This window comes from Microcystis sp. LE19-8.1F (genome assembly GCF_027531715.1).
In the GTDB taxonomy this organism is placed as follows: domain Bacteria; phylum Cyanobacteriota; class Cyanobacteriia; order Cyanobacteriales; family Microcystaceae; genus Microcystis; species Microcystis wesenbergii_A.
On record NZ_JAPZSO010000067.1, the window covers coordinates 1 to 57671 of the forward strand.

At 43.9% G+C, this 57671-nt stretch carries 55 protein-coding genes, 1 tRNA gene and 2 pseudogenes (1 of these 58 running past the window's edge); 27 read left to right on the forward strand and 31 right to left on the reverse strand.

The window, feature by feature from the left end:
* Positions 1-1078 (forward strand): type IIL restriction-modification enzyme MmeI (locus tag O9334_RS07025; protein WP_353738118.1); only part of this gene is annotated, 1078 nt, incomplete at its 5' end.
* A 19-nt stretch (positions 1079-1097) separates the two neighbouring features.
* Here O9334_RS07025 and O9334_RS07030 read toward each other — a convergent pair.
* From O9334_RS07030 to O9334_RS07040, 3 genes are all read right to left on the reverse strand, one after another.
* On the reverse strand, positions 1098-1502 hold the full coding sequence (locus tag O9334_RS07030; protein ID WP_008207411.1) for a type II toxin-antitoxin system VapC family toxin: 405 nt from the start codon (positions 1500-1502) through the stop codon (positions 1098-1100).
* Entirely contained in the window at positions 1492-1749 is a 258-nt protein-coding gene (locus O9334_RS07035) for a hypothetical protein (RefSeq protein ID WP_002793765.1), read from the reverse strand. The genes O9334_RS07030 and O9334_RS07035 overlap by 11 nt, the downstream gene beginning before the upstream one ends.
* Before the next feature lie 110 nt (positions 1750-1859).
* Positions 1860-2108 (reverse strand): Ycf34 family protein, encoded by a 249-nt coding sequence (locus tag O9334_RS07040; protein ID WP_002795917.1) that lies wholly within the window; start codon positions 2106-2108, stop codon positions 1860-1862.
* Positions 2109-2202: 94 nt separating this feature from the next.
* Here O9334_RS07040 and O9334_RS07045 point away from each other — a divergent pair, with 94 nt between their 5' ends.
* Positions 2203-3420 carry a tRNA nucleotidyltransferase/poly(A) polymerase-related protein gene (locus tag O9334_RS07045; RefSeq protein ID WP_287999731.1) on the forward strand — a complete coding sequence of 406 codons (1218 nt, stop codon included), beginning with the start codon at positions 2203-2205 and terminating at the stop codon, positions 3418-3420.
* 284 nt (positions 3421-3704) lie between these two features.
* Here the strand turns inward: O9334_RS07045 and O9334_RS07050 are convergent, their stop codons facing one another.
* Positions 3705-3911 (reverse strand): hypothetical protein, encoded by a 207-nt coding sequence (locus O9334_RS07050; RefSeq protein WP_016517055.1) that lies wholly within the window; start codon positions 3909-3911, stop codon positions 3705-3707.
* Between the two features lie 18 nt (positions 3912-3929).
* A complete protein-coding gene (locus O9334_RS07055; protein ID WP_272103834.1) occupies positions 3930-4391 on the reverse strand; it encodes a hypothetical protein in 462 nt (153 codons plus the stop codon).
* 94 nt (positions 4392-4485) lie between these two features.
* Here O9334_RS07055 and O9334_RS07060 point away from each other — a divergent pair, with 94 nt between their 5' ends.
* Positions 4486-4620 carry a hypothetical protein gene (locus O9334_RS07060; RefSeq protein ID WP_269453942.1) on the forward strand — a complete coding sequence of 45 codons (135 nt, stop codon included), beginning with the start codon at positions 4486-4488 and terminating at the stop codon, positions 4618-4620.
* 39 nt (positions 4621-4659) lie between these two features.
* Here O9334_RS07060 and O9334_RS07065 read toward each other — a convergent pair whose 3' ends face one another.
* Both O9334_RS07065 and O9334_RS07070 read right to left on the reverse strand, forming a co-directional pair.
* Positions 4660-5280 carry a hypothetical protein gene (locus O9334_RS07065; RefSeq protein ID WP_287669376.1) on the reverse strand — a complete coding sequence of 207 codons (621 nt, stop codon included), beginning with the start codon at positions 5278-5280 and terminating at the stop codon, positions 4660-4662.
* Between the two features lie 836 nt (positions 5281-6116).
* On the reverse strand, positions 6117-6935 hold the full coding sequence (locus O9334_RS07070; protein ID WP_287768348.1) for a carbon-nitrogen hydrolase family protein: 819 nt from the start codon (positions 6933-6935) through the stop codon (positions 6117-6119).
* Positions 6936-7021: 86 nt separating this feature from the next.
* Here O9334_RS07070 and O9334_RS07075 point away from each other — a divergent pair, with 86 nt between their 5' ends.
* The 12 genes and pseudogenes from O9334_RS07075 to O9334_RS07125 all read left to right on the forward strand — a co-directional run bounded on the left by O9334_RS07075 (position 7022) and on the right by O9334_RS07125 (position 16077).
* Entirely contained in the window at positions 7022-7654 is a 633-nt protein-coding gene (locus O9334_RS07075) for an HAD-IB family phosphatase (RefSeq protein WP_287999732.1), read from the forward strand.
* Between the two features lie 484 nt (positions 7655-8138).
* Complete coding sequence (locus O9334_RS07080; RefSeq protein WP_287999733.1) at positions 8139-8912, forward strand: PEP-CTERM sorting domain-containing protein; 774 nt, start codon at positions 8139-8141, stop codon at positions 8910-8912.
* A 114-nt stretch (positions 8913-9026) separates the two neighbouring features.
* Positions 9027-9311: pseudogene (locus O9334_RS07085) on the forward strand (hypothetical protein).
* The gene (locus O9334_RS07090; protein WP_080754219.1) at positions 9308-9760 is read left to right on the forward strand and encodes a PIN domain-containing protein; all 453 of its coding nucleotides are present in this window, start codon (positions 9308-9310) and stop codon (positions 9758-9760) included. The pseudogene O9334_RS07085 and the gene O9334_RS07090 overlap by 4 nt, the downstream one beginning before the upstream one ends.
* 58 nt (positions 9761-9818) lie before the next feature.
* Positions 9819-10070 carry a hypothetical protein gene (locus O9334_RS07095; RefSeq protein ID WP_045356544.1) on the forward strand — a complete coding sequence of 84 codons (252 nt, stop codon included), beginning with the start codon at positions 9819-9821 and terminating at the stop codon, positions 10068-10070.
* A gap of 191 nt (positions 10071-10261) precedes the next feature.
* On the forward strand, positions 10262-10477 hold the full coding sequence (locus tag O9334_RS07100; RefSeq protein ID WP_045356542.1) for a hypothetical protein: 216 nt from the start codon (positions 10262-10264) through the stop codon (positions 10475-10477).
* A gap of 1 nt (position 10478) precedes the next feature.
* Positions 10479-10796: a DUF4258 domain-containing protein gene (locus O9334_RS07105; RefSeq protein ID WP_002779213.1), complete on the forward strand. Its 318-nt coding sequence runs from the start codon at positions 10479-10481 to the stop codon at positions 10794-10796.
* Positions 10735-11013, forward strand: coding sequence for a YgiT-type zinc finger protein (locus O9334_RS07110; protein ID WP_002755282.1), 279 nt, complete (start codon positions 10735-10737; stop codon positions 11011-11013). Before O9334_RS07105 ends, O9334_RS07110 begins: the two co-directional genes overlap by 62 nt.
* Before the next feature lie 159 nt (positions 11014-11172).
* A pseudogene (locus tag O9334_RS22830) lies at positions 11173-11370 on the forward strand (hypothetical protein); the annotation flags it as partial.
* 247 nt (positions 11371-11617) lie between these two features.
* Positions 11618-13144 carry a bifunctional aminoglycoside phosphotransferase/ATP-binding protein gene (locus O9334_RS07115; RefSeq protein ID WP_287999734.1) on the forward strand — a complete coding sequence of 509 codons (1527 nt, stop codon included), beginning with the start codon at positions 11618-11620 and terminating at the stop codon, positions 13142-13144.
* 73 nt (positions 13145-13217) lie between these two features.
* Positions 13218-13781 carry a Uma2 family endonuclease gene (locus O9334_RS07120; RefSeq protein ID WP_287999735.1) on the forward strand — a complete coding sequence of 188 codons (564 nt, stop codon included), beginning with the start codon at positions 13218-13220 and terminating at the stop codon, positions 13779-13781.
* Between the two features lie 244 nt (positions 13782-14025).
* Positions 14026-16077: an FAD-dependent oxidoreductase gene (locus O9334_RS07125; RefSeq protein WP_287999736.1), complete on the forward strand. Its 2052-nt coding sequence runs from the start codon at positions 14026-14028 to the stop codon at positions 16075-16077.
* Positions 16078-16461: 384 nt separating this feature from the next.
* On the opposite strand, the gene ftsH4 is transcribed toward O9334_RS07125, so the two are convergent.
* The 3 genes from ftsH4 to O9334_RS07140 form a co-directional block, all read right to left on the reverse strand.
* Positions 16462-18339 carry an ATP-dependent zinc metalloprotease FtsH4 gene (ftsH4, locus tag O9334_RS07130; protein ID WP_287999737.1) on the reverse strand — a complete coding sequence of 626 codons (1878 nt, stop codon included), beginning with the start codon at positions 18337-18339 and terminating at the stop codon, positions 16462-16464.
* Between the two features lie 77 nt (positions 18340-18416).
* Positions 18417-19598, reverse strand: coding sequence for a tetratricopeptide repeat protein (locus O9334_RS07135; RefSeq protein WP_045356616.1), 1182 nt, complete (start codon positions 19596-19598; stop codon positions 18417-18419).
* A gap of 288 nt (positions 19599-19886) precedes the next feature.
* The gene (locus O9334_RS07140; RefSeq protein ID WP_287999738.1) at positions 19887-21362 is read right to left on the reverse strand and encodes a leucyl aminopeptidase; all 1476 of its coding nucleotides are present in this window, start codon (positions 21360-21362) and stop codon (positions 19887-19889) included.
* A gap of 234 nt (positions 21363-21596) precedes the next feature.
* Here O9334_RS07140 and O9334_RS07145 point away from each other — a divergent pair, with 234 nt between their 5' ends.
* Positions 21597-21836, forward strand: a complete 240-nt coding sequence (locus tag O9334_RS07145) for a hypothetical protein (RefSeq protein WP_287999739.1) — start codon at positions 21597-21599, stop codon at positions 21834-21836.
* A gap of 59 nt (positions 21837-21895) precedes the next feature.
* On the opposite strand, the gene O9334_RS07150 is transcribed toward O9334_RS07145, so the two are convergent.
* The 7 genes from O9334_RS07150 to O9334_RS07180 all read right to left on the reverse strand — a co-directional run bounded on the left by O9334_RS07150 (position 21896) and on the right by O9334_RS07180 (position 29089).
* The gene (locus O9334_RS07150; protein WP_045356525.1) at positions 21896-23305 is read right to left on the reverse strand and encodes an NAD(P)(+) transhydrogenase (Re/Si-specific) subunit beta; all 1410 of its coding nucleotides are present in this window, start codon (positions 23303-23305) and stop codon (positions 21896-21898) included.
* Positions 23302-23598, reverse strand: a complete 297-nt coding sequence (locus O9334_RS07155; protein WP_002733247.1) for an NAD(P) transhydrogenase subunit alpha part 2 — start codon at positions 23596-23598, stop codon at positions 23302-23304. The genes O9334_RS07150 and O9334_RS07155 overlap by 4 nt, the downstream gene beginning before the upstream one ends.
* Before the next feature lie 152 nt (positions 23599-23750).
* Complete coding sequence (locus tag O9334_RS07160) at positions 23751-24899, reverse strand: Re/Si-specific NAD(P)(+) transhydrogenase subunit alpha (protein ID WP_287999740.1); 1149 nt, start codon at positions 24897-24899, stop codon at positions 23751-23753.
* 353 nt (positions 24900-25252) lie between these two features.
* Positions 25253-25834, reverse strand: coding sequence for a PspA/IM30 family protein (locus tag O9334_RS07165; RefSeq protein ID WP_287999741.1), 582 nt, complete (start codon positions 25832-25834; stop codon positions 25253-25255).
* A 365-nt stretch (positions 25835-26199) separates the two neighbouring features.
* Entirely contained in the window at positions 26200-26976 is a 777-nt protein-coding gene (locus tag O9334_RS07170) for a PspA/IM30 family protein (protein WP_287999742.1), read from the reverse strand.
* Positions 26977-27519: 543 nt separating this feature from the next.
* Positions 27520-28176 (reverse strand): PspA/IM30 family protein, encoded by a 657-nt coding sequence (locus tag O9334_RS07175; RefSeq protein ID WP_287999743.1) that lies wholly within the window; start codon positions 28174-28176, stop codon positions 27520-27522.
* 22 nt (positions 28177-28198) lie between these two features.
* Entirely contained in the window at positions 28199-29089 is an 891-nt protein-coding gene (locus O9334_RS07180) for a hypothetical protein (protein WP_287999744.1), read from the reverse strand.
* Positions 29090-29183: 94 nt separating this feature from the next.
* Here O9334_RS07180 and O9334_RS07185 point away from each other — a divergent pair, with 94 nt between their 5' ends.
* Both O9334_RS07185 and O9334_RS07190 read left to right on the forward strand, forming a co-directional pair.
* The gene (locus O9334_RS07185; RefSeq protein WP_045356514.1) at positions 29184-29732 is read left to right on the forward strand and encodes a DciA family protein; all 549 of its coding nucleotides are present in this window, start codon (positions 29184-29186) and stop codon (positions 29730-29732) included.
* A 388-nt stretch (positions 29733-30120) separates the two neighbouring features.
* The gene (locus O9334_RS07190; protein ID WP_045356513.1) at positions 30121-30396 is read left to right on the forward strand and encodes a hypothetical protein; all 276 of its coding nucleotides are present in this window, start codon (positions 30121-30123) and stop codon (positions 30394-30396) included.
* Positions 30397-30617: 221 nt separating this feature from the next.
* Here the strand turns inward: O9334_RS07190 and O9334_RS07195 are convergent, their stop codons facing one another.
* Positions 30618-30758 (reverse strand): hypothetical protein, encoded by a 141-nt coding sequence (locus tag O9334_RS07195; RefSeq protein WP_287999764.1) that lies wholly within the window; start codon positions 30756-30758, stop codon positions 30618-30620.
* Here O9334_RS07195 and O9334_RS07200 point away from each other — a divergent pair.
* On the forward strand, positions 30735-31733 hold the full coding sequence (locus tag O9334_RS07200; protein WP_287999745.1) for a Gfo/Idh/MocA family protein: 999 nt from the start codon (positions 30735-30737) through the stop codon (positions 31731-31733). The genes O9334_RS07195 and O9334_RS07200 overlap by 24 nt on opposite strands.
* 6 nt (positions 31734-31739) lie before the next feature.
* On the opposite strand, the gene O9334_RS07205 is transcribed toward O9334_RS07200, so the two are convergent.
* Both O9334_RS07205 and lgt read right to left on the reverse strand, forming a co-directional pair.
* Positions 31740-32690, reverse strand: coding sequence for a branched-chain amino acid ABC transporter permease (locus O9334_RS07205; protein WP_002801282.1), 951 nt, complete (start codon positions 32688-32690; stop codon positions 31740-31742).
* Between the two features lie 12 nt (positions 32691-32702).
* Complete coding sequence (lgt, locus tag O9334_RS07210; protein WP_287999746.1) at positions 32703-33554, reverse strand: prolipoprotein diacylglyceryl transferase; 852 nt, start codon at positions 33552-33554, stop codon at positions 32703-32705.
* 73 nt (positions 33555-33627) lie between these two features.
* Here lgt and O9334_RS07215 point away from each other — a divergent pair.
* Positions 33628-33708 (forward strand) — tRNA-Leu (locus O9334_RS07215).
* Between the two features lie 101 nt (positions 33709-33809).
* On the opposite strand, the gene O9334_RS07220 is transcribed toward O9334_RS07215, so the two are convergent.
* The 6 genes from O9334_RS07220 to O9334_RS07245 form a co-directional block, all read right to left on the reverse strand.
* Positions 33810-34442 (reverse strand): Uma2 family endonuclease, encoded by a 633-nt coding sequence (locus O9334_RS07220; protein WP_045356506.1) that lies wholly within the window; start codon positions 34440-34442, stop codon positions 33810-33812.
* 65 nt (positions 34443-34507) lie between these two features.
* Complete coding sequence (clpB, locus tag O9334_RS07225) at positions 34508-37126, reverse strand: ATP-dependent chaperone ClpB (protein WP_045356502.1); 2619 nt, start codon at positions 37124-37126, stop codon at positions 34508-34510.
* Positions 37127-37866: 740 nt separating this feature from the next.
* Complete coding sequence (locus O9334_RS07230; RefSeq protein WP_190380212.1) at positions 37867-39768, reverse strand: thiamine pyrophosphate-binding protein; 1902 nt, start codon at positions 39766-39768, stop codon at positions 37867-37869.
* A 585-nt stretch (positions 39769-40353) separates the two neighbouring features.
* Positions 40354-40551, reverse strand: coding sequence for a hypothetical protein (locus tag O9334_RS07235; protein ID WP_002731987.1), 198 nt, complete (start codon positions 40549-40551; stop codon positions 40354-40356).
* A gap of 31 nt (positions 40552-40582) precedes the next feature.
* Positions 40583-41158 carry a peptide deformylase gene (gene def, locus O9334_RS07240; RefSeq protein ID WP_287999747.1) on the reverse strand — a complete coding sequence of 192 codons (576 nt, stop codon included), beginning with the start codon at positions 41156-41158 and terminating at the stop codon, positions 40583-40585.
* 419 nt (positions 41159-41577) lie between these two features.
* Complete coding sequence (locus O9334_RS07245; protein ID WP_287999748.1) at positions 41578-42975, reverse strand: serine/threonine protein kinase; 1398 nt, start codon at positions 42973-42975, stop codon at positions 41578-41580.
* A gap of 410 nt (positions 42976-43385) precedes the next feature.
* Between O9334_RS07245 and crtE the strand changes: the two genes are divergently transcribed.
* From crtE to O9334_RS07265, 4 genes are all read left to right on the forward strand, one after another.
* On the forward strand, positions 43386-44315 hold the full coding sequence (crtE, locus tag O9334_RS07250) for a geranylgeranyl diphosphate synthase CrtE (protein WP_287999749.1): 930 nt from the start codon (positions 43386-43388) through the stop codon (positions 44313-44315).
* A 17-nt stretch (positions 44316-44332) separates the two neighbouring features.
* A complete protein-coding gene (locus O9334_RS07255) occupies positions 44333-44785 on the forward strand; it encodes a divergent PAP2 family protein (RefSeq protein WP_002748827.1) in 453 nt (150 codons plus the stop codon).
* A 64-nt stretch (positions 44786-44849) separates the two neighbouring features.
* Positions 44850-45992 (forward strand): AAA family ATPase, encoded by a 1143-nt coding sequence (locus O9334_RS07260; protein ID WP_287232763.1) that lies wholly within the window; start codon positions 44850-44852, stop codon positions 45990-45992.
* 2 nt (positions 45993-45994) lie between these two features.
* Positions 45995-46636, forward strand: a complete 642-nt coding sequence (locus tag O9334_RS07265; protein WP_287232765.1) for a DUF3226 domain-containing protein — start codon at positions 45995-45997, stop codon at positions 46634-46636.
* An 86-nt stretch (positions 46637-46722) separates the two neighbouring features.
* On the opposite strand, the gene O9334_RS07270 is transcribed toward O9334_RS07265, so the two are convergent.
* From O9334_RS07270 to O9334_RS07290, 5 genes are all read right to left on the reverse strand, one after another.
* Entirely contained in the window at positions 46723-48576 is a 1854-nt protein-coding gene (locus O9334_RS07270) for a peptidoglycan D,D-transpeptidase FtsI family protein (protein ID WP_287999750.1), read from the reverse strand.
* A gap of 500 nt (positions 48577-49076) precedes the next feature.
* Entirely contained in the window at positions 49077-49598 is a 522-nt protein-coding gene (locus tag O9334_RS07275) for a hypothetical protein (protein ID WP_287999751.1), read from the reverse strand.
* Positions 49599-49730: 132 nt separating this feature from the next.
* Entirely contained in the window at positions 49731-51095 is a 1365-nt protein-coding gene (locus tag O9334_RS07280) for a GTP-binding protein (protein ID WP_287999752.1), read from the reverse strand.
* 428 nt (positions 51096-51523) lie between these two features.
* Entirely contained in the window at positions 51524-52018 is a 495-nt protein-coding gene (sixA, locus tag O9334_RS07285; protein ID WP_287999753.1) for a phosphohistidine phosphatase SixA, read from the reverse strand.
* Between the two features lie 52 nt (positions 52019-52070).
* Positions 52071-53294 (reverse strand): DHH family phosphoesterase, encoded by a 1224-nt coding sequence (locus O9334_RS07290; RefSeq protein WP_287999754.1) that lies wholly within the window; start codon positions 53292-53294, stop codon positions 52071-52073.
* Positions 53295-53719: 425 nt separating this feature from the next.
* On the opposite strand from O9334_RS07290, the gene O9334_RS07295 reads away from it, so the two are divergent.
* The 3 genes from O9334_RS07295 to O9334_RS07305 all read left to right on the forward strand — a co-directional run.
* Entirely contained in the window at positions 53720-55777 is a 2058-nt protein-coding gene (locus tag O9334_RS07295; RefSeq protein ID WP_287999755.1) for a class I SAM-dependent DNA methyltransferase, read from the forward strand.
* A gap of 35 nt (positions 55778-55812) precedes the next feature.
* Complete coding sequence (locus O9334_RS07300; RefSeq protein WP_052275827.1) at positions 55813-56232, forward strand: endonuclease domain-containing protein; 420 nt, start codon at positions 55813-55815, stop codon at positions 56230-56232.
* Positions 56233-56713: 481 nt separating this feature from the next.
* Positions 56714-57671, forward strand: the 5' portion of a protein-coding gene (locus tag O9334_RS07305; protein WP_287999756.1) for a restriction endonuclease subunit S. 152 nt of this gene lie beyond the right edge of the window; 958 of the gene's 1110 nt are visible here — the first part of the coding sequence; the start codon lies at positions 56714-56716; the stop codon falls past the right edge of the window.

The window sequence follows — 57671 nt, forward strand, 5'->3', positions numbered from 1 at the left end:
TATTACTCACAATGGTGGACACATTCATGAGGCGATTTCTACTCAGCCTTGGTCTGGTGAGGCTAATGTTCATGTTAGTATTGTCAATTGGAGTAAAGTTGAACCAGTAAGTTATTATTTAGATAATCATCAAGTTTCTCAAATTAATTCTTCTTTAAAAGCGACTGTAGATGTCTCTAAATCTCCGCGATTAAAAGCTAATCTTAATCAATGTTTTCAAGGAGTGATTCCTGTTGGTAAAGGTTTTCTAGTTAGTGAAAAACAAGTTGATGAATGGATTAAACAAGATTCTAAAAATAGGAATGTCCTTAAGTTGTTTTCAATGGGAGCAAATCTAGCCCAAAATCCTCACGGTAAGCCAGAACGCTGGATTATTGATTTTAATGATATGAGTTTAGAGGATGCTAGTGAATATACACTACCTTTCGAGCATATTAAAGTAAATGTTAAGCCAGAAAGAGAGATAAATCGGATGAAAGTCAGAAGAGAGAATTGGTGGAAGATGGGATCGAATGCTTCAATAATGAGAGAATATATTGTTAAAAAATCGTTTTATTTTACTGTCCCACGAGTCTCTAAATGGGCGGTTTTTATTCCAGCACCTCTTGACTGGCTTCCTGGAGATTTAAATATTGTTCTTGCCTCCGATGATTTCTACATTCTCGGTATCCTGACATCTAAGATTCATCGCCTCTGGGTAAAAGCTCAAAGTTCAACTCTTGAAGACAGAACTCGCTATACTAATACAACCTGTTTTGAAACCTTCCCTTTTCCCCAGAAACCTTCACAGGAACTTGTCGAAAAAATCCGTCAAACCGCCGGGGAATTACACGAATACCGCAGCCAACAGATGGAGAAAAAACAATGGGGAATCACCAAACTATATAACCAATTCTTTAACGAACCCAGTAGCCAACTTTTTCAACTCCATCAGAAATTAGACAAGCTAGTAATGGAAGCATATCACTTCCAAGCTGACGAAGATATTTTAGAGAAACTATTAACCTTAAACCTCGAATTAGCAGAGAAAGAGAAGCGAGGAGAAACCGTCATCGGTCCCTGGTCTCCTTACTCTTAGATTACTCCAAAGCCTTACATTAGATTGAAACAATCTGAATTTCCCTGACTCGGTGCATTGGTTTGGTTGGCTTTTCGGTGGTGATTAGTTCATCAGCTTGAATTTGCAGCGCAGCAGCAACATGAAGTGCATCCATCGCCGCTAAACCGTAAGTGCCAGCAATTTCATGAGCATTCTGTATAATTTTTTCTAAGTCAGTTGCCCAGTAATTAACAGCCAGAAAAAATGTTTCGTAAAATTCTATTTCTTCTTGTTGCTTGTTAAAAGTTGCTTTAGGCAATACTTCTAACTGAACAAATCGACTGGAGGCAAACTCCCGATTTTCATCGTTGAGAATTTGATAGGCTTTGATACTGGCTGATTGGATGCCTTGGAAAGCAGTAATCAGTACGCCAGAGTCTATGTAGGCTTTCCTATGACTCACTGCACCCTCCTCGACGTGCAGCAAGTTCTTGTTCTATTTCCTCTTCATTGAGCAGTTGCAATCCAGCTGCGATCGCCCGATGTCGGATTTCCCATAACTTTTTGCTTAATGGTGTTTGGGGAATAAATTTAGCTTCTGGTGTTGTTTGTGACTCAGATTTAAGTATTTGAACAAATTGCCAAACTTTTTGTTGCTTTTCCGGGGTCAATTCTCGCCATTGTTCAAGTAGTTCTTCTTCTTTATCCATAAATACCTCGCTCTTAAATTACCCATTCCTCGAATCGTTGGCTGTCCAAGACATATTTGTGGATTAACTTTCGGCTCTTGTAGTAGATATGTATGGGTAGTTCAGGTGTTTTAGGTGGGAACTGGTTCACCTGGCCGCAAACTAGACCATTTACCAGTTTCGCGTAAAAAGCTTTCACAACCCACCACATCCCACTCCATTTCGATATAATCTTCCTTGGTGCGAATGTTAACGTTAATAGAAGGGTTCTTCGCTTCAAAGTCCGGTGTCTCGGTGAGATGACGTTCCTGATGTTGTGTTTCTACGGCATGATAGGTGAGACAGCGATCAACAAAATAGCAGTTAATACAAATACACATAGGTTTAACTCTATAAGTCTTTTCCGTTAATCTAGCTCAGTCTCTCCCCAAATGGGGCCGGTCAAAATTATATTTTTGTAAATTTATCTTCTCGATGTCTTGTCAAAAAAACCTAGATAGTTTAGTTAAAGAAGTTTTTGCGATTAATCGGCAAGAATTGCCAGAAAATGCTTATTTAGTCGGTGGTGCTGTGCGAGACGCTTTATTAAACCGTCAGAAAGACTATATTGACCTAGATTTTGTGGTTCCCGAAAAAGCGATCGAAATTGCCCAAACTATTGCCCATCATTATAAAGCGGGTTTTGTGGTTTTAGATGCCGTTCGTCAAATTGCTCGCGTCGTTTTTCCCCAGGGTACTCTTGATTTCGCGCAACAGGAGGGCGAATCTCTAGAAATAGACCTAAAAAGACGGGATTTCACCGTTAATGCTCTCGCTTATAATCTCCACACCCAAGAAATTTTCGATCCTTTAGGGGGATTAAAAGATTTAGGCTGCCAATCCCTGCGGATGATTTCCCCCGAAAATCTTCAAGATGATCCCCTAAGATTATTAAGGGCCTATCGACAAGCGGCTCAATTGGACTTTGAGATCGAACCCCATACCCGTGCAACTATTCGTTCTCTTGCCCCTTTATTGCACCGTGTAGCCGCCGAAAGGGTACAATCCGAGTTGAATTACCTTTTGCTCAATTCCCGTGGCAATAAATGGCTAAAAAGTGCCTGGGAAGATGGCTTATTATCTCTCTGGTTGCGTCGGATTACCCCCGCAAAAATGGAGCGAGTTATGGGGGTGGAAGCGGCAGCGGGATTTTTAGAATCTTTGTTACCGGAAAAATTTATCTTTTCCCCTTCTCAGTTACAGTTGACAAAATTGGCCCTATTGGTATCGGATATTTTGGCAGAAGCAGAAAAAGAGTTAATCGATCTCAAGTATTCCAGGGGGGAAATTCGCACGGTAATCACGGTGATTAAGTGTTTACCTCCCCTCAAGGAGCCAGATAATTTAAGTCTGCGGGAACAGTATTTTATTTATCTAAATACGGGAAAAGTATTTCCTGTCTTTGCCCTTTTTGCTTTATCAATGGGGATTAACAAAAATATCGTCGCTTCTCTGTTGACTTCCTATCTCGATCCCGATAATATTATCGCCCATCCCCGACCTTTATTAAGGGGCGATGATTTAATTAACCATTTACACCTGAAACCTAGTCCGATTATCGGTAAGTTATTAACCGAGGTACAAATTGCCCAAATTGAGGGCAAAGTGACAGTTTTTCAGGAAGCGATCGATTTTGCTAAAAAGTTGTTATAAGTGGTTGGTTATAATTAAATTAAAAATGGATTTTAGGTTCGATCCCCCCTGCCCCCCTTGATAAGGGGGGTGCCGATAGGCGGGGGGATCTACCCTTGATAAGGGGGGTGCCGATCCCCCCTTAATCCCCCCTTAATAAGGGCGGCATCTGACAACTTTTAACGCCTACCTACTTAGCAATTGTTCACAGTTTGGAGAGTTTTGTCTGTTAATCAGAGTTTTAGATTCCGATTGAGTCTCGGGGTTTCGACTTATCCAAAACTCAGATTATCCACAACTGAGATTTATTTAGTTTTAAGCTGTGAAGATTGGGGAGCGTTTTCTCCTTCTACAACTAAAGATTTCACATGAGAACCTTGAAACTTTTCCATATTGCTCACTCGCCACATAGCCAGGGGAAAAGTAATGGCAAATAAACCAAAAAGTCCCACTAATATCCAGACGATATCGTGCATTTTACGCGAGGAAAACTTTCTAACTTGAGCGTTCATTTTGTCACCTCTTAGGCTTTAAGTTAAAGGTAAATAGGGAAATAGTGGATGCCATGACATGGCCGTGGCGGCAATCATGAGGGCAAAAAACCAAAAGAGAATGGTCTTAGCTTTTATCTGGCGATCTTTCCAAAGATAATGCAGTATCGGCCAACTGATCAACCAGCCAATTAATAACATCGTTTCTTTGCCGGTATAACTGCCGATATTGCCCCACATTTTGCTAGGATTTTTACTGCCAGGTATCCAACTACCCAAATTCCAAAGAAAAGTTTCTACGGTTTTTGAATGGTCTGCATCGGAAAAATGGTGAGCAACCATCATTAAAAAACAGCCAATACCAGCACTAATAATCGCCGCCGCTGCTGGGCCAGAAGTGGCGGGGGAACGTTTGGCACCTTCGGCTAAACCTTGGGGAAATTGTTTTAAAAAAGCCCAGATTTTTCCATACCAAGGACTATCGACGTAACGTTGAGTCATCAGATTTGTTCCTATTTTTTCAGAGTTCGTAAGTGTCTAAAACCGAAAAGTCCCACCGCTAAAAGTCCCCAACCGTATTACCAGCAGTAGGGAAATGACCGACGATTTGACTTTGGTTGCTAATGCTGGCCGCCTTCCTATCCGTACCATCGGGGCTAAGTTTACACCCCCTAGGACGGGAGCGGCGATAGATAACCCGAAAACCGTAGCTAAAACGAGCAAAAGTTGAATTTTGTTCACTTTTGAGGTAAAGTAGCTAAATAAGGGTTTACAGGGCGTGAATTTTGGCAACACCGAGGCCGCTAACGAGTCCACCCATGGCAAAAAACATCATCGCCATCAGGGCAATGCAAGTGACCGTTAACACCGGTCGATTAGCTTTGTCTAGGATTGAGTCGCCGTATTTCCAGAGAATCCAAGTGCAGGCCACGCCTAGGGGTAGGGTAAAAAGGACGCTGAATTCGTGGTATTCCATGAGGACGTATTGACCGAGGGGCGAATTTTCCTTTAGCCATGCCCGCGCACCGCCAAACTCTAAACCGGCCCGATAGCGCATATAGGCTAAATTGCCAGTGGCGATCGCCAAAAAAGCGAGGACGGTGGACCAGAAGGTGAGGGTTCGCATTTGCTGCAAAATTTTGCCAGAACCTCTGAGCAGGGGAAAAGCGAGATGACCAGCGTAAACAATCACGACTAGGGCTAATAGGGAACCAAAACCGTGAATTGTGCCTAGCCATCGCTGCCACGGACTCGGATGCAGCAGGTTGACGAAGGGCAGAAATAAAAATAGGCCCGCCGAGAGGATTCCTAGCCCATAGACGCAAACGGTGGCTATATCTAGGGTTTTAGGAAAATCAATTTTTTCTGATTCTGTGGTATAAGATGACATCGGTTTCTCCTTAACGGTCTAGAGAAGCTAAATGGGATTATTTCTCATTTAGCCCGGAATCTTCTTAGAACAAGTCCAGAGAGCATATTTGTCCAACCATCAGAGTATTTTTGGACTGAAGGTGACAATAAATAGAGTCAAGACTTGAATTTCGCCAATTCAAGTCTGAATTGCATCCCTGTCTGCTCTACAGCGTTTCTCGGATATATGAGGTATGTTTTCGCAACTGAGAATTCTTACTTCGGCAAGGTTTATTACAATTCACCTTGACGAGAAACGCTACATCTTAATATGATCCCTGATTCGGGGTGCGATAGTCAAGACATTTTCAAGGAAGATTGTTAATAAAGTTTACGGATATTTTTACCTAGTTCTTCGTTACTTGGTATGGTTTGATCGGGTGGCATAAATCGACTACATCCTTATTAGATGAGCTTACCCTGAGAATCTGGCAAAGAAGGTTAGAAACTCAGTACATCAAAGCTTTTAGCTTAACTAATTAGGACTTGCTGAATAATGGTAAAACCCTTTGAAAATAAGGCTTTTGACCTGTTAAAATCTGATGTTAGTGCAGGAAAATAGGATTGGGACATTCAAAAACCTTGCATTATTCTCCTCGTAGTACAAAACTGGCACAAAAAAAGAGGGCAACAAAGCCTGAAACGACCGACTCCTGACTCCTGACTCCTGACTCCTACCCCCACGAAAAACTTTTTCAGCAAACCCTAATTAGGTTTTGGATTCGGCCCTTGTTATCAGGGAGCAACGTTACGCGAAAAAACCGAGTTAAATCTCAAAATTAGGCGTTTTTATCGAAAAAATTGTCGAATCGAATTTTAAACAAAAACACGATGCTGTAGGGAAGGCATTTGTCGTCGCACCTGTTGCAGACGTTGGGGATTAATTTCGGCAATTGCCACCCCCGCTTCTTCCCCCGCGTCGGCTAAAACCACACCCCAAGGATCGATAATCATAGCGTGACCGTGGGTGTAACGGCGTTCGTAATTATTGCCCGTTTGAGCAGGAGCTATTATATAACAAGTATTCTCGATCGCTCGCGCTTGTAACAAAACTTTCCAATGATCTTTCCCTGTAAAAGCCGTAAACGCCGCAGGTACAAATAAAACATCGGCTCCTTGCCGCGATAAATAGCGATAGAGTTCGGGAAAACGCACATCATAGCAAATCGAGAGGCCAATTTTGCCCAAGCTATCGGAGCCATAAATCGGCGGTAAATCGATCCCTGCCATGACTGTACTCGATTCCTGATAGGTGTTACCATCCGGGACATTGACATCAAAGAGATGGACTTTTTGATAACGGGCTAATTCCGCACCGTTGCCATCAACTAAAATAGCCGTATTATAAGCCTTATCGGGAATACCCGTCACCGGCACGGGAAAACCACCCCCTAAAATGGTCACTTGAAACCGTTGGGCCATGGTGCGGAGGAATTTATCGGCTTTTCGAGCAATAGTCTCGGCCTGGGCGATTTTATCGCTTTCTGCCCCCATAAAGGCGAAATTTTCTGGTAAACCGATTAATTCCGCCCCTTTACCCACAGCAAGTTCGATCAACTCTTCAGCGGCAGCGAGATTTTTCTCTAAATCCGGCTGACTGGTCATTTGAATGGCGGCGGCGAGATAGGATTTCATGGGGGTTGAAGCTCTAGAGTCGGATAATCTCTGTAAAATTAATCATAACCTTCGATTATATCCAATTTCAGATATTTTGTCACCCCATGAGTAAAATTGTTTTCTGTGACTTTGATGGCACTATCACCGCCGTGGAAACCTTTGCGGGTATGCTCAAAGAATTCGCCCCCCATTTATCGGCCCAAATTATGCCCCAAATGTACGCTCGCACTCTCAGTCTGCGCCGGGGTGTCCGTCAACTGCTAGAGTCGATACCGAGCCAAAAATACGCCGATATTATCGCCTATGCCGAAAGCAAGCCAATTCGCCCTGGATTAGCTGAATTTCTCGCTTTTTTACAGGAGCAATCCATCCCTTTTATTATTATCTCCGGTGGTATCCAAGCCATGATTGAAACGGTCTTAAAACGGGAGGGACTATTAGATAAAGTGACGGCAATTTATGGGGTCAATCTTCATACTCAAGGGGAATATCTGCAAGTTCATTCCGATTGGGAAAATGAGACGGAATTAGTGGCTAAAGCCTTGATTATGGCCAAATATTCAGGAGTAGAAACTATTGCGATCGGTGATTCTGTTACCGATATTACCATGGCTAGAAGGGCCGATCTAGTTTTTGCTAGGGATCGTTTAATCGATTATCTGCAAGCGGAAAATCAACCCTATATTCCTTGGGATAACTTTTTTGAGATTCGCGAATATCTGTTATTGAGAGATTAGGGATTGGCTGTTAATTAGGTAGGGGTTAAAAATTGTCAGATACCCTTCTTGGATTAAGGGGGGATCAAAGAGGGCGAATGCAATTCGCCCCTACAATAATATTATTGCGCCAATGGTAGGAGCGCACTGTGGTCAGTGAGTTTATCGAACTGCGTGCGCCCTGTAATATAGATATTTCGACCAAATTGAGATTTACTACCCTACTCTTAAGGGTAACAATAATTATAAAATTTTGTAAATTTGTGTTGTTAGATATTGCAAAATCTCAATTTTTGTTGACAAGACAGAACCAAATCGGGGGGGGGGTAGAATCCCGTTATGGCTCTGTTTTGTCATTAGAGGAACTAACTTAAAATTTAGTGATTGGCAATTTTGAAAAAACCAATTTTTCTCCCTTGCCAATGTCGCTTAATTTGAGATTTTCTCCTTTAAAGGTCAGTCAGAACATTTGTTTGTTTGTTTGTTTTGAGGAAAATTTCTGGATATGAAAACTTCGACTGTGCTTAAAAATTGCTCCAGAGTAGCAGCCGGTACTGTCTTTGTAACTTTGGGGATACTGACTACGGGAACCGCCCATGCCGCTGAATTGATTACCAACGGCGGCTTTGAAACAGGTTTTACGGGTTGGAATGTCTCAATACAACCTGGGAGTAACTCGACGAGTGGTTTCTTTATTGATGATGCTAACGGCTCCACGCCTTTCAGTGGTCAAGCAACTGTTGGTCCAGCCAGTGGCTCTTTCTATGCAGTGTCTGACCAAGACGGTCCGGGAGCCTATGCGCTAACCCAGACTTTTATCGTTCCTGGAGCTGCCTCATCGGTAATTTTGTCTTACGATATGTTCGTCAATGATTGGAGTGGACTTGGACCTATCGTCAATCCATCTGGACTAGACTACACCAGTATTCCCAACCAACACGCACGGGTGGATATCCTAGTTGCTGGGGCCAACCCCTTCTCAACCAATCCTGCGGATATCGTCGGTAATTTCTATTTAGGAAACGATCCCTTTGCTTCCAATCCTAACCCTTATACTTCTTATAGTTTTGACATTACCAGCTTGGTAGGAGCAGGCGGGAGCTACATTCTCCGATTTGCAGAAGTTGACAACCAGTTCTTTTTTAATCAAGGAGTCGATAATGTCAGTATTGATTTTACTCCTCTAGCTACTCCTGTTCCCGAACCTGCTTCAGTCTTGGGTTTACTCGCCATTGGTGCTTTAGGTGCGGGTGCAGCCTGGAAGCGCAAATTAAAATAAAAAACTGGTCAATCTAGCCTTAAATTAGCAGCGATCGCGCTCTATCAATAGAGTGCGATCGCTTTTTGGGGTTATAATAATTAAAGACACGATAAATTAATTCAAGTCAAGCCCATGCCACTAACTCTTAATTTAACATCGGAAATCGAACAATATCTCAGCCAAAAAGCGAGGGAGAAAGGTCTTTCTCTAGAAGCTTATGTCCTAAAGTTGCTCAAGGATACTATTTTAGAACAAGAAAAACAGACTAAACTGGTTAATTTACCTCAGTCTTGGATTGATGAAAAAGATGAACAATAACAAAAAGAAACTGGCGAATATTTAATAGAAAAACTCGAACAAGATCGCTTATCTGAGCGTCCTTTATTTCCGGCTGAATTAAAGGGAGTAACTTGGTGAATAGAGTAGTTTTATTAGATACGGGAATTATCGGTTTAATTACTAATCCTAAGCGATCGCCTGAAAGTCTAGCTTGTAATTTTTGGCTACAAACACTAATTAAAGCAGGTATTAGGGTTATTCTTCCAGAAATTGCTGATTATGAGGTGCGTCGAGAGTTGTTACGCGCTAACAAGATTAAAGGAATTAAGCGACTGGATGAGTTAGCTAACTTAATAGAATACCTAGCCATTACAACGGATGCAATGCGAAAAGCTGCTTTATTTTGGGCGCAGGCACGCCAACAAGGACAACCCACAGCAGGAGATAAAACAATTGATGGTGATATGATTTTAATTGCACAAGCTGTCACGTTATCTGTGAAAAATCCGATAATTGCAACAACAAATGTAGGTCATTTATCCAAATTTGTCAGAGCAGATTTATGGCAAAATATTAGTTTTGATTGACATCTTTCTCAGAGGAACTTTATTGCAAGGGAAGTGACGCAAACCGAACGAGAAGCTTATGAAGAGGGATGAGCCAGAAATGGAAGATGATTTACGGACAGAGTATGACTTGAAGCACCTCCGAGTTAGAAAGTTAGGCTCTGGAAGAAAAAGCTTTGGTGGAGTCACTGTGCGCTTGGAGCCTGATGTCGCAGAAATGTTTCCCACTGCTGATGCGGTTAACGAAGCATTAAGATTGTTGATCAGAGTAATGCGAGATAACAAAACTCTTGCTTCTACAGTACAGGCTAACATGAAGGCTGAGTCCTGACGAAATGCGGGGCGGGATTGAGTATTTATGAGAAAGCGAAGGGAATGGCGAATAAAGCTATAGTCTCGAATTAGATGCGATCACGCTATATTTGTAGAGGGCGATCGCTTTTTGTGTTATGATGGTAGGAGTGTGGATGAATGAAGCAAAATTGAAAATCTATTTCGACGCTTGAATTGAGGAAAATTACTATGAAAGTTAAAACAGATTTGACTATTCCTGAGATTAAGGAAATTAGCAAAGAGGGAGTTAAAGCTCTTGTAGAGAGATTGGGAATTGCTAAAGCGGCTTTCTTTCTAAGAGAAACAGCATCCCAACCTCTAAATTATTTAGAAACTAAAGATCAGTTATTTGGTGAAATGACAGCGACGGATATTTACGCTCAAAGTAAAGGCGGCTATCACTGAAATGATTGAGGAAATTCGTCAAAAAGTTAGACAAAACCAATTTGAATTTTCTCAACACGCTGTCAATCAAAGTATCCTGCGTCAGATCAGTGTTCAAGAATTACGGGAGGCGATGGAACAAAGCGAAATTATTGAAGATTATCCGGCTGATAAGTATGGTGCAAGCTGTTTACTTTTGGGATTTACTCTAATTAATAGAGCCTTACACATTCATTGTAGCTATCCCTCTCGCCCTTTGCTCAAAATTATTACCCTATATGAACCCGATCCAAATTTATGGATTGATTTTAAATCAAGGAGAACACCAGATGTCAACTAATTCTAGACAAGAAACCTTAATTGAACAAGAAGTTACCTATACCCTTGAAATCAATGGCAATTTTTTTATTATAGAAAATGTCCCCGCTAGAGTCTGTGTAGAAACGGGAGAGCGTTTTTTTGCACCAGAAACTGTCGAACGCTTGCAGGAAATTATCTGGGAAAATAAGCGACCAAAACGGGTAATTGAAACACCAGTATTTGACTTTGCTAGTTAGTGTTTAATAGAAAACTGGCAAATCGAGCAACAATTGAAGTCTTAAATTAGGGGCGATTGCGCTATATTTGTAGAGTGCGATCGCTTTTTTGGGTTATAATAGTTAAAGACACGATAAATTAATTCAAGTCAAGCCCATGCCACTAACTCTTAATTTAACATCCTCAAGCTACTTAAAGATACTATTTTAGAACAAAAAAAACAGACTAAACTGGTTAATTTACTTCAATCTTGGATTGATGAAGAAGATGAACAGGAACAACAAGAAACCGGTGAATATTTAATCGAAGCACTCGATCAAGATCGTTTATCTGAGCGTCCTTTATTTCCGGCTGAATTAAAGGGAGTAACTTGGTGAATAAGCTGCCCGCAAATTTAAATTGCTTGTTGAGATCAGGCAAGGGGGGATTGGTGGAGATTTAGCTGCGCGGGGGTAGCAAGCTCCTGTCCTCCCTAAGGGGGTTTGGGGAGTAGAAACCCTCAAGGGCTGGGATTGGGTGATAAAATAATCAGAAGCAAAGCCCAATTTTAACCGAGGGGTTCCTTTAAAAAATCCCAACTTAGTCAATATCAAAAATGAGATGTACCCCAGAGGAGTTCTCCCTATGGATAGCAAACGATTAATCGAAGAATTAAAAAATCCCGACTTTTATCCTCATTCTGTCAAAATTCCCGTTGAAATTATCCAAACCCATGCTTCAATTATCTTCTTGACAGGAGATTATGCCTATAAAGTCAAGAAACCAGTTAATTATAATTTTTTGGATTTCTCCACTTTAGAAAAGAGAAAATATTATCTAGAACAGGAACTAGACTTAAATAAAAGAGTTGCCGCCAATATCTATCTGGAAGTTTTGTCAATTAATGAGGAACGGGGTAGCATAAGTTTAAATGGAGAAGGGAAAGCGATCGAATACGTTTTAAAAATGAATCAGTTTCCCCAAGAATGTTTACTGAGTAAAATTTTTGAACGGGGAGAAATAACGGAAAAAGCTATAGAGTCTTTGGCTGAAAAAGTGGCACAATTTCATCGGCAAGCTGTGACTAATTCCTATATTACTCAATTTGGCAATTTAGAAGTTATTAAACAAGCTTTTGATGAAAACTACCAACAAACCGAGAAATATATTAATCTTGTCCAAACCCAAAAACAATACGATGAAACGAAAGCTTATACAGATAAATTCTTCGCAGAACACGGAGATTGGTTAGAGGAAAGACAAATAAAAGGGATGATTCGTGAATGTCACGGCGACTTACATTTAAATAATATCTGTCAGTGGCAGGGAGAAATACAATTATTTGATCGCATAGAATTTAATGAATCTTTTCGCTTCGTTGATGTCATGTACGATATTGCTTTTACAGTCATGGATTTAACCGCTAGGGGGAGAGAAGATTTCGCTAATTTATTTGTGAATACTTATTTAGAACAAACCGCCGACTGGGAGGGTTTAAAAGTCTTGCCTCTCTACCTGACCAGACAAGCGTATGTGAGGGCAAAAGTCAATAGTTTTTTGCTTGATGGTGACAGTTTTTACGAGAAAATTAAAGCAGATGCACAAGATTATTATCAATTAGCTTGGCAGTACACACAACCGCAGAAACCGAGATTAATTCTGATGTCGGGATTTTCTGGATCGGGTAAGAGTACCATAGGGAAAGTAATTGCTAAAAATCTTAATGCTATTCAGATTCGTTCCGATGCAGTTCGCAAACATTTGGCTGGAATTGACTTAAATCAAACGGGAAGTCTAGACATATATAGTCTCGAAATGAGTCAAAAAACCTTCGCTAGACTGGCAGAATTAGCGGAACTTTTAATAGCTTTAGGTTATCCAGTTATTCTCGATGCACGCTACGATAAATATGCTTGGCGAGAACCTTTATTAACCTATGCCCAAAATTTACAGATTCCTTTTCATATTGTCCATTGTCACGCACCTATAGAAGTTTTAAAACAACGGATTGCCGCTAGAAAAGGCGATATTTCTGACGCTACTATCGAGGTTTTAAATGCCCAAATTGAGAAAACAGAACCTTTTAATGAAAAAGAACAACCCTATCTAATTTCCCTAGACACTACTAATCCCGATTGGCCAGAATTTTTGGAGAGTCAATTAGGTAAATAGCTTGAGATGAATCAACGATAGGGCCATTCTTATAATTAAGTTATAGTTGATAAAGTAGCAAAAAGGAGAAGCGATGGAAACTGTAGTGTTAAATCTAGAGACAGTTAATCTGACCGATGAACAATTTTATCATCTCTGTCAGGCTAATCAAACATGGAATTTAGAACGTAATCAAAAAGGAGAATTATTAATTATGCCTCCCGTGGGTGGAAATAGCGGTAAACAAGAAGCTAATTTGATTGTTAAAGTGGGGGTATGGAACGAGCAAACTCAACTTGGTGAGGTGTTTAGTTCTTCGACAATTTTTCGTTTACCAAAGGGAGGATATCGTTCTCCTGATGTTGCTTGGATAAAACGGGAGAGATGGGAAGCTTTGAGCGCAGAAGAGCGAGAAAAGTTCCCACCTTTGTGTCCCGATTTTGTGATTGAATTACGTTCTCGTAGCGATTCTTTAACCTCTTTACGCGACAAGATGCGCGAATATTTAGCCAGTGGTTTACGTTTGGGTTGGTTGATTAATCCTCAACAGCAGCAGGTGGAAATCTACCGACTAAATGGCGGTGTGGAAATTATTGATTTACCTGCTACTTTATCCGGGGAAGATGTCTTACCCGGGTTTGTTTTGCATTTAACTTAGGAAGAATGACAGGGAATAACAAAGGGAATGAGACAGAATCAGGATATCTCTATTCTGTCAAAACATTTCCAGAAAAGCGATCGATTGTCAGCTTGAAGGTGTATAATCTCTCAAAAGCCAGCATCAAGCTACAAAGTTCTCAATATCGCCCAAAAAAAAGAATCAGGATTTCAGGAACAGATTCTCTGGCTACTTCTTCAAAGAAAGAGGAAACTCTCAGTCACAACATTGATATTTGTCAATAATGTCACCTAAAATTTTCAATCATCACTTTACTCCTCTTAAATCCCTCTCTCTGGGATTATTTCTCCTGCAAGCTTTCACTCCCCTCACCCTAGCAGCCCCCCCGCGAGAACCGGATCAAACCGTCGGCTGTGATATTCTGGTGGTGGGTGGTGGTTTAGCCGGTGCCGGTGCGGCCTACGAAGCTTTATTATTAGGAAAAACCGTCTGTTTAACCGAGATTACCGACTGGGTAGGGGGACAGATATCTTCTCAGGGAACCTCCGCATTAGATGAAAGACGAACACAAAGAGAAAAATTATTTTTCCCGAAAGGTTATCTAGAATTTAGGGAAAGAATTAGAAAGCATTACGGGAAACGCAACCCCGGGGAATGTTGGGTAAGCGGGTCTTGTTTTTTGCCTTTTGATGGACATAAATTATTATTTCAACAGTTAGAAGACGCTGCCAAAAAAGGCAAAGGAACCCTGAAATGGTTTCCCTCCACGGTAGTCAAAGAATTAAATATTGAAACTTTACCCAATCGCGGTACTGGTCAACAGATTACCAGTGTAATTGCTATTCAACATAGTCCCGCAAAAGGTACTCCTCCCCTAAATACCGAGTTTTTATCGCAAAAAATGGAGGATATCTATCGCTACGAAAATTCTCCCCGTTTTGATAAGAAAATCCTCCGTTTTGTCCCCAAATCCTCCCAACCGAATCAATTAGCAGATTGGTATGTGATTGAAGCGACCGAAACCGGGGAAATAATCGGATTATCAGATATTCCCTACCGTTTAGGTGTCGATAAGCGCAGTTATCTCGAACCTTCTTCCTCTAGCGTCACTGGCGACCCCTACTGTACCCAAGGCTTTACCTATACCTTTGCCATGGAGGAAACAGAAAAGCCACAAACCCACGAGAAACCCGTTTATTATGAACGCTATGCCCCCTATTTTAGCTATGAATTGCCGCGATTAGCCGATTTTGACCTCGTTTTCACCTATCGTCGTATTTGGAGTCCGCAACTGGGTAAAGAGAAAACCTTTGGGGGAATTACTTTTACCGAACCAGTTCCAGGGGATATTTCCATGCAGAATTGGACTTGGGGAAATGATTATCGTCCGGGGACTGGGAAGGATAACTTTATCTACACCCGTGAACAGTTGCAACAGCTAGGACAGTTATCTCCGGGGGGATGGATGGGAGGATTACGCACAGAAACCCTCGCGAGGGGCGAAGAACACGCCATTTCCTACTATTATTGGTTAGTAGAAGGAACCACCGATTCCCAGTTAGGGGACGGGGTAAAAGTTCCCCATTTGAATAACCGTTATCTCTCCGGTTTTGATTCTCCCATGGGTACTGCCCACGGTTTGTCAAAATATCCCTATATTCGGGAAGCAAGACGGATTATCGGTCGTCCTTCCCTGACTTTCCCCGCTGGTTTTACCGTCACAGAAATCGATATTTCCCGACAAAATTTTCAAAGCGATTTCTATCGTCAAAATCTTTCCCCGGCAGAATATCGGCGCTTAATTGCCACCTTGGCAGGATTAGAGGGATTTTCCGTACTTGATGGCACATTATCCCCCGATAAGGCCGTTAAACGCAAGCGATCGACTATTTACCCCGATTCCGTCGGTATCGGCCACTATGCGATTGATTTTCATCCCTGCATGACGGAACATCCCCCCGAAAAACCGGGTAATACAGAAAAAGCAGGAGAAAGACAGGGACAAGGGCAAGCTTATCCCTTCGAGATACCTTTAAGGGCTATAATTCCCCAAAAAATCGATAATTTACTGATAGCGGGTAAAAGTATCGCCCTCAGTCATATTGCCGCGGCCGCCTATCGTGTCCATTCCTTCGAGTGGTCTTCCGGGGTAGCTGCTGGCATCACGGCAGTGTATGCTTTAGATAATAATGTACTGCCCTATCAATTAGTAGAAAGTGATTTTCTCATCGGCAATAAACAATTGCGAGAATTACGGAAAAAAATCGACGCAAGTGGTAATCCAACTATGTTCCCCGATGCCTCAATTTTCCGGTCGATGGATGATTGGTATTAATTAGGGGTTGCTGAAAAAGTTTGTTGGTGGGGTTAGGAGTCGGGAGTCAGTATTCTCCGAGTCAGTATTCTCCCCTCTCCCTTCTCCCCACCCTCCTATACCTTTTAAGCAGAATTTAGTATTAAGTAGTCGTGCAAAATTAATTTCCTAGTCGAGACGGTCGTCAGGAGACGGTCGTCAGGAGACGGGAGACGGGAGACGGGAGACGGGATACAGCTATTAGGGATCGGATTTGAGTTTTCAGTTCACTGTTTCCTCACATCAGAAGTCTGACGGAGTAGTGGCTTAGATGTGTAATTAATTGTGCTTAGATACTTACAAGAGGTCTAATAGGAAAAAACCCCATCTTGAACAAAGATGGGGTAAGGTAAAAATCAAATCAATCTAAACAGTAACAGGTTCTCGATCGAGGGGTTTAACGCGGTCGAGCAGGGTCTGCAATTGTTCCCCTTCAATCACCTCTTTACTGAGGATTTCTTGGGCAATTTCTTCGAGTAAATCGCGATTTTGAGCCAGGATATCCAGGGCCTGCTGATGACCATTTTCGACAATCTCTTTCACTTCATTATCGATCGCTTTGGCCGTATCATCGCTCACCAAGCGCCGGGGATTCATCATGCCATCTCCCAGAAAACTATTCTGTTGACCTTTTTCGTAGGCTAGAGGACCCAAGGTCTTACTCATACCATAGGTCGTCACCATACGTTCGGCCAAGTCCGTCGCCCGCTGCAGGTCATTAGCGGCCCCAGTAGTAATACTACCGAAGATAATTTCTTCGGCGGCCCGACCGCCTAAAAGAGTAGCAATTTGGTCGCGTAATTCCGTATCATCCATAAGGAAACGGTCTTCCGTGGGCATTTGCAGGGTATAACCGAGGGCTGCCATGCCGCGAGGCACGATCGAAATCTTAGCAACTTTACCACCCCCCGGCATAACTGCACCGACGAGAGCGTGACCAACTTCGTGATAAGCGACGATTTTCTTCTCTTTTTCCGAGAGAACCCGGCTTTTCTTCTCTAAACCCGCCACTACCCGCTCGATTGCCTCATTAAAGTCCTCTTGAGCGACGGTGCTGCGTTGATTGCGGGCTGCCAATAAAGCGGCCTCATTGACTAGATTAGCTAAGTCAGCACCGGCAAAACCGGGGGTACGGGTAGCAATCTGTTTTAAATCCACACCCGATCCTAATTTTACCTTACCTGCGTAGATTTCGAGGATTTTTAAGCGTCCAGCCAGATCGGGGCGATCAACTAACACTTGACGATCAAAACGGCCGGGGCGTAAAAGGGCGGTATCAAGAGTTTCGGGGCGGTTAGTGGCGGCCAGCACGATCACCGTCGCATCACCAGCGTTAAAACCGTCCATTTCCGTCAATAATTGGTTTAAAGTCTGTTCCCGTTCATCGTTACCCCCCATAAAATTACCGTTAGCGCGAGATTTACCGATCGCGTCTAATTCATCGATAAAAATAATACAGGGGGCTTTTTTCTTGGCCTGTTCAAACAGATCTCGCACTCGGGCTGCACCTGCACCGACAAAGAGTTCCACGAATTCCGAACCTGAGATACTAAAGAAAGGAACTCCCGCTTCTCCCGCGACTGCTTTTGCCAGCAGGGTTTTTCCTGTCCCCGGCGGACCGACTAGGAGGACACCCTTGGGAATCCGCGCCCCGATTTGAATGTAACGTTGGGGATATTTGAGAAATTCGACGATTTCGGCCAATTCGGTTTTCGCTTCTTCCACACCGGCCACATCTTCAAAAGTGGTTTTGGTGGTATCTCCTTCCACATAGACTTTAGCGCGACTTTTGGTAATCGATAAAGCCCCGGCTGGACCACCGCCACCGCTGCGAGCGAGGAAAAATTGCCAAATACCGACAAAAATCAGGGGAGGAATCACCCAACTAAGAACACTACCAATCCAGCCATTTTTTGGCGGTGGTGCGGCGGCGAATTCTACGCCCTTAACTTCTAGACGTTTGGGCAATTCTAGGTCAAAAATCGGTGTAGTGCTGAAAATTCGTCCGTAGTTGCCCTCTTGGTCGTTTTTAAGCTGATAACGAATCTCATTCTGTCCCACGGATACCCTAGCGACGTTGCCATCTTCCACTTGGTCGATAAAAAGACTGTAGGGAACTTTGGGGACGCTAGGGCCAAATAATTGCGGAAAAAGGAGATTAACAATCAGAAATAAGCCGCCTACGGCTAATAAAACATTACCGATCAGGCGAGATTGTGAAGGAGGTTTGCTTTTTATACTCATTGCTGGGCCTGATTCATTAAAATTAGTCTCTATACTTTCCCCATTGTAGGCTGTTGACTGCTCAAGTTCAGATTGAATCAGGCGGGGGGATTACCGTCGTCTTCGGGCGGTTTTTGCCCTAGTAAAGCGTCTAGACGAGTTTGGGCAAGCTCAAAATCCGGCGCAATCCCTAAAGCTTTTTGGTAACAGGCGATCGCTGCTTGGGTTTCGCCTAAATTTTCTAGGGTACTGCCGCGATTGTACCAAGCTTGATAAAAATTATCGTCCGCTTCTAGCACCTGTTGCCAACATTCTAAGGCTTCTTGCCAACGTTGCAGTCCGTATAGGGCGCTGCCTCTAGCGTTAATGACTTGGTGATCGTTGGGGGTGATTTCTAGGGCGCGATCATAACTATTTAAAGCTTCTTCGTAGTTACCAATCATGGCTAAGGCACCACCACGATTATGCCAGGCCGAGGCTAATTGGGGATCGATCTTCAGGGCCTGTTCCCAATCAGCGATCGCATTTGACCAATTGCCTAAATTTGCCTGTTCTAAGCCCTGATTAAACCAATCTGCGGCAGTTTCAGGGTTTTTACCCTCCTGGGAGGAAAATTGAGCGATCAGACTATTAATAATGCTTTCTGCGTCCTTATTTTCGATGCCTAATTGTTCGGCCATTTGGCCCGCTAGGGTAGGATCGTTGTGCAGACGGTTAAATAATTCATCGAGGGTGAGGGTTTCTAATTGGGGATTTTCTGGGTCAGCACCGTTAAAATCGCTAGTTTCACTGGAATATAAGAGATTTTCTGGGGTAGCAACAGTATAACTGCCCGGGTCCTCATCTTCGCCGGCGTATTCCCAGATTAAAGTGGCAGTTTCTTTGGTGTAGAGTTGATAACCGATCTCGTAGGAAGCTTCACCAATACGTTCAATTCCGGGGAAAGCGCGGGCTAATTCTCCTAAACGAATCATTCTGGTGGCGAGAAGTTGGTTAAGGGAAGCGGAGGATTGCAGACGGGTCCCAAAGCGCTCTAACCATTCTACCCAATCTTTTTGCCGACCTCGATCGCCCAGTTTTTCAAAAAATCTCAGAATTCTGCCTTCGTGCCAACCGTGGGCCACTCCATCGAGTAACTGCATATAGAGAAATTCGTAATCTGTATCGGTTAGGGGAACAGATTCGATCGCTTGTACTTTCCCCTTTCCCCCTTGTCCCCCCAAAAGTCGGGTAAAAAAGTTTTCTATCGCGCGCCAAAGTTTTCTTAAAAGTCCCTGCATTCTAATCTCGACACTGGTTTTATTAATCTTGCAAGCGTAACCCAATTAGTCTAGCAGTTATCAGTTATCAGGGAATAGGGGTTAGGGTTTGGGGAGATTTGTCAGGGATCGGTAAACAGTAAACAGTGAAAATACTCCCCACTTAATAAGCTGTTCGTAATTTAAATTGCTTGTTGAGACGAGGCAAGGGGCAACCCCCCCGACGTCGGGGGGGCAAGGGGGGGCGGCTAATCTAAGAATAAGCGGTTTAAATGCGTCTTAGCTTACCGCTTACCGATCACCGATAACTTAATTATTGGCCATCACCCAATTAACTAGAGTGCGGACGGGAAAACCGGTGGCCCCGGCATTATTAACGCCATTTTCCTTGTCGGACCAGACGGGACCCGCGATATCTAGGTGCAGCCAGGGAGTGTTATTAATGAATTGCTTCAAAAATAAAGCGGCTGTAATGGAACCGCCGGGGCGCGGGCCGGTGTTTTTCATATCGGCAATTTGAGACTTCAGCCCCTCGAAATATTTTTCTTCTAGGGGCATCGGCCAGAATTTTTCGCCGGCTAATTTAGCGGCCTCTTGGAGTTGATCAGCGAGACTCTCATCGCTACTCCATAAACCGGCGATATCGTCTCCCAAAGCAACGACACAGGCCCCGGTTAAAGTGGCTAGATCCACGATCGCATCCACCTCTAATTTTTCCGCAAAAACCAAGCCATCGGCCAGGGTTAATCGTCCCTCGGCATCGGTGTTATTGACTTCAATAGTTTTGCCATTAGAAGCGGTTAAAATGTCCCCGGGGTGCATAGCGCGACCACTAATCATATTTTCCGTAGCCGGACAGATAAAGTGTACTTCCACTTCTGGCCGTAATTGGGCGATCGCCTTGGCTGCCCCTAGGGTGGCGGCACCACCTCCCATATCCATTTTCATGGTTTCGATGCCACTGCCGGCCCCTTTAATATTCAAACCGCCGGAATCAAAGGTTAAACTTTTGCCAACGATTGCTAGTTTACGTTTCGGGGTCCCTTGGGGTTTATAGATTAAATGAAGGAATTTCGGGGGAATATCCGAGGCTTTGGCTACTCCTAAGAAGGCTCCCATACCCAAGCTTTCGCATTCTTCCTGTTCCAGAATTTTCAGACTTAATCCGTATTCGCTGGCAATTTGCTCGGCGGTTTCTGCCATGGTCAGGGGGGTGACGGTGTTAGCGGGAGCATTGACTAATTCTCTGGCCAGAATCACCCCGGAACAGATTTGCTCGGCGTTAGCGATCGCCGATGATTGTTCTCCTAAACCCAATAACTCGACGGTTTCTAATTTGGCTCCTTTTTCCTCCTTAGTGGACTTGAAGCGGGTATCCTGATGAGTAGCCAGCAGCAGCCCTTCCGTGATTGCTCCGGCGGTGGCGGACTGATCACCAACTACCGGTAAACTGATGGCCAGAGCTTGGCTTTTTTGTTGTTTGGCCAGACGAGCGATGGCGGCGGCCGCTAGACGCAGGGTTTGCAGGCCGAAATCGGCAGTTTTTCCCAATCCCACCAGGATTAATTTGCGAATCGGACCACCACCACCTAGACGAGTCGCCGCACTGCTGCCTAATTTTCCCTCGAATTCCGTCTCGGAGATGAGATCCCCTAGGTTTCCCCCTAGTTTATCGTTTAATTCTGCCAATTCTCCTGCAATCTCGATGGCTCCTTCTGGTAAACCTAGGGCTAAAGTATCTCCTGTCCAAGTAAGGAGCGAGGTGTCAGTCGATCGAATATCCATTCTTTATCTCGATAATTCTTTGCAAATTGCTTCTATTAATCACTATACTGTAAGCTCTATCAGTTATCATCGATCATCTGTTGAGGTTTAGTGGCTCCCTGTCAAGAATCAAGGTCTAGCTCTTGCTAAAATCATTGTCCCTGATTGCTGATGCTGACTGGGGATAACTGCCAGGGGTTCTACTACTTAGAAAAAATTACCAAGTTTGTGTTGATCACTCAAGGAGAAATTTTTATGGAAATATCTCGTCCTAATCAAGTAGAATTAAGCGCAGAAGAACAACAGGAACTAGAAAAGTTGCGAGCTATTATCGAACAGGCTAGTGTTGATGGCGTGATCACTCAAGGGGAAAGGGAAAGAATCGCCCTAGCTATGAGGTCTGATGGTAAAGTGACCCTAGAAGAATTAGAGTTAGTCAGAACTTTAATTACCGAAAAAGTGAGCAAAGGGGAATTAGTTCTGGATTATCTTTAAACTCTGGAAAATCAGATAAAAAAAAGACGGGGTTTTCACCCCGTCCTATTTGTCAATAATTATGACAAATCCTTGACTTGTGATACTAATTGTGCTACCACATCTTGAGCGCTACCAAAGAGCATAAAGGTTTTGGGATTGTAGAATAATTCGTTTTCTACCCCGGCAAAACCCGATCGCATACTGCGCTTAATCACGATCGTGTGCTGTGCCTTATCCACGTCCAGAATCGGCATTCCATAAATGGGACTAGCTTTATCGTGACGGGCAGCGGGATTAACCACATCATTCGCCCCAATAATTAACGCCACATCGACGCGCTCAAACTCAGGATTAATATCATCCATATCGTAGAGTTGCGGATAGGGAACATTAGCTTCGGCCAATAATACATTCATGTGGCCGGGCATTCTTCCCGCCACGGGGTGAATAGCATATTTAACCTCAACGCCATTTTTTTCCAACTGTTCGGCTAATTCTCGCACCGCGTGTTGTGCTTGGGCCACCGCCATGCCGTAACCGGGTACAATCACCACAGAACGCGCATAACCGAGCATCATTGCCCCTTCTTCTGAATCAATAGCATGAACCGATTTATCAAGGCTAGAAGTGGCGCTGGCTTCGCCTCCGGCACTAGCACCTGTACCGAATGCCCCAAATAGTACACTAGCCAGCGATCGATTCATGGCTTTACACATGATCTGAGTCAGGATAATCCCCGACGCACCCACCAAAGCACCGGCGATGATCAACATACTATTCATCAGGATAAAACCGACTACGCTGGCGGCAAGTCCCGAAAAAGAGTTTAAGAGGGAGATAACCACGGGCATATCGCCGCCGCCGATGGGAAGCACGAATAAAGCCCCGAAAATTAAGGAAAGTGCCACCAAGGTCAGGAAAACATCGATCGAGGTGGGATCAAAAAAGAGATAGACACTACCCCCTAAAAAGGTGAGTAGCAAGAGAATGTTAAAGGGTTGTTGGAAAGGAAAAGTTACGGGCGCGCCACTGATTAATTCCTGTAATTTGGCAAAAGCGAGGACACTACCGGTAAAAGTGACACCGCCGATCAATATACCCAAAATAGCGATCAGTATCGAGTCAAAGGCAATATTTTCACCACTTTGCAGTAAACGCCAGTATTCGCCAATGGCAATTAAAGCACTGGCAGCACCGCCTAAACCGTTAAAAATCGCCACCATTTGGGGCATAGCCGTCATCGGGACTTTTTGCGCCGAAACTAAGCCGATAATTGAGCCAATCACCAACGCTACGGCGATTAAACCATAGCTGAGGATTTCTTGATTGATTAAGGTGGCAATAACGGCGATTAGCATCCCGATGGCAGCCAGAAAATTGCCTTGACGGGCGGTAGCGGGGGAAGATAATTGTTTAAGACCGATGATAAATAAAATGGCGGCCAGTAGATAGGATAACTCGATCCCTGTGGTAAGGGCATTATTCATGATTTAGCCTCTTTTTTCTTGAACATTTGCAGCATTCGATCGGTAACGACAAAACCACCGACCACGTTAACCATCGCCAAAATAACGGCAATTAACCCTAAAATTACGGTTAATTCGTGCCAATCCGTGCCTCCGGCGATGAGGAGCGCACCAACAACGGCGATACCTGAAATTGCATTCGCTCCCGACATCAGGGGTGTATGGAGAGTGGGAGGGACTTTATTGATTACCTCGAAACCGACAAAGGAAGCGAGGACAAATACCACTAAAGCGGTTAAAAGTTGGGCAGTCATTGGTTAAAGAAATAGGGGATAGGGTGTGGGGTGTGGGGTGTGGGGTGTGGGGTGTGGGGTGTGGGGTGTGGGGAGAATAAAGCTGCCTTCTGCCTTCTGCCTTCTGCCTTTTGCCTTTTGCCTCCTGAATACTGACTCCTGAATCCTGATGGCTAAAAAGCGGATAACTGTTCACTGAGGGCGGATTTAATGCGTTGGTTGCGGATTTCGCCGGCGTGGGTGACACAGGCACTATTAATGATGTCATCGGCAAAATCGAGGTTTAAACTGCCCTCTTTGCTGACTAGAAGCTGTAGCAGCATTTGCAGGTTTTTGGCGTACATCTGGCTGGCATTGGTGGCCACTGTGGCAGGAAGATTAACGGCTCCGACGATTTTTACACCATTTTCGATGATTTCTCGTCCCGGTTGGGTGTAAGCGCAATTTCCGCCCTGTTCCGCCGCTAAATCAACGATTACCGACCCCGCTTTCATGGTGGCGATCATTTCTTTGGTGACTAGCAGGGGGGCCTGTTTCCCCGGTACTTGGGCGGTGGTGATCACCACATCAGCCCGCTTAATTGGTTCAGTTAGGGCTTGACAAATGCGCTCCTGTGTGCTAAGAGAAACCTCTTTGGCATAACCGTTATCGGCGACGGTATCTTCTTCTAGGGGCATTTCAATAAATTTCGCCCCGACACTCTGCACTTCTTCTTTGACTTGGGGACGAATATCAAAAGCCTCCACCACTGCCCCCAAACGGCGGGCGGTAGCGCAAGCTTGCAATCCGGCAACTCCTGCCCCCAATACCAGCACTTTGGCAGGGGCGATCGTCCCGGCGGCGGTAGTCATCATCGGGAACATTTTCGGCAGCTCAACGGCGGCGAGGAGTACCGCTTTGTAACCGGCGAGGTTAGCCTGAGAGGAGAGGGCATCCATACTCTGGGCGCGACTACTGCGGGGAATTAATTCCATGCTCAAAGCTGTAATCCCGCGCTCGGCTAATTTGGCAATGCGCCGGGGTTGCCGCAGGGGATCGAGAAAGCCGATGAGGATACCACCATTTTTCAGGCGATCGATCTCGCTATCGCTAGGAGGGACGACTTTGAGAATAATATCGGCAGTTTCATAGATATATTCGCTGTTTTCGCTCAGGGCGGCTCCCACGGCACTATAGGCACTATCGGCAAAGTTAGCGCTAATTCCCGCCCCATTTTGGACCATTACCTCAAATCCCGCCTTGACTAAACGGGCGACGGTATCCGGCACTAGCGCCACCCGCGCCTCGCCTTGGTCACTTTCTTTGATTACGCCGATTTTCATGGCTGGGTTTCTCCTTAATAAGTCCTTCTCTTGTCTTATGCTGTTGGGGTAAGGGTTTCGTTAAATGCGATCGATCCCTTGGGATAATTTCGAGTCAAAATTGCTTTTCACTTCCATCCTAGCTATCCTCACCTTTCTGGCTCTTTTTCGGGCTGAATCTTAGGATTATCTTCAGGATTAAAGGGTTTTGAGCGGCATTGCTTGGGAATTTTTACCTAGTGATGAGGTACACTTTTTTTTCTGGGAACCGCCGAAACGGTTAACATTAGCTGGTCTTCGGTCGTAGATACCAGATTAAATTATACTTCATCTTTATGAGAAAGGCTGTAATAGGTCTCGACAATCTCAAAGTTTTACAGTTCTTTTAACTTCGATCGCAATTCCTCTAATTCTGCATCTACTGCTGAATCGCTGACGGTAGTTGCTGGGGGTAAATTGCTTTGATTAGAAGTTGTACTGGGTAATACTCCCCCAGACATTTGTGCTTTTAGCAGTGCTAATTCATCATCCACATCGCTACCCGCTTCTAGTGGATCGATGTCAACCAATTCACCGTCAGCTTGACTACTGGCTTCTGACTGCATAAATTTTGCTTCCATGCGCTCAAAAGCTGAAGGGTAAATAGTATCTATACTGCCGATACTTTTTTCGTTAATCTTTCTTTCTAAAATTGGCAATTTTTCTTTCAGTTTATCAACTTGGATATTCAGTTTTTCCAGTTGATTTTTAATAATATTTGCGGTATTAATGTGATGTTTTTTCTTTATATTAGCTTCTTGTGCCAGAGACTCATCACCTTTATCTAGAGCGACTTTAGCTATTTCTTGCCATTTTAAAACTTCAGCTTGTGCTTGGTTGTAATGTTGTTCGGCTCTTTTTTGTAAGGCAATTACTTCGATAATTGAGGAACGTAAATTAGATAAATCATACCGCATAATAGTGATGGTTAATTATGACTAGCAATTAAGAAGATGTTAAGTATTTAAATTGCTTGTTGAGATGAGCCAAGAGGCAACACCCCCCCTTGCCCTAGGGTTAATTCATAGTAGGGTTGATTCATAGTAGGGTTAATTCATAGTAGGGTTGATTCATAGTAGGGTTAATTCATGTTAGGGTTAATTCATGTTAGGGTTAATTCATAGTAGGGTTGATTCATGAATCAACCCTACCCCGACGTCGGGGGGGAGAGCGAATCTAAGCATAGGCGGTTAAAATTCCTCTTAGCTTATTCCCTATCTGAACAACAAAATTAATAAATAGAGACGTACCATAGATAATACGTCTCGACGCTCTCAAAGTTTTACAGTTCTTTTAACTTCGATCGCAATTCCTCTAATTCCGCATCCACTGCCGAATCCCTGACGGTGGTTGCTTGGGGTAAAGTGGGTTGACTAGAAGTTGTGCTGGGGGGTAATGCTCCGCCAGACATTTGTGCTTTCAGCATTGCTAATTCATCATCCACATCGCTACCCGCTTCTAGTCTAGCGAATTCCTGTTCGATGCCGACACCAGCGATTTCAGCGTAAGCTTGACTACTGGCTTCTGACTCGATAACTTTTGCTTCCATGCGCTCAAAAGCAGCCATGGAACTACTGGTATTGATACTGCCGAGGGTTTTTTGGATTTCTTCGTTAGCTTTTGCGGCTCTGGAGCGAGCTACTAACATATTTTTCTTGGTTTTTGCCTCAGAAATCTTACTTTCGAGCGCAATCAAGTTTTTTCTCAGACTATCCACCTGTACCGTTTGCTGATCCAGTTGATTTTTGAGAATGGCGGCGGTTTCCGTGCAATCTTTCTTGCGTTTAAGAGCTTCCCTGGCGAGATTTTCATCCCCTTTAGCAAGGGCTAATTTCGCCCTTTGTTCCCATTTATTGGCTTCTGACTGGTCTTTGCTGTATTTTTGTTCCGTTTGTCGTTGTTCGGCGATCGCTCTAGCAACCGCTTGACGTACCTGTACTAGATCCTCTTGCATCTCACTGACAGCTTGCTCCAGCATTTTTTCTGGATCTTCAGCCTTGCTCACCATATCATTGAGGTTAGCTCGGACAACTCGGCTAAGGCGATCGAATAAACCCATGACGCTCTTGTTCCTCTCGGTGTGTACTAAATCAGTTAACTGTTCTTAAAATTTCCTATCTTGCCTAACGGCTCATTCTCTAATTTGACACTCTCCGCCCTAAAAGTGCGGAGATTCTTGGGCTGAATCCGGCCTCTACTAACTAAGTTAGCTTTGGACTTACAGTTTCATATCTAGTCCGACTACACCTATAAGGCAAGCACTCTTAAAGACTACTCCCCAAGCGTAAATTTCTGTGTGTCCCACAGTATTTAATTGTTTGGCGTTCTGACAGTTTGGACTTAATTAAACACCATTGACTGTTAGAAATTTTCAGATCACGGAGTAGGACGTTTAACCTGTTTGCTCACGTTCTCACGGTCGGAACCACCTGTGGGTATTTTAGCACAAGGCCATCCTAAAAGGACGGGGTTTTCAACCCAAATTTCTGATCAACCACAGAAGCAATCAGCAGTCAGTATTCATGAGTCAGATGTGAGTTTTCAGTTCACTGATTACTGTTTACTGTTCACTGTTCACTGAAAATACACCCCACACCCCACATCACCCATCCAAGTTTTCTTGTTTTAACTTGAGTAATTCCGCTTCAATTTGTTTTTGTCCCTCTAAATCTTGGAATTGTCGCTCTAAGGGGTCTTTATGCTGGATTAAATCGGCTTGGGATTCGGCTTCTAGGACTTTTGCTTCTAATTTCTCGAAAATAGTTCCCATCTGACTGCTGTTCAAACTGCCCATGATTTCTTGGGCTTTTTGACTGGCGCTCGCTGATCGCAATCTGGCCACATAAAGGCTTTTTTGTGCTTTCATCTCAGCATATTTGCCTTCAATTGTCAAGAGTTCTTTCTTTAATTTTTGTATAATAGCCGTTTGTTGTTGCAGGGAGGTTTCTAGGGGGGCGATCTGACTTTGATAGGTTTGCCATTGGCTGAGAGCTTGGCGGGCGAGTTCCTCGTTACCGTGATTTAGGGCTAATTGGGCGCGTTCGTGCCAAGTTTGGGCTGCTTTTTCCTGTTGTTGTCGTTGGCGCTCGGTACGTTTCTGGGTAGCGACGGCTGCCGCCAGGGCTTGTCGCATTTGTATCAATTCCCCTTCCATCTCCAAGATCGCCTTTTCCAGCAGTTTTTCTGGATCTTGATTTTCCTGAATCAGACTATTGACTTGGGCGCGAATTGCTTGGCCCATGCGATCAAACAAACCCATTGCCGTCCTCCCGATACCAACCCTAATAGTTTACCGAAGTGCCGCTCCTATCAATAATGATAGAACTAGGGACGGGGGACTGGGAGGGATTGGCTGTTTCTGAAGGTGGCGGACTACTGGGAGAAGGGGCTACTTGTAATTCTGGCGGTAACTGTTTCATTAACTCCGTGGCATCCTGTCGGTTTTGATTAGCCAGACGACGGGCTTTTTCCCGTTGAAAAAAGGGTAAATTAGCGGGTGATTCTTCTCTTTGGCGCAATTCCTCTAACATTCGTTCGTTAATGATCGCGGTCGAGGGGGCAGGGGTGACTTGGGGCGGTGGTGGCGGTGGTGCAGAAACTAGGGAAGATACGGGCGGGGTGCTGGGGTCCGGGGGGGCGACGGGTAAAGATTGCTTGAGCTTACTGACGGGTAATTGATGGGCCGGCATTGGGGACGGTGGCGGATTCGGGGGTAAGAGGGCATTAGTCAGATTTCTAGCGGTGGGGGGACTCTGAACCACTGGTGGGGCGGTAATATTAGTTATCGGGCTAGTTTTAACGGGAGGAGCGGGAATATTAGCGATCGGACTGGTTTGAGGAGTTTTCTGCACTGGACGAGCGATCGCTATCAATCGATCGAGGTGGCGGGAGTTATTTTTGCGCTGCCCCAGCAGGGAATTCTCAGCTTTCCTCGGGGTGGGGGGGGTGGTGGTTAACCATTGATTGAGACTGAGGAGAATATTAGCAATTAAAAAGATCGCCATTGCCCCGATACCCCAAGGGGTAAAAAAGACATCTTTAGCTGGGGGATAGACGTTAATAATAGCGGCTTCCAGGTGTTCTGGTTCCTGAGCGGGATCAATGGCTGAACTGGGTTGATGGACGATCGAGAGAGGGGAATCTTGGGGGGATGGGGATTGATCGGATTTCATGGCGGATATCTAGGGCAAGGATATTAAAGGTTATGCTGAAAAGTTAGCAGGTTTTTTCGTCCCAGTGTAGCGTGGTATCCCCTAGATTTTCCAGATGTCTTTACATTCTCTTGCCAAAATTTTGGCGACTATTACTCAACAGGCGGGTTGGGAAGAATATCGCCACTATGATCAAGTGCTGCAATTATGGCCAAAAATTATTAATCCCCGTCTGCTCGAGCAAACCCGGCCTTTTTCCCTCAATCGCGGGGTTTTATCGGTGGCTACCAGTAGCGCTGCTTTAGCACAGGAATTGTCTTTACAACGCTATAGCTTATTAAAACGGCTTAATAGTCAGTTAGAGACTCCCTTGAGCGATATCCGCTTTTCTGCTGCCCGTTGGCAGCAAGATAGTCAGTTAATTCCGCTAGAAGCGATCGCACCTAATTCCCTCAGAGATCATCCTAGTTATGTTGTCCCAGAAAAACCGCCAGAAAATCCCCAGCAACCGGACGGTTTAGAGAGTTGGAGCCAGAAAATAGTTCATAGAACCCGATCTTGGCCGATTTGTCCTCGTTGTCAGTCTCCCAGTCCCTCCGGAGAGCTTGAGCGTTGGCAATGTTGTGCTTTTTGTTTTGCCCAGTCGGGCGGAGTAAAAGATTAAATTTTTTTATAGTCTTGTGGAAAGAGTGGTTTTGAGTCAGGAATCGATTTGCCGATCTTTTCTGTCTTAATTGAACCTGTATTTATCAATTCTGTCTAGTTAAGGCTTGATCCCCGTTCTGTTATTGCTGATACTAGACCCAATAACATCGGACACAACTGAGTTAAACTCTTCAGTTTTGAGACAGTGCTGCTTTTTGCAAAGTAACTATTAAAAGATTCTAAAAATAAAATTTTTTTTGGGGATCACTAGAAACTATATGGCATATCAGTTCTAGCTATGCTAGTCAGGAAAATACCCTTGGCACAGGGTAGGACAATATTACACAGAGCAAAAAGAGAGTCATCCCTTGAGTTCCTTATAATCATCTTCCTTTTAAAGCCAACCCATGCAAGCCGCAAACTTTCTTACTTCTTCCTGTCGATACTGCCGATACTATCAAACCCAAGGTCGGCGCGGTGGCACTTGTCAACAACTAGATGTTCCCGTCGAAGCTCATTGGAAAGCCTGCGCTCTAGCGATGCCTCCTTTTAGTACTGAATGGCAACAACTCAATCGGGTGGTTAGTTTAGAACAGTCTCTAGAATTAACCTGTACAGTGTCGCCAACTCCCGTGGTGGTTTCCCCTAGTCGTCATGCTCCCCGACAACCGATCGCGGTTTAGAAGATCTGGGGCCTAAACAGGAGCAAAAAATTGGCGTTGCCCATTTAAAATATGAATTCACCCTCCCACATCTTTTAGGGCGCTATTTTTGAGATAATAGATGAGTTAATTGCCAAGATAAAGCTGGGAAAAGCAGAATTGCTGTAGAAAGTATTCAGGAGACGGTATTCAGGAGTTGAGAGTTGGGGTTTTAGGGTTTTGGGGTATTAGTTGAAATTCCCCTATCTCCCCACTCCCCTATCTCCCCACTCCCCTATCTCCCCACGCCCCGCACCCCGTACCCCGTACCCCGTACCCCACACCCCACACCCCACTTCCCGATAATTAATGTCGCCAGAATGCCCCCGATGACTTCTAATCATCCCCTGAAAATTGGTATAGTTGGGACAGGGTTCGCCGCTCAACGTCGCGCTGAAAGCTGGCAAGCGGATGATCGCGCCAGGCTTCTGTATGTTAGCGGTAATAGTGCCGAATCGATCGCTAATTTCTCGCAAAAATACCAAATTTCTGCCCTAGATTCGGCACTAAGCCTTGCCAGCCATCCCGATCTCGATCTGATTGTCATTGCCAACGTTAATCAGGCCCATGCCTCGATCGCCCGTACGGCCTTAAAATCAGGTAAGCACGTTATCGTCGAGTATCCCCTGGCTTTCCACCCAGCGGCGGCAGCAGAATTAATCACCCTAGCCGAAACCGAGAAGAAATTACTGCACGTCGAACATATTGAACTTTTGGGGGGACTGCATCAAACCCAACAGCAGTATTTAGCCACCCTCGGCAATATCCATCTAGCCCGTTATACCACGATCGTCCCAGGCAGACCGGCACCCCGGCGCTGGACATTTCATCGGGATTTATTCGGGTTTCCTTTGATTGCGGCCCTTTCTCGTATCCATCGCTTTACTAATTTATTTGGGGAAGTGGAGTCCGTATCCTGTCATTGTCGTTATTGGAATGCCCCAGAATCCGATTATTTTCTGGCCTGTTTGTGTGAGGCGCAGTTATTATTTAAAAATGGCCTAATTGCCGAAGTTACCTACGGCAAAGGCGAAGTTTTTTGGCAAAGTGAGCGAACTTTCACTATTCATGGTGAGGGGGGCAGCTTAATTTTTGAAGGGGAAACAGGGCAGTTAATTAATAGTGAAGGTAGCCAAGCTTTAGAAGTGGAAACCCGTCGCGGTCTTTTTGCCAAAGATACCGCCATGGTGCTAGATTATCTGTTCGATCGGGTTCCTCTCTATGTTACTCCCCAAGCCAGTCTTTATGCCCTAGAAGTGGCTTATGCTGCCTATCAATCTTCTTTGTCGGGAAAAACAGTTTTTCTCGGGGCCAATTAAACCGACTTAGACTTTTTGAATTAACTTTCTGCCTAGTAAACCCTGGGGACGAACTAACAACATAATAAAGAGAATAGCAAAAGCTATCGCCTCTCGATAACCAGAATATTCTGCGGGAACAAAAGCTTCGGCAATACCCAATAATAAACCACCGATGACCGCTCCGGGGATACTTCCCAATCCCCCTAAAACGATCACTCCTAAACCTTTTAATCCGAAAGCAATACCGAAATAGGGACCGGCGATACTAACACTAGAACCGACTAAAGTTCCTGCTAAACCTGCCAAGGCACCACTAATAAAAAAGGTAATCACGATAAATTTTTCGGGATTGATCCCCAACAAACTGGCAGTGGTGACATCTTCAGCTACCGCTTGTAAAGCTTTGCCCATTTTGGTAAAATTAACCCAATAAGTCAGTAAAGCTACCATCACTGCTGAAACCAGAAAAATAATAATCTGAATTGTGCGAATTGCCACGGGGCGATCGGCTGTACCAAAATTAATTGCGGGGGGAAGATTGCCATAAATCCCATCGGGAAAAGTATAAATTTCTGCCCCGACTAAGTATTGAATAACATTGACAATCACCACGGCTGCCCCTAGGCTAGAAACCAAAGTTAAGAGAGAATCGGAACCCCGTACCCGGAGGGGTTTGAAGGCTAATCTTTCCAGAAGAACCGAGGTGAAACCTGAAAGGATACAGCCTAGCAAGAGTGCTAAAAAAAAGGGTAAAGAAAAGGGTAATTTGGCATTAGCTAATAAACCATTAAACCCGAAAACTCCCCCCGCTAGAGCGTAGGTAAAATAGGCACCGAGGGTAAAAATTGCGCCATGGGCAAAATTGATAATTCCTAGAATGGAAAAAATCAAAGTGTAACCGAGGGCAAAAATAGCATAGACACTACCGATCGATAAACCGTTTAAAACCTGTTGAAAAATCGTTACTAGATCCATTGTCAGGGTTGGCTAGGGTAACTTTTGATTATAACCGACAGTCGCCACCACATCCGGTAAAGGACGCTGCAGTTTATATAACCAGAATAAACCGAAAAGACCGACAGCGATCGCTACTAAACTAATTATTTGCGCCATTTTCAAAGGACCAAACATTAAACTATCGGTGCGTAGTCCCTCGATCCAGAATCTACCTAGACTGTAGGCGATAAAATAGACTAGGGTAAGGGTGCCAATTTTTAATTTACTAGGGTGTTTTAAACCCCAGAAAAATAGATAGATGAGTAGGGCAAAAACTGCCAGATTCCAGAGAGATTCGTAGAGAAAGGTGGGGTGAAAATAATCGACGGTGATATATTCTAAAGGACGACTAGCCGGAGGAATAAACAACCGCCAAGGTAAATTAGTCGGACGGCCAAAAGCTTCCGAATTAAAAAAGTTACCCCAACGTCCGATCGCTTGACCGAGAATGACGGAAGGGGCTACCAGATCGAGTAATTGCCAAAGAGAAACCCGATTAATGCGAGCAAAGATTAGGGCTGCCAGCAAACCCCCGATAATTGCCCCGTGAATAGCGATACCTCCCTTCCAAATGGCGATAATATCGGCAGGATTTTGCGCGTATTCTTGCCACTGAAAGAGAACATAGTACAGACGGGCTGCAGGTATAGCCCCCACTACTAACCAAATGGCCAAATCAGCGATTAAATCGGGATTGATCGCTCTTTTTTGGGCTAGGTACTGGGAGAGGGTGACACCCAATAATACCGCCATAGCAATCAGAAATCCATACCAGCGCACCGAAATCGGTCCGATCTCCCAGAGGACGGGGCCGGGAGACTGAAAGACAAAACCTAAGAGCATAAAATTATTAAGAATAAAAAATTTTATCTTTCCTATAGTATCTTATGCTATGATGGAATACGGTGACATATTTGCGGATGTGGCGGAATTGGTAGACGCGCTAGATTTAGGTTCTAGTGTCTTTGATGTGTGGGTTCGAGTCCCTCCATCCGCATTAACCCTGGGGTCGATGAAGTGTAACCTAATTTGGTATTGACGACCGACGACCCAAAAGGAAAACTTGTTAATTTCCATTTTTGAGACTCCGGTTCAGATTTATTTTTTCAACTGACTTCTTACCCAATTCCGAAATGCTTTGACTAACTCTAGGTAATCCAATGTTTCAGCTTGTTGTAAAAATATAGCAATTTCTAAGATGGGTAAATTAGGAAAAAATCGACTGGTTGGGGAAGTTATATAAGTGCCATTTTGTAATTGTTGGATGACCAGAGATTCCCCATTATAAACCCAAACCTCTGCCACGCCTAGATCTGCATAAACCTGAAGGCGATTTTGAGAACTGCTGGTGACATCAATTTCTATGACTAAATCCGGTGCTGGGTCTTCATTTAAGTCCAGTCGCTTTTTCCCCCGAACCGCCTCAATATTATCAATGTAAAAACATTCATCTGGTTCTGCACCACTTAATTGAGGGCGTTTAAAGGTGGTAGAACCGAGGGGATAAATCGGGACTGTTGATTCTTCCGCTAGGGTTTCGACAAAGCGACCGATGAGTGTTTTACTAAATTCGTGTCCGGTCGAAGGAGCCATGATTTCTAAATTGCCACGATTGTAGGTCAGCCGGAGACGGCGATCGCTCATTTCTTCCAGCAGCGTTTCGTAGGTTTTCCAGCTAATCCCGGACAGGTGAATTATTTCAGCCGGTGGTGCGAACAGTGTTAAAGTCATAGATTCAAGCAAAAATCCCCTGCTTCCATAATAATCAAAGGGTGAGCATTGCCCACCCTTGCTAATTAAGCGGTTACTACCTGGGAAGCTAACCGTTTAAAGGTCAATCTTTCATCGGCCACATCGACAAAAATCGTGTCTCCCCCTTTGAATTCGCCGCGCAGAATTGCCTTAGCGATCGGAGTTTCCACATATCTCTGTACTGCCCGTTTTAAGGGTCGCGCACCGTACACTGGATCGTAACCAATTTCTGCTAGATAATCGAGGGCAATATCGGCAAATTTCAGGGCTAATTTTTGTTCCATCAAGCGGTCGCTGAGATTGGCTACCTGTAGTTTGACAATCGATCGCAGTTGCGCTTTTTGTAAACTATGGAAAATGATCGTTTCATCGATACGATTGAGGAATTCGGGACGGAAACTATTCCGCATTGCTTCCATCACCCGCGCCTGCATTTCCTCGTAACGAGACTCATCACCAGCCACGTCTAAAATGTATTGAGAACCGATATTACTGGTCATAATAATGATGGTATTTTTGAAATCAACCAGATGACCTTGAGAGTCGGTTAAGCGCCCATCGTCAAGGATTTGTAACATAACGTTAAAAACGTCGGGATGGGCTTTTTCAATCTCATCAAAGAGGATGACAGAGTAGGGACGACGCCGGATTGCCTCGGTTAATTGTCCCCCTTCATCGTAGCCGACGTATCCCGGAGGCGCGCCCATGAGACGGGAAACGCTGTGTTTTTCCATGTATTCCGACATATCGATGCGAACTAGGGACTCTTCCGTGTCAAAGAGATTGCGCGCTAAAGCTTTCGCCAATTCTGTCTTACCAACACCCGTCGGACCGAGGAAAATAAAGCTGGCCGTGGGACGGTTGGGATCCGATAAACCGGCGCGGGAACGTTGAATCGCTTCGGACACGGCTGTGACCGCTTCTTCTTGACCGATGACACTTTCGTGTAATTCCTCTTCGAGATTGAGGAGTTTTTCTTTTTCCGATTCGATTAATTTATTGAGAGGAATTCCCGTCCATTTCGAGATAATTTCGGCGATATCCGATTCGAGAACTTCTTCCCTTAATAAACTTTTACCGGTGGTTTGTTTGTCGGCCAATTGAGTTTCTAGGGCGGAAATTTGCCGCTGCAGATCGGTTAATTTTCCGAACTTTAATTCTGCGGCGCGATTATAATCATAATCTCGTTCGGCCTGTTGAATTTCCAGATTAACTTGTTCGATCGCTTCTTTAACCCCACGAACTTTATCGATAATCTCTTTTTCCCCTTGCCATTGGGCATTTAATCCCGATTGTTCTTCCTTGAGGTTAGCCAGTTCTTTTTCTAACTTTTCTAACCGTTCCCGCGAAGCTGGATCGTATTCCCGTTGTAGGGAAAGTTTTTCCATTTCTAATTGGAGAATTTTGCGATCAATTTCATCGAGTTCTTCCGGTTTAGAGGTGATTTCCATCTTCAATTTGGCCGCCGCTTCATCAACTAAATCAATGGCCTTATCGGGCAAAAAGCGATCGCTAATATAACGATTAGAAAGCAGTGCCGCCGCTACTAAAGCATTATCGGCAATTTTTACCCCATGATGCACCTCATAACGTTCTTTAAGACCGCGAAGAATCGAAATAGTATCGACCACATTTGGTTCATCTACTAAAACCTCTTGAAAACGTCTTTCTAACGCCGCATCTTTTTCGATATATTTGCGGTATTCATCGAGGGTAGTGGCCCCAATACAACGCAATTCACCCCGGGCTAACATTGGTTTTAATAAATTGCCCGCATCCATTGCCCCTTGAGTGGCTCCCGCACCGACAACGGTATGAATTTCGTCAATAAACATGATGATATTGCCTTGGGAATCGGTGACTTCTTTGAGGACAGCTTTTAATCTTTCCTCAAATTCCCCGCGATATTTTGCTCCCGCAATTAAGCCCCCTAAATCGAGAGAAATGAGAGTCCGGTCTAACAGAGATTCTGGCACATCTCGGTTAATAATCCGCTGGGCTAATCCTTCGACAATGGCCGTTTTTCCTACTCCCGGTTCCCCGATTAAAACTGGGTTATTTTTAGTCCGACGCGAGAGGATCTGAATCGTGCGACGGATTTCGTCATCCCGTCCAATTACGGGGTCTAATTTACCTTCCCGGGCCAATTGGGTCAGATCCCGTCCGTATTTTTCTAGGGCCTCGTATTTGCCTTCTGGATTCTGATCGGTCACTTTTTGACTACCTCTAACTTGTTGAATAATTTCCTTGAGTTTGCTTTCGGTAAGTCCGAATTCTTGAAAAATATTTTTACCGAAGCGATCATCTTTAGCATAACCTAAAATCAAATGCTCGATCGAGATAAAGTCATCTCCAAATTCTCGGCGATAATTTTCCGCTCGATCGAGTAAACTATCTAAACTACGACCTAAATAAATCGAGTCGCCGGGGTTAGAGATTTTTGGTTGACGACGGATAAAGTCATCGGTTCGATCCCGCAAACGGGCTAGACTAATATTAGCTTTACTAAAGACACTGCCCGCTAATCCCTCCTGTTCGAGAAGGGCTTTCATTAGATGTTCGCTTTCGATTTGTTGCTGGCTGTTCTGTTTGGCAATGTCCGGCGTTTTGACAATTGCCTCCCAAGCTTTTTCTGTAAATTGTTGTGGATTGGTTGGCTGCATTTTCTATAAGAGATTACTTTTATACCCTAGAGATTATTCTAGATTGACCGGTTTGTCGGCTCCTAGGGGCTTACCGTACCTAGTTCAGGGGGATTTCCCCTTAATGTGCGATTTAAGCGGCTAAAGTTTCAAGTTTATAAGCTGTCAGGGATTTAAACTGCGTCTTGGAAATTTTAGTACAAATGCTCGGATTCTCAACCAAGCTAAAATCTTAATTATTAAAGATGTCCAGTGATTACTGATTACTGATGACTGTTTACTGATGACTGATTACTGATTACTGTTCGGGTGCATCCCACATTTGCAGAAATACCGACAATCAGCAATTATCAGTGACTCTTAAATTAGTACAAAAATATGAACAATTGCGTGTAAGCATCTCACAGTTAAGCTAATGCGCTCCGGGGTTTGGGGGCGGCACTTCGACAAGGCTCAGTGGCCCCGCCACGCCTCCAACGGGGGGTTTGGGTAGGGTTGATTCATGAATCAACCCTACCATGAATTAACCCTACCATGAATTAACCCTACTATGAATCAACCTACTATGAATCAACCTACTATGAATCAACCCTAGGGGTTTGGGGGGTTCTACCCCCCAAAGGCTTGGATTGAGTGATAAAACCGAAAGTAACGCCCAATTTTAGGAGAAAGTTTCCCCTGAAAAATCCCAAATTAGTAGATTTACAAAAATGAGATGCACCCCTACTGTTCACTGATTAAAGCCCACCCGAAAATACTATCTAAGCGATTAAAGATTTAACTTTACTAATGATACCAACTGGGTCAATACCTTGGTGGGGAAATTGTTCCCATAAACCGCCACAACCTTCATGGTGAGTACCGATATAGGCGTATTTAGGAGTTAAACCGCGTTCGAGTAACCAAGAACCATAACGGCTACCTAAACCCGTGCGACGGTTAAATGCTTCTACCACTAAAACAAAGGGAGAATTACCAACTTTAGCGATAATTTCTTCATCCACTACATTGAGAGTCGGTTTATTAATTAAACCCACGTCAATACCTTCTTGTTTTAGACGTTCCACTGCATCTAAAGCGCGGTATAAACCATCGCCAAAGCTGATGATATAACCGGCAGTCCCTTCTCGAATTACTTCATCTTTTCCGGGGACAAAGGTGTAACCATCGCCAAAGAAATTATTACCGTTAGTATCAAGAATATTGGGAGTTTTAGAACGAGTCGAGAAGATAAAACGTAAACCGGGTTGATGGAAAGTTGCCTCGACACAAGCGGTCATTTGTGCCGCATCGGCTGGGAAATAAAGACGGGTTTCGTAACCGTCATCGAGTCCATTATCGGCAAAGAAATTATTCAAACCAAAGTGACAGGTATTATCCGCCATGTCATCGATACCGGAATGGGAAAAATGACATAAAAGATTAGAATAATTCAAGCGGGCCATGGTGATTTCAGAAATACACATTTCTAGAAAAGCGGCAAAGGTGGCGAAAATTCCCTGTTTACCTTTTTCCATACCAAAACCAGCGGCTGCCGAAAGATTGCCCCGTTCCATAATACCGGAAGGAATAAACACTTCGGGATGTTTATCGTGGATAATTTTCAGACCGCAGGAACCCTCTAAATCGCTATCTACTACTAATACCTTAGCCTTGCGTTCTTCTTCGCTCATTTTGCCTAAAAGACTGACTACCGCTTCGCCGAAAACGTTGCGGTTAGAACCCCATTTATCCCCAGAACCGAGGAATTTATAGTCATTAGAAGGCTTCTTAATACTGTTGAGATATTCCACGGCGGCACTGTGTCCTTTTGCCTCTAAATATTTCAAAGCCAAGGGAACAGAAATCACATCATGGCCGTGGTTAGAACCTTCTAAACCTTCAATTCCAGGACACATGGGACGTTTATTAATAATTGCAATCGGGCCAGGAGTATTAATTGCTTCACAGATATTGCGATACAAACTATCGATATCTTCCCCATCTCCCACTAACACTTTTACGCCATGGCCAGTGAGAGTTTTAGCCACATCATAACCGGGTAAATATTTGGAAGGATTACCTGCAATCGTCACATCATTATCATCAATAATCAGCTTAACATTGATGTGTTGAGCCACGGCTAAACGGGCAGCTTCCGCGTCATTGCCTTCCTGTTGAGAACCATCGGAACCTAAACAAAAAACGGTTTTTCCGGGGTTAGCTAAAGCGACACCGTTAACGTAGGGCCACATATGTCCTAAACGGCCAGAACTAAATTTTACGCCGGGGGTTAATCCTAATTCCGGGTGTCCGGGGAGTTTAGAATTGGCCTCGCGGTAGTGCATTAATTGTTCTGGGGGTAAAGAACCTTCTAACGCAGACATGAGATATTGAGTACCGACGCGGTGTCCCGCTTCATCGAAGAAAATTGGTACAAATTGACTAGGTTGACTGCGGAAAAGAGCATCGAGAATCACCACTTCCGGGACGGTATCGTAGGGGCCGCCGGTGTGACCACCCACACCCCGGGCCGCACCCGTGGCAGTAAAAAAGATGATAGCATCGCGACACAGTTGGATATTGGCTTTTAGGGCGCTTCTTTGGTCGTCGGTGAGGGTGGGGTTACTGGGGTCGAGACTGATGGGTTTATAGGCACTCAAATCGATGGGAAAGGCTGTCATCGTAGATTTTCCTTACTGTAGAGAAATAACTATAGTCAGGGAAATCATAGCCTAGAATGTCACCCGATCGATTGATTGAATAATTTCTTATCATAGATGCCCCAAACAAAAAACGAGTGCCTAAACCCTAATAACCCACATTCCGCACCCTCAACTGTCACATAAGCTGTCCCGCTCCAGAGGCTTGAGTAAAAATACTTAGAGAGTGAGGCTTTTTTGGGTACCCGCAAGGGGGTATTGAGAGCCCTAATTAGGAGAAAATAGGAATTGTTTGACCCCTCTCGCGGCGGGCGTTGTTGTGCCATGACTCAATCAACAGAAATTGAAGTTCAGAATCTAGACCATCTAGGATTGGTAGCCGGAATTATAGATGAAATAGGAGGAGACAGGGGGGAAATCTTTACCTAATCAGATTTTCACCTGGCGGCATATAATTGATTGTCATAAAAGATGATAAAATCCTCAAAAGTAGTAACTTTTTCTGGCAATTTGCCCTGTAATCAAAACGAACAAAAGAGAGAATTTACTTCTCTCTTCTGCTCATGAAAATTATGCCAATTTTTAGATAACCGAGGGGAAGTTATTCTATTTGTAATTGGCTCTCGTGTCTTTAACCGCCGCCCAAAAAAATAGGGCTGTTAGTGGCACACTTGCCGCTAGAATTAAGCCAGTGGTGGTATTGCCTAAATCTGGTTCTCCTGAACTAATTTCAAAGACACAACCCACACCAGCGATCGCTGCAATACAGGATAATAACAATAAAACGCCGCTTTTTGGGGTCATCTTCACTCCTCGCCTCAATTAACTAATGCCTTTATTTTGACACTTTCTCGACGGGTTTCACCGCTTGCACGGAAAAACCGTGTTTTTTTAATTCTTCATTGAGTGCCAAATCGTTATCTACTCTATCCACGAACATGACACCATTAAGATGATCCATTTCGTGTTGAATTACCCGCGCTAGTAAACCGTTAGCTTGCAGTTTTCGCGGTTTGCCCTGTTCATCTTTATAACTCACTTCGATCGATTGGGGACGGATGACATCTAAAAACACATCGGGAATACTCAAACAACCCTCCTCCGCTTTGCACAATTCCCGACTATAACCGATAATTTGGGGATTAATCAGAATTAGTGGCGTATTTTCGGGTTTATCAGGTTCACAATCGATGACAATCAATTGTTTATTGACTGCCACTTGCGGGGCTGCTAACCCGATACCATTGGAACTATACATAGTTTGCAGCATTTCTCTGGCTAATTGGCGGATGCTGTCATCGACTTTAGCAATCCGCTTGGCCGGTTGACGCAGGACTCGATCGCCGAGATAATGCAGTTCTAAAGGGGGTTTTTCTAATTTGCGTTTTTCTACGGTAATAGTGGCGCTCATAAACTTAATTATCGATGGGATGCACAATTTTGATCTTAGTCACTGGCTCTGGGGCATTTCTCAGGAAAAGGGAGAAAAAAGCCGAGACTCTTCATAAAATTTTACACCGATCACAGACAGTTCGTCCATATCAGGGGGAGGGAAGTGGGAAGTGGGAAGCTTTTTCAGTTATCAGTAAGCAGTAATCAGTAATCAGTGGGGGAGTGGGGAGATTTTTCAGTTATCAGTAAGCAGTAAACAGTAATCAATGAACTAAAAACTCAAATCTGAGCACTGGTAACTGATAACTGATAACTGATTCAAGGCTGATGGCTGTAAGATTACTTATTAAGTACCTAAGCAAAATTAATTACACATATCTAACTACCTCTTGCCTTGTGCCTGTTGCCTTTCCTAACCAGGAAATTAATTTTGCACAGCTACTTATTAGTAATTGGCATTCCTAACCATTGGCTTAATTCCGCCGCTAACCATTCAATTTCGGGTTTACTCAGATAGGCTTTTGTCTGACTGCTAATAGTATATTCTTTAGTCCCTGCCCAAATAGTTAAAGCCATCGGTACATAAACTCGATCGCCATCGTCATCTTTGGTATGATAACTATCAGCTTTCACCAGTTTATTAATATGTTCCCGTGCCATTTTCTTTTTACCCGGAAGTGTCAAACCCCAAATTCGCTGATAGGCAACAATTTCTTCCCTATCAATAGTGATAATTTCCTCCCCTTTGAGACAATAAATAATCCCGCCAAGCATTCCTAAACCCACAAACCAAAAAGGCAAGGAAAAGAGCAGAAAAAACCAACTCATCCACAGAGGAATAGAAATGGCTCCTCCTGTCCATACTAATAAAAAAGCGTTCCAAGCAATGGCAAAGGTTCCGGGAAAAATTAATTTAGGGGTAAAACCTTCGGGGGGTAAAAATATTTTAATTTTCTCCTCTTTTTTTTGCAATTGTACCCGACTCCCGGAGGGTTTTTCAAGGTTTGAGGAAGTTAATTGCATTTCGTGGAGAGTATTTAAAGCTTGATTTGCCGCCTGTGCTGAAATAAACCTTTTTTCGAGACTAGGTTCGATTAGCTGCCCTAACCAATGAACAAAAGCAGGGCTTAAATTAGCTAAATTATTTAATTGAATTTTGCCATCTTTCTGCGGTAAATCGGCGGGATGAATGCCTGTAGCTAGATAGATTAAAGTGGCTCCTAAACTGTATAAATCAGAAGCGGCAACGGTGCGACCACCGAATTGTTCGGGGGGCATATAACCGTAGGTTCCGACAATAGTTAAAGTGGCCTGTTCCTGTTGGGCAACAGTCTGGACAGAACCAAAATCAATTAAATAAACATTGCCGATACTATGGCCCGAGCGATCTTTTAATAAAATATTACTAGGTTTCAAATCCCGGTGGATAATTGGCGGGTTAAGTCCATGGAGATAAATTAAAATACCTAGGATATATTTAGCTAATTCTTGCAGGTCTGCTTCACTAAATTTGCGACCAGTTTCTATCTGTTCCTTGAGAGATTTAGCCTCGATATAACTCTGAACAAGGGCAAAACCTTGATAGGTATCGGTGCGAACTTCAAAATAGTCGATATATTCAGGAATCGAGCGACAATCTAGATGTTTAAGAGTTTCGGCTTCCCGTTCAAAAAGTTTTAAATCTGTCCATTCAAAATCGGGACTGAAGATTAATAATTTGACGACAACAGTAGCGCCCGTTTTTAGATCTTGGGCGAGAAAAGTGCGTCTTCCGGTTTGTTTACCTAACTGACTTTGAATTTGGTATCGATCGCCTAAAATTTGCCCTGTCAGCATACAATATATTCCTAGGAGAATCCTACTTCTAGGCTAATCGAGAAATTTCCAAACCGCAAGCTAAGAAAACGGAAGTTTGACCGAATCATCAAAACTTTAGCATTTCCCCTGATAACTGCGGTGAAATTCAATTATATCGCCCGTTTTTCGCCAATTCCTGGACCAGGCTGAGGGAGGTATTTTTTCAGGTTAAAAGAGAAAATAGGCATCAGAAAAGAAAATTGACCTCTCTCCGTCTGGAAAACTTTAGTACAAATGCTCAGACTGTCAACTCCGGCATTCCCATGCAGTCTGAAGGGGTAATTTAGATAGTCAACAGCTTAGGGGACAAGGGAGCAGTCAGTTTAATTCTGATCGAGGTGGAGTTTCCTGATATAGTTTTAAAAGCAGTCGGTTCAAGACAAAAAGACATGGTTACTAGGGGCGAACAAGGGGTAGAAGTGAGGAAAAACGAGAGCTTTTCTCTGGCTTCCTATCTGGAGGAAAAGCGGTTAATTGTCGAGTCAGCTTTGGATAGCTCTTTAGTTATCGGCAATCCTGCCAAAATCTACGAGGCGATGCGCTATTCTCTCCTCGCCGGTGGCAAACGTCTGCGGCCGATTTTATGTCTGGCTACCTGTGAACTGATGGGCGGTTCCCTAGAGATGGCTTTACCCACCGCTTGCGCCCTAGAAATGATTCACACTATGTCATTAATTCATGACGATTTACCCGCCATGGATAACGATGATTACCGACGCGGGAAATTAACCAATCATAAGGTTTTTGGCGAAGATATCGCTATTTTAGCTGGGGATGGTCTCCTGGCCTACGCTTTCGAGTATGTGGCTACCCAGACTCGTAATGTACCTCCTGTACAGATTTTAGAGGTAATTGCCCGTTTAGGTCGCACTGTCGGGGCAGCGGGTTTGGTGGGAGGTCAGGTTTTAGACTTGGAATCCGAAGGAAAACCCGATATTTCGGCGGAAACTCTCGGTTTTATCCATACTCACAAAACGGGGGCCCTGTTGGAGACTTCTGTGGTGTCGGGGGCAGTTTTAGCGGGGGCAAAAGCGGAAGATATAGCTAAATTAGACCGTTACGCTCAAAATATTGGCTTGGCTTTCCAAATTATCGATGATGTTCTCGATATCACGGCGACAATGGAGGAATTGGGTAAAACCGCCGGTAAGGATCTACAGGCACAAAAAGCTACCTATCCCAGTCTCTGGGGGATAGAAGGGTCTCGCCAGCAAGCTCAACAGTTAATAGATAGTGCCATCAATGAATTGAGTGGCTACGATGAGGCCGCTGAACCTTTACGGGCCATCGCCGAGTATATTGTTAATCGTAAAAATTAAATTAAACGAATGAGATTATGCAGGACTTCGAGCAGGTGTTACACAATCAAATACTGCTAGTCTCTCTTTTAGCTTGTTTCACTGCCCAGGGACTAAAAGCGCTGATTGAGTTAATCCGCGATGGTAAGGTGAGTCTGCGCTATCTAGTCTCGTCGGGGGGAATGCCTAGCGCTCACTCGGCACTGGTGGGGGCCTTGGCTACTGGGGTAGGATTACAGATGGGTTGGTCTAGTGCCGAATTTGCCATCGCTGCGCTTTTTGCGGTTATTGTTATGTATGATGCGGCCGGAGTGCGTCAGGCAGCAGGAAAACAGGCCCGGATTCTCAATCAAATTATCGATGAAATGTTCCAGGAGGGCAAGGAATTTAACGAGGAACGTTTAAAGGAATTAATTGGTCATACTCCTTTTCAGGTGCTGGTCGGTTTAAGTTTGGGTATCGGTATCGCCATGGTGCTGCTCTGTCATTAATTGAGGTGTTTTCTGAGGTTTAGATAAACTAGATTTAATAACGGAAAATCCGGGGTAATTACTCATGTTAGAATCCCTAAAAATTGAAGGCTTTCGCGGTTTTCAAAATTTTGAGATGGCCAATCTTGGTCGAATTAATCTCTTAGTAGGTAAAAATAATAGCGGTAAAACTTCTATTTTAGAAGCAATTCAGTTTTTGTATGTCCAAAATAATCTGGATATATTTCTTGAAACTATTAGCTATAGAGGCGAGTTTAGTTGGTCAGAAAGTAATCGCACTAAAGTTTTTGAAATTTGTCATTTATTTCCTGGGCATGAAATCATCCCAAGTAAGGAAATTATTATCATTGCATCTAGGGAATCACATCAGGAAAGTGTTACTATTTCTGTTAAAAGTATTCCTATACAACTATCTCTATTTTCAGACAAAAATGATGATTTAAATAATGATAATATTTTCGACGATGAGGAATGGAATAAACTTCTTTTAAGTATTAGATGGAGTCAATCACAAAAACCTATTGAACTGGAACTTCTTGCCAACGGTACTCTTGCCAGAGATTCCATAAGAAGAATGGCTAGTTTAAGCAGAATTTCCCATAAAATAGGTATTGATAATAAAATTGAATTGAGGTTCTTAACACCATTTTCTCTAACAAGTTCTGATATGGCGGCACTTTTTGACAACATTGTTCTCTCTCCTTTAGAAGATTTAATTATTGAATCTTTGAAAATTATTGAGCCAAAAATTGAAAGAATAGCCAGTATTGGTTCTGGCAAGTATTCAACTGCAAATAACCTAGGTGTTAGAGGTGGGTTTTTAATCAAAATTAAAAATCATGATCAACCTATACCTATTGGCAGTTTAGGCGATGGATTTTGGCGAATGTTAGGATTAGTTTTAGCGATGGTTAATCTTGAAAATGGAATTTTATTAGTTGATGAAATTGATAGCGGATTGCACTTTACTGTCATGACTGATATGTGGAAAGTCGTCTGGGAAACCGCTAAAAAACTCAATATTCAGGTATTCGCCACCACTCACAGCCGGGATTGTTGGCAAAGTTTAGCCGAATTAATTACCGAAGAAAAAATTACCGATAACGAGATTACTATTCAAAGGATAGATAAGGAAAAAAGCCAATCTGTAATCTTTGATCCAGAAGAAATTGTTATTGCCGCTACAAGTAATCTTGAGGTGCGGTAACAATGCCTAAAATAGAGACAAAAAAGTTATTAGTGGAAGGTGCAGAGGAATTGAGAGTTATTCCCCAATTAATGGAAGCAAATGGAGTTACTTGGAATAGAGGGGAAGAGCCACTGAATATCATAAATTGTGATGGTGTTGAAAATTTACTAAAACCTAAATACATCTCTGCACAACTAAAAACTCCTAACGGACTAACTCATTTAGGAATTGTCATAGATGCAGACGAAGAACCTGATAATCGTTGGAAAAGTTTATATAATGCCTGTTTACCAAATATACCTAACTTACCTCAAAATTTACCAGCAGCGGGATTAATTATAACTCTAGAATCGGGGATAAAATTCGGTGTGTGGATGATGCCCGATAATCAATCTAGAGGAATGTTAGAGACTTTTTTAGCCTATTTAGTTCCCGATAATAATCTTTGGCAATATACACAAAACAAGGTGATAGAGGCAAAACAACAAGGGGCAACCTATAGGGATTATCATCTAGATAAGGCTAATATTCATACCTATTTAGCTTGGCAAGATCCGCCGGGGAAACAACTTCACGATGCAGTAAAACAAAGAATACTTAATCAATCCTATCCCCAATCAGCAAATTTTTTGAGATGGTTACAGGAGTTATACGAGATTTGATAGAAGTATGGATCGAAATGGGAATGACAGCCCCATAATATTTCTCTGTGCTTTGTTAGATAAAGCCTCTGTCAAAAAGACTTAAATTAATCGTGCCGCGGGGGTTTATTGGTCGCAGAAGCCGCCGGAGCGACCTTGGAGGTGGGGGGGATACCCTTGAGGGAAATGAGCGTATTCATCACCGTTTTTGCCACCGGAGCGGCAACAGTGGAGCCAAAAGTATTGGCCCCCTTGGGTTCATCCACCACCACCAAAACCACATAACGGGGCGATTCGATCGGTAAAATCGCCACAAAACTGGTAATTTTGGCGTTAGGTAGATAACCCCCCGTCGGACTAGCTTTTTGTGCGGTTCCCGTTTTGCCTCCGATGCGATAACCGGGGATTTGGGCCGCTACCCCCGTCCCCTTGCTGACGACGGTTTCCATCATTTCCACCACTTGCCGGGCTACGGTGGGAGAAAAGACTTTTTTGTTGGGATAATCGGGCTGCCAGTGCAAACGGCCGCGGTCGTCGGCTAATCCTTTGATCACATGGGGAGTTACCAAGGTGCCACCATTGGCCAGCGCACCGTGCAATTGTACTAATTTTAAAGGAGTCAGGGATAAACCTTGACCAAAGGAAGCGGTGGCCGATTCAATGGCATTATCCAGAAATTGTTGTTCGGGTTTGAGATATCCTGACACTTCCCCGGGTAAATCTACACCAACCTTTTGATTTATGTCCAATCCTAATAAACTTTTATAGAAATCAACTCGCCCCATTTTTTGGGCAATTTGCACCATGGCCACGTTACTAGAGGTTTGCAGGACTCGGGCCATATCTAGCGCCCCATAACCCTGTTTAGAGGCATTTTTAATCGTCCAGGGACCGACTTTAATTGCCCCCGGATCATTGACTAATGTACTAGCTTTAATTGCCCCTGCTTTCATGGCCAGGGCGATAATAATTGGTTTAAAAGTTGACCCCGGTTCGTACTGATCGGCTACGGCCCAATTTTTAAATAGAGCCACATTGGCTTTATAGTATTCATTAGGGTTAAAAGTTGGCTCACAAACTAGGGCTAAAAGAGAACCATCAAGGGAGTCCATAACGATGACGGCTCCCCGTTTAGCATTAAATTTTTTTAGCTGTTCTCGTAGGGCTGTGCGGGCGGCTCTTTGTAGTTTTAAATCGAGGGTTACTTCTAACTGTAATTCATCAAATTGAAAGATACCATGGGGAACAAAAATAGGTAAAATTCTCCCGTCTCCCATGCGTCTTGTATTGACAGAAAAAGGAGATCTTTCTAATAACTGACTGGAACCTCGTTCTAATCCTGCTTGGCCACGATGTTCTTTATCTACATAGCCAATCACGTCGGCTGCCACATCGTCTTGGGGATAATAACGAGCGTATTTTTCCTCTAATTCTACACCGTCAAGAGATAATTGTTTTAAGCCCCTAGCCACGGACTCGGTTAATTGATTGGCTAAACGAATTCCTGTTTCTTTTTCTTTAAATTTTTGAATGAGTTGATTAGTGGGAATATTTAATAAAGGAGCTAATTTATCAGCCACTTCTACTGGGGGAATAGCAAACAGTTTTGGGTGTACATAAAGAGTATAAATTAAGCGATCGGTCGCCAAAACATTACCATTACTATCGACGATCGCCCGCCGGGGAATATAGGGTCTAATACTGGTAGTTTGCTGTTGTCTGGCTCTTTTTTGTAATTCCTGTCCTTGTACTATTTGCAGTTGGTACAATCGCCAAGCTAAACCCAAAATACCCATGACTAAAACCAACCACACCGCCACCAATCGCCCGTTACTCACAGGCAAATTTTTTAACTGTTTTTGCCGTTTTTTGGCGGTTAAATAGGACTTTCTGTCCCGGATCCTGCCGGAGGGCGATCGAGTTTCTTTACCTCTAAATCTGGGTCTTTTTGTGTCAGTCATGAGCAGTATCTTTCAGTTATCAGTAAACAGTAATCAGTGATCAGTAATCAGTAATCAGTGATCAGTGATCAGTAAACAGTAATCAGTAATCAGTAATCAGACAGTAGGAAACTTCTAAGTAGGGAGGCACAATTATTTGTAGGATGGGTTAGCGGTAGCGTAACCCATGCAGGCGTTGGGTTTCATGCTTCAACCGTTCGGCTGAGCTCACGGCCGAAGCCCAACCTACGTTCTTTCAGTTATCAGTAAACAGTAATCAGTGATCAGTGATCAGTAAACAGTAATCAGTGATCAGTGATCAGTGATCAGTAAACAGTAATCAGTGATCAGTGATCAGTAATCAGTAATCAGTAATCAGACAGTAGGAAACTTCTATTTAATACTGCACACTTAAAAACTCACATCTGATAACTTTTAACTTACCCACTGATAACTGATAACTGATAACTGATAACTGTTAACTTACCCACTGATAACTGATAACTGATAACTGATAACTGTTAATAGGCACTTCTGGGTCGAGAATTGACGGTAGATTGGGGTTGAGAAGCGGGGGACGGTTTCAGGTTCGGGGCAGATTTACGCTGTAAAAAGATATTTTGGAAGGGTTGGGGATGAGTTAATCCAGTTTCGGGTTTTTCTGCTTGTTGAGCTAGTTGATGTTTAAGGGTTTCATTGGTGGCCAAAAGATGGCGCTCGTGACGTTGCAGTGTTTCCAGTTTACCAAATTCTTTGTCCCAAACCTTGGGAATATATACCGTCCAAGCATATATTCCCAGAGTCGAACCCAACAGACAAAAAGTAATCACGGCCACTATTCTTTCTAGGAGGCAAAGAGAACGTAATTGACGCGAGGCCACTTGTTTTTCTGTCGGGGCCACGGGAACTCTCGCCACCGATTTAGTCGTCGGTTTGGTCATTGGGGTCGCCTGATTTACTGGTGATTGGGGACGGCGTTGACTCCCTTGGCTTTTTTGGCGAGAAACGGGAACAGGAATATAGGACTTATGGGCAGCAGACATGATTTTCTCTCAATATTTCTAGCTAGTGGTCGTTGTCAAAAATTAAGTTTCTAAAATTAGGAGTCGGTCATCAGGAGTCAGTAGGAAATATTTAATTGATCACTGTTGCCTTTTTTCCTTTTTCCTTTAAAATCACTGTTCTAGTTCTAGACGTAAACGATATAAGATAGTTTGCGGATGAACTTGAGCGAGAATTTGATTAATCACCGTACTCGGTCCAGATGCCCCCCAACTACAACCGCGTTCTAGATAGATTTTAGCGGCTTTCCCGATGATATAGGTTCCATAAGCAGCAATTGCCCCCTGTAGGAGAGCGGTGCTACCGTAGAGGGTTAAAGAGGTGGGATTTTCAAAAATACTCGCCGCTGCCGCTGCCGTTTTGCCCAAACCGATAATCACAGTGCTGAGGATTTCCCCCACCAGCAACCCCGCACTACTGAAAAGTAGAGTCCGCCAGAGTTGACCAGCTTGGTGACTGGTAATCGGCAGGCCGTACAAACGAGCTAAAGCCCGAACTAGAGTCAAATCGACGATTGAAGCCCCTAGGAGGTCTAAAATAGCGATCGGATTGGCCGCAATCGCTAAAGCCTTATATTTCGCGTATTGCCAGATAATTTCCTCCGCTTGACTGTCCCGGAGTTCCAGGGTTTTTCTAGCGATATTTTCCTCCGCTTCTTGGCCTTGCACTAAAGCATTTAAGGCCAGCAGCGAGCGCCCTTCCCGATTTAAAATCGTTAAGAGTTTATCTTGCAGCTCCTCAATTTCGGGGGGAGGGGTTTCCCACTCAGTCACCACGCGCCCATCGGGGTATTCCACCCGGACGGGAATCGGTTGCGGTTCGGCGGCTACCATAACTATCTCATCGCTAGTTAACAAATCTTCTAACGTTTTTTCGTCCTGATTGGTTCCTAATCGCTGTAACTGCTGAAAAATCTGACGGCGATCGGCTTCCGGATAGAGATCAATCTTATTAAACACCAAAATGATCGGTTTTTTGGCCCGGCGCAATTCTGCCAGGGCCTCGTATTCAGTGCGGGTAATATCCCCCGCGACGATAAATAAAATCAAATCGGCACTTTTAGCGACTTCTCTGGCCATATTCGCCCGTGCTTCCCCCTCAATCTCATCCAGTCCGGGAGTATCGATTAATTCTATCTGAATTTTACCCGTGGCTGGTGTCCAACGCACCGATCGCGGCCAGCGTGTCACCCCGTGTAGGGGGCCGGTTGCCAGGACTTTTTGACCGACTAAAGCGTTTACCACCGAGGATTTACCGCGACTGACTAACCCGAAGGCCGCCACCCGAATCACCGTTTCATCCAGTTTATCCAAGGCCGATTTTAGGGACTGTAAATCCTGTTTAACGGCGGCCTGAAGTTGGGGATCGGGGGGATAATTCCAATGGCGGCGAAAACTGGCATACCAAGTTAAGGCCTGTTGTAAACTAGCTTTGGCCTGATTGTAATGAGTTTCCTGGAGGGATGGGGTCTTAGTCACGGTTGATTTTTTTACCAAAATAACACGGGAGCATGAAAGCCATTGTCTTTTTAAGCAATGGATGAAATGCGACTCGACGGGTTTCAACCCATCCTATCCTTTTCCTCTAATTTTAGACTATAGAGTTCTTGCATAATTAATTTTTGATATTCAAAAATGAGAAAAATAGGCATAAAATTGCCTAAAATCCCTAAATAGAGCATTTAATTGATTAATGCTCATTCTTAATTCTCCTGACTACTGACTACTGGCTCGGAGACTCCTCACCTAACGGGAGATTTTTGATTTTTGCAAGAGCTAATCTAAGGATAGGCGGTTAAAATGCGTCTTAGCTGACAAATTCCAACTAAGGCCTGCGATTCGTTCCTAGCAAAAGTTTAACAGACGTGGCTAGGATAGTTCACCAATAACCGAGGCAAGCTTTAGGGCTACAATAACCATTTTGGGGCAGTTAAGAGAAATAACTGGCATTTACCGAGGGGATTTTGTTGATTGGGAACCTCTAGACCAATTATTCCCGCTTTTTTGACCGATAATTTTCCTTGAAATTTGCCCCAAACTAGCATTTCCGTCCAATAACCTAAATCCGGTTCGTGGCCTACCAGTGCGATCGCGTTTTGCTCTCGCTGATAGTCCGACTTTTGCCACCATTGCACCCAATCTTGAAGATTGCCATTGGGCGATAGGGGATTAAATTGCTCAATTTTACGGCTTAAACCCGCTTTTTGCAAAATTTCGGCGGTTTGCACCGCACGCACTAGGGGAGAAGTCAAAATTAGGTCAAATTTCACCCCCAACTGTCCTAATCTTTGGGCAATTTTAGCAGTTTTGGCCTTACCTTCCTCGGTTAAAGGACGTTCCCTATCGTTGGGATAATCCCCAGATTGTCCTGCTAATCCATGACGCACAAAATAAAGTTTCATATCAGTGTAGGGTCGGTCTTTGCCATGATAATAAATAGCTGAGATTTAATACCTAGGTGCGAATTACCTTTTCATCGGGGTTAACTAGATGGGAAAGTTTCTGTTTAATTTGGGTGTCATACAGTTCCCACTTGAGTTTCGCATATTCGGCATTATTATTAAAACCACCGAGAAAACCGATAGGAATTTCAAAACCTCCGGCCATATAACGACCACCACCAAAAAAGCGACCTTGGTTATCCTGTCCGAAAGCTTCCTTGAGAAATTCATCGGGATCTAGGGTAATTTTACTGGTACGCATAGAACCGATGACTAACTCGATATCCTCATCTTCATCGTGAACGATACCGTAAACTAAAGCCGTGTGAACATTTTCTTCTGTCACCAAAAAATCGGCAGCTTGCGGAATCGCATCTCGGTCATCATAACGCAAATAACCGACCCCGGCGATCGAATAATTATTTTTAATAATACGGTTTTTCAGGGCCTGTTCAATCACATCCATCACCCGTCGGGATCTGGCCGATTGCAGGACAGCGTTTAATAATTGAGCATCGTAGAAACGACTGAGATAACCAGCAGCGATAAATTCACACTCTTGCGCTTGCATTAAATTATTCGTATCCGATCGCAATCCGTGCATCAAAGCTGTGGCACACTTAACATGGACGGTATCGCTAGTATTAAAACTTATTAACCCTTTTTGGATATATTGGGTTAATATCGTCGCTGTTGCCCGGATTTGGGGACGAATATCGACAAATTCCGCCTCTAGCTCCCCTTGGCGAGTATGATGATCAATCACGGCAATAATGGGAATTTTTGCCTGTTTAACCAGAGTAGTTAGCTGACTATTGGTTCCCTGACCATCGACAAAAACACAACCCTGATAAACCGAAAGATCTCTATCCTTGAGGGTATGGACTCCCCAACGTTTAGCCGGTAAACCCGTTAGTTTTACCAAAGCGACATTTTCCTGATGGGAGAGAGTCCCCGCATAGACTATATCACAGTGAATATCGTACTGTTCGGCGATAATTTGATAGGCCCAGGCACTAGAAAGAGCATCGGGATCCGGGAAATCCTGCATCACCACAATTTGATTTTCGCCGCGGTGATTTTCCAAAGTACGTCGCAGGCGATCGATCAGGGAAATAAGTAGGGTATCATTACTAACCGTGACTGGAGGAAGGGGACATACTGCCGGCGCTTCCCCTACCACTACATCAGTTTCGAGGGACTTGGCAGGAACTAGACTCAGTAATTCAGCCATCATTTTTAGAAAAGTTCGCTTAAAGGTAGATTCAGTCAGGATTTTTTGAGTTAATTAATTCTAGACGATATTCTCGCTCGATCGGTTCATCTCAATTATTAAGCTTTTCTCGCCCCTAGCTCCTTACTCTGGGGCTATAACTCTAGTCTATCAAAAGACCCCTGCCGTTTGTTCTGGGAGAGGAGTTAGGGCAATTAACCATCGCTGCCATTACTTGAGAAAATAGATAAGCTAAGACGCATTTAAAGCACTTATTCTTAAGATTAGCCGAATCTCCCCCAATCCCTTTACTGTTGCCTCTTGCCTCTTGCCTCTTGCCTCTTGCCTCGTCTCAACAAGCAATTTAAATGCGCGGGCAGCTTACTATACCAAACCCCTTAATTTTCCCTTCAGGCTCGACCATCTACCTAATTCTTGAGTAAAATTTCATGGCCCAACTGGACAACATCGAAGCGATCGAAAAAAAGCTCTGGAAAGCGGCCGATACTCTGCGCGCTAATTCTAACTATGCCAGTAACGAGTATTTTCTGCCCGTTATGGGCTTGATTTTCCTCCGCCATGCCTACAGTCGTTTTCTCAAGGTTAAGAGGGAGGTAGAGGCGGATTTACCGAAGCGAGGGGGTAAAACACGCTCCTTAACCAAAGAAGATTTCTTGTGCAAAGGAGCGATCTATCTCCAAGAAAAAGCTCAGTTCGATTTTCTGGTGGCGCTCCCCGATAGCGTCAATCGATCGACTTCCTTAATGGAAGCAATGCTATCGATCGAGGGGGATTATCCACCTTTAGGGGGTATTTTACCGAAAACGGAGTACCAAGAACTAGATAACGTGGTATTAGGGAATTTACTACGGATTTTAAACCCAGAAGAGTTAAAAAAAGCCGATGGGGATATTTTCGGGCGAATTTATGAATATTTCCTAACACAATTCGCTAATCTCAAAGCTCACGATAACGGAGAGTTTTTTACTCCCGTTTCTCTAGTATCTTTGATCGCCAATGTTTTAGAACCCGATCACGGATTGGTTTTTGATCCTGCCTGTGGTTCGGGGGGAATGTTTGTCCAGAGCGCACATTTCGTTGAGAGACAGCGCATCAATCCCCAGATGTTAACTTTTAAAGGGTTAGAGAAGAATCCGACCACAATTCGTTTAGCCAAGATGAATCTCGCGGTTCACGGTTTAGAAGGGGATATCCAAAAAGCGATCACCTACTACGAGGATCCGCTGGCATTGGCCGGGAAAGTGGATTATGTGATGGCCAATCCTCCCTTCAACGTGGACGAGGTGGATAGTAAGGTAGATGGTGATGAGCGCTTACCCTTCGGATTGCCGGGGGTTAATAAAAGTAACAAAGTTTCCAACGGTAACTATCTATGGATCAGTTACTTCTACAGCTATCTCAATGATCGAGGAAAAGCCGGTTTTGTCATGTCTTCCCAAGCTTCCAGCGCCGGGAGAGACGAAGGCAAGGTAAGACAGAAGTTAATCGAGACGGGAACGGTGGACATAATGATCGCGATCCGCTCCAACTTTTTCTATACCCGCTCCGTACCCTGCGAGTTGTGGTTTCTCAATCGAGGGAAACCCGCCGAGCTTCAAGATAAGATATTAATGATCGATGCCCGCAATATTTACCGGAAAGTAAACCGGACGATCAACGATTTTAGCCCAGAACAGTTACAGAATATTCTCTCGATTGTCTGGCTCTATCGGAGCGAATCGAAGCGTTTTATCGATTTGGTTGTCGGTTATTGCCAGAGTATCGATCGAGAGTATCAGGGATCGATCGCTCTTTTACAAAACTATCGCGAGCATCTGGACAAGTTAACCGAGTCCCTAGAGAAATTTTATAATCTCATCGATGAAAAAGACGGAACATGGTTAGAACTCCGAACAGCATCTGAGCTTTTCAAAGATGACATCGATAAATACGCCGGTTTCGCTCCGATTTCCTATAACGCTGATGATTTAGAGACTTTACACGAGGCTGTCCGCTGTTATCACGAATACAGCGAATTTAGTCGGGATCTGGGCAAACAGGCGGATCTGGTGAATAAGTTATTAGGTCGAGCGATCGAGCGTGCCGAGAAGGATCTGGGAGCAAGAGATAGTAAACTGTGGTGGAATTCCCGCGAACTCAACACCTTACGCAAAGAAGCCGATACAAGCCGTCAGAATGCGATCGAACAGCTTAAATCGGTTCGTGGTTTCTACCGTCACGCTCACTGGTTATTAGAAAGGTTCCCCGATGCCAAGCTGCGGGATGTGGAAGGGTTGGTTAAAGTGGTCGATCGCGAGGAGTTACAGGCGAATGATTGGAGTTTAACCCCCGGACGCTATGTAGGCGTTTCCCCAGAGGAGGAAGATGAGGATTTCGATTTCGAGGAAACGTTACGCGAAATTCATCTGGAGTTAAATGATCTCAACTCCGAGGCGATTCGTTTAGCTGATGAAATTGCTAAGAATTTTGAAGGGTTGGGGATTTAAAAAAGAACTTCGGTATATTTCCTTAAAGGAGACCGATGGAGATAGCGATCGTGTCTAAATTAAAATACGGTGTTTATTTTCTACCCTACAATCCCGATTTAGTCCCTAGAGCCAAGGAAATGCGAAAAAATCCCACACCGACAGAAAAAAAGTTATGGGCTTTTCTCCGACAATTTCCTTTAAAAATGTGGCGACAGCGACCGATCGATCATTTTATCGTTGATTTCTATTGTCCGAAGTTGAAATTAGTGATCGAGGTGGATGGGGAGGTTCATCTTACTCCGGAGGCAATGGCTTATGATGCTAGAAGAACGAAGGTTTTAGAGGGATACGGATTAACGGTGATCCGTTTCACCAATGATGAGGTTAAATACGATTTCGAGGCGGTTTGTGAGAAAATATCGGGGTTTATTTCTTCGCTTCCCGTCTGTACGGAGGTTGATGATCCTCCTTAGTCCCCCTTGAAAGGCTATCCCCCCTAGCCCCCCTTTTCAAGGCTATCCCCCCTAGCCCCCCTTTTCAAGGGGGGAACCGGAACCGGAAGGGGAACCGGAACCGGAATCGGAGCGCGGTAGGGGTACTGGTGGTGAGACGGGCGCTATGGCTGCGTAAGTCCCCCTTGAAAAGGTTGGTAATCCCCCCTAGCCCCCCTTTTCAAGGGGGGAACCGGAACCGGAAGGGGAACCGGAACTGGAATCGGAGCGCGGTAGGGGTACTGGTGGTGAGACGGGCGCTATGGCTGCGTAAGTCCCCCTTGAAAAGGGGGATTTAGGGGGATAAAAAGTCCCGCTTCTCACCAGTGATTCCCAAATTTGGTAAGTTAGAAAAGGTTACATCTGCGGGCGATTTGTTTAGCTGATGAAATTGCTAAGAATTTTGAAGGGTTGGGGATTTATTACCTTTACAATGTAAATTAGTTAAGTTGAAAATTAAGTTATGAAATTAAACAAAAAATATATAGCTTTAAATAATTTAATCATATTACAAAGAGGTTTTGATCTTCCAGAGATAGAGCGAGTTATAGGCAATATACCTGTTGTGGCTTCAACAGGTATAATCGGTTCTCACAACATCGCCAAAGTTAAGGGGCCGGGAGTTGTAATTGGTCGTAGTGGTAGTATAGGTGGCGGTCAATATGTAGCTGGTGATTTTTGGCCACTTAATACTACACTATGGGTAAAAGATTTTAAAGAACATAACCCAAGATTTATTTATTATGTATTAAAAAATATTGATTTTTCTCGTTTTAATTTCGGTACTGGCGTTCCTACACTAAATAGAAATCACATTGCTAATATTAAAGTTTTGGCTTTCGATAAATCTCAAGAAGAAAAAATCGCCGATATCCTCTCCAAATATGATGATTTAATCGAAAATAATCGCCGCCGCATCGAGTTATTAGAACGTTCAGCCCGCTTACTTTACAAGGAATGGTTTGTCCGTTTACGCTTCCCCGGACACGAACACACCCCGATTATCGATGGTATTCCTGAAGGGTGGGAGAAAGTGCGTTTAAAAGATATTGCCGATCTTACAATGGGTCAAAGTCCTGAGTCAGAATATTATAATGAAGATCGATCTGGTTTGCCTTTTCACCAAGGCGTTACCAATTTTGGGATAAGATTTCCAGAAAATAAAGTTTACTGTGCAAAAATAACAAGAATAGCCAATGAAGGAGATATATTATTCAGTGTTCGCGCTCCTGTGGGCAGAATGAATATAAGCTTAGAAAAAATTATTATCGGTCGTGGTCTAGCAGCGATTCGAGCAAAACATAATTATCAGGGATTTTTATATTATCATCTTAAAAATTACTTTTTTAAAGAAGATATGATAGGTAGTGGTGTTATATTCGCCTCGGTGACGAAAGCAGGTTTAGAAAACGTTCAATTAA

Coding starts and splice junctions, on each gene's coding strand:
- O9334_RS07190 (WP_045356513.1), top strand. CDS start 30,121: ATGCAAGCCGCAAACTTTCTTACTTCTTCCTGTCGATACTGCCGATAC.
- lgt (WP_287999746.1), bottom strand. CDS start 33,554: ATGCTCTTAGGTTTTGTCTTTCAGTCTCCCGGCCCCGTCCTCTGGGAG.
- O9334_RS07150 (WP_045356525.1), bottom strand. CDS start 23,305: ATGAATAATGCCCTTACCACAGGGATCGAGTTATCCTATCTACTGGCC.
- O9334_RS07100 (WP_045356542.1), top strand. CDS start 10,262: ATGAAAGTTAAAACAGATTTGACTATTCCTGAGATTAAGGAAATTAGC.
- O9334_RS07065 (WP_287669376.1), bottom strand. CDS start 5,280: ATGTCATCTTATACCACAGAATCAGAAAAAATTGATTTTCCTAAAACC.
- O9334_RS07095 (WP_045356544.1), top strand. CDS start 9,819: ATGAAGAGGGATGAGCCAGAAATGGAAGATGATTTACGGACAGAGTAT.
- O9334_RS07230 (WP_190380212.1), bottom strand. CDS start 39,768: ATGACAGCCTTTCCCATCGATTTGAGTGCCTATAAACCCATCAGTCTC.
- O9334_RS07275 (WP_287999751.1), bottom strand. CDS start 49,598: ATGTCTGCTGCCCATAAGTCCTATATTCCTGTTCCCGTTTCTCGCCAA.
- def (WP_287999747.1), bottom strand. CDS start 41,158: ATGAGCGCCACTATTACCGTAGAAAAACGCAAATTAGAAAAACCCCCT.
- O9334_RS07120 (WP_287999735.1), top strand. CDS start 13,218: ATGGAAACTGTAGTGTTAAATCTAGAGACAGTTAATCTGACCGATGAA.
- O9334_RS07170 (WP_287999742.1), bottom strand. CDS start 26,976: ATGGGTTTATTCGATCGCCTTAGCCGAGTTGTCCGAGCTAACCTCAAT.
- O9334_RS07155 (WP_002733247.1), bottom strand. CDS start 23,598: ATGACTGCCCAACTTTTAACCGCTTTAGTGGTATTTGTCCTCGCTTCC.
- O9334_RS07045 (WP_287999731.1), top strand. CDS start 2,203: ATGTCTTGTCAAAAAAACCTAGATAGTTTAGTTAAAGAAGTTTTTGCG.
- O9334_RS07245 (WP_287999748.1), bottom strand. CDS start 42,975: ATGCTGACAGGGCAAATTTTAGGCGATCGATACCAAATTCAAAGTCAG.
- ftsH4 (WP_287999737.1), bottom strand. CDS start 18,339: ATGAGTATAAAAAGCAAACCTCCTTCACAATCTCGCCTGATCGGTAAT.
- O9334_RS07115 (WP_287999734.1), top strand. CDS start 11,618: ATGGATAGCAAACGATTAATCGAAGAATTAAAAAATCCCGACTTTTAT.
- O9334_RS07055 (WP_272103834.1), bottom strand. CDS start 4,391: ATGACTCAACGTTACGTCGATAGTCCTTGGTATGGAAAAATCTGGGCT.
- O9334_RS07255 (WP_002748827.1), top strand. CDS start 44,333: ATGCAGGACTTCGAGCAGGTGTTACACAATCAAATACTGCTAGTCTCT.
- O9334_RS07270 (WP_287999750.1), bottom strand. CDS start 48,576: ATGACTGACACAAAAAGACCCAGATTTAGAGGTAAAGAAACTCGATCG.
- O9334_RS07200 (WP_287999745.1), top strand. CDS start 30,735: ATGCCCCCGATGACTTCTAATCATCCCCTGAAAATTGGTATAGTTGGG.
- O9334_RS07160 (WP_287999740.1), bottom strand. CDS start 24,899: ATGAAAATCGGCGTAATCAAAGAAAGTGACCAAGGCGAGGCGCGGGTG.
- O9334_RS07205 (WP_002801282.1), bottom strand. CDS start 32,690: ATGGATCTAGTAACGATTTTTCAACAGGTTTTAAACGGTTTATCGATC.
- O9334_RS07040 (WP_002795917.1), bottom strand. CDS start 2,108: ATGTGTATTTGTATTAACTGCTATTTTGTTGATCGCTGTCTCACCTAT.
- O9334_RS07265 (WP_287232765.1), top strand. CDS start 45,995: ATGCCTAAAATAGAGACAAAAAAGTTATTAGTGGAAGGTGCAGAGGAA.
- O9334_RS07125 (WP_287999736.1), top strand. CDS start 14,026: ATGTCACCTAAAATTTTCAATCATCACTTTACTCCTCTTAAATCCCTC.
- O9334_RS07070 (WP_287768348.1), bottom strand. CDS start 6,935: ATGAAATCCTATCTCGCCGCCGCCATTCAAATGACCAGTCAGCCGGAT.
- sixA (WP_287999753.1), bottom strand. CDS start 52,018: ATGAAACTTTATTTTGTGCGTCATGGATTAGCAGGACAATCTGGGGAT.
- O9334_RS07260 (WP_287232763.1), top strand. CDS start 44,850: ATGTTAGAATCCCTAAAAATTGAAGGCTTTCGCGGTTTTCAAAATTTT.
- O9334_RS07105 (WP_002779213.1), top strand. CDS start 10,479: ATGATTGAGGAAATTCGTCAAAAAGTTAGACAAAACCAATTTGAATTT.
- O9334_RS07140 (WP_287999738.1), bottom strand. CDS start 21,362: ATGGATATTCGATCGACTGACACCTCGCTCCTTACTTGGACAGGAGAT.
- O9334_RS07195 (WP_287999764.1), bottom strand. CDS start 30,758: ATGATTAGAAGTCATCGGGGGCATTCTGGCGACATTAATTATCGGGAA.
- clpB (WP_045356502.1), bottom strand. CDS start 37,126: ATGCAGCCAACCAATCCACAACAATTTACAGAAAAAGCTTGGGAGGCA.
- O9334_RS07135 (WP_045356616.1), bottom strand. CDS start 19,598: ATGCAGGGACTTTTAAGAAAACTTTGGCGCGCGATAGAAAACTTTTTT.
- O9334_RS07145 (WP_287999739.1), top strand. CDS start 21,597: ATGGAAATATCTCGTCCTAATCAAGTAGAATTAAGCGCAGAAGAACAA.
- O9334_RS07175 (WP_287999743.1), bottom strand. CDS start 28,176: ATGGGTTTGTTTGATCGCATGGGCCAAGCAATTCGCGCCCAAGTCAAT.
- O9334_RS07075 (WP_287999732.1), top strand. CDS start 7,022: ATGAGTAAAATTGTTTTCTGTGACTTTGATGGCACTATCACCGCCGTG.
- O9334_RS07180 (WP_287999744.1), bottom strand. CDS start 29,089: ATGAAATCCGATCAATCCCCATCCCCCCAAGATTCCCCTCTCTCGATC.
- crtE (WP_287999749.1), top strand. CDS start 43,386: ATGGTTACTAGGGGCGAACAAGGGGTAGAAGTGAGGAAAAACGAGAGC.
- O9334_RS07235 (WP_002731987.1), bottom strand. CDS start 40,551: ATGACCCCAAAAAGCGGCGTTTTATTGTTATTATCCTGTATTGCAGCG.
- O9334_RS07220 (WP_045356506.1), bottom strand. CDS start 34,442: ATGACTTTAACACTGTTCGCACCACCGGCTGAAATAATTCACCTGTCC.
- O9334_RS07050 (WP_016517055.1), bottom strand. CDS start 3,911: ATGAACGCTCAAGTTAGAAAGTTTTCCTCGCGTAAAATGCACGATATC.
- O9334_RS07060 (WP_269453942.1), top strand. CDS start 4,486: ATGACCGACGATTTGACTTTGGTTGCTAATGCTGGCCGCCTTCCTATC.
- O9334_RS07295 (WP_287999755.1), top strand. CDS start 53,720: ATGGCCCAACTGGACAACATCGAAGCGATCGAAAAAAAGCTCTGGAAA.
- O9334_RS07110 (WP_002755282.1), top strand. CDS start 10,735: ATGAACCCGATCCAAATTTATGGATTGATTTTAAATCAAGGAGAACAC.
- O9334_RS07185 (WP_045356514.1), top strand. CDS start 29,184: ATGTCTTTACATTCTCTTGCCAAAATTTTGGCGACTATTACTCAACAG.
- O9334_RS07300 (WP_052275827.1), top strand. CDS start 55,813: ATGGAGATAGCGATCGTGTCTAAATTAAAATACGGTGTTTATTTTCTA.
- O9334_RS07290 (WP_287999754.1), bottom strand. CDS start 53,294: ATGATGGCTGAATTACTGAGTCTAGTTCCTGCCAAGTCCCTCGAAACT.
- O9334_RS07165 (WP_287999741.1), bottom strand. CDS start 25,834: ATGCGGTATGATTTATCTAATTTACGTTCCTCAATTATCGAAGTAATT.
- O9334_RS07035 (WP_002793765.1), bottom strand. CDS start 1,749: ATGGATAAAGAAGAAGAACTACTTGAACAATGGCGAGAATTGACCCCG.
- O9334_RS07080 (WP_287999733.1), top strand. CDS start 8,139: ATGAAAACTTCGACTGTGCTTAAAAATTGCTCCAGAGTAGCAGCCGGT.